Genomic DNA, 57,671 nt, shown 5'->3' with positions numbered 1-57,671 from the left:
CCCATGAAATGGAGAAAGGTCTGCTGTCTGCCTGAAAGCAATCGCTTCGGTCCTCTGGACTTAAATGGGGATGATCAGAATCAGGTGAAGATGACAGTTGACGAATATGAGACGATAAGGCTTATTGACCTGGAAGGGTTTACCCAGGAAGAGTGTGCTAAAAAAATGAATGTCGCCCGCACTACGGTCCAGGGGATCTATATCGAAGCGAGGAAGAAGCTGGCTGAATCTTTAGTGAATGGTAAAGTGCTGCAGATCGAAGGAGGAGAATACCGGCTTTGCGACGGCTTAGGAAATGGCTGCGGCCAGGGCTGCCAAAAGCGCAGACGAAGAATGGGTTGTGCCGGTCAAGAGGAATGAGGGGACTGAGTACGTGTGAAATTCTTGCAGTGAAAAAGAAGGGGGGATTTTTATGAAGTTGGCAATACCCGTAGATGAAAAAACCATGAAAACCAATGTCTGTGTATCTTTTGGACGGGCTCCTTATTTTCTTATTTATGATACGGAAAGCAAAGAAGGTACCTTTATCGACAACAGCGCAGCGTTAAGCACAGGAGGAGCAGGGGTTAAGGCTGCTCAAATCATCGTCGATCACAAGGTTGATGCCCTGCTTGTGCCCCGCTGCGGCGAAAATGCGGCCGAGATTTTTAAAGCGGCTGATATCAAATTGTTTAAAACCACAACCCTTTGGGCCCAGGAAAATATTGATGCCTGTACAGCCGGAAAGCTGCCGGTTCTGGATAAGGTTCATGCCGGATTGCACGGCCACGGAGGCCATTGAGATGAAGATAGCTGTCCTCAGCGGCAAGGGCGGCACCGGCAAAACACTGGTATCCGTGAACTTAGCTGCGGCAGCCCAGCGCTCCACCTATATAGACTGTGATGTTGAAGAGCCCAATGGGCATCTCTTCTTTAAACCTGAGGTTCTTCAGGAGGAAGAAATAACAGTCAAAATTCCCAGGGTTGAGGATAAGCTGTGCCAGGGGTGCCGGAAATGCGTCGATTTCTGCCAATTCAATGCCCTTGCCTATATCAAAGAAAAGCTGATCGTGTTTGAAGATGTTTGTCATTCCTGCGGGGGCTGTATCCTCCTTTGTCCAGAAAAGGCCCTGACAGAGAAAGATAAGGGTATCGGCAAAGTTCAAAAAGGGCTGTCTGATCAGGTAAGGGTCTATACTGGCATACTGGATATCGGTGAAGTTTCGGGTGTCCCGATCATAAAAAAGCTTCTGAGTGAGAACAAATCGTATGAGAGCCAATCAGATGAGAACCGATCAAATGAGAACGAACCGGAATCCGACCAACTCACCTTCATCGACTGTCCTCCGGGCAGTGCCTGTAGTGTTATGGAGAGCATCAAGGATGCGGATTACTGTCTGTTGGTCGCTGAGCCAACTTTGTTTGGCGTTCATAATCTCAATATGGTCCATGAACTGGTCAAGATCTTTAATAAGCCCTGCGGGGTCGTGCTGAACAAGAGCTTGGAAGGAGAAAATCCAGCGGAAACGTTTTGCTTGGAAAAAAATATTAGGATCTTAAGCCGCCTGCCTTTTGATCATGAGCTGGGAAGGTTGAACTCCAATGCCGAAATTGCTGTCAGGAAAAGTGAACACTACAAGGCTCTGTTTTCCGCTCTGCTTGAAACAGTGACCAAGGAGGTGCAGCATGAAACAGCTGCTTATTCTTAGCGGGAAAGGAGGGACTGGAAAAACCACCATCGCCAGTGCCTTGATCAAGCTTGCCGACGCCAGGGCTTATGGGGATTGTGATGTAGATGCTCCCAATCTGCACCTCATTGCAGGACAGAGCTCAGAACCGGCGAAGCTGGATTACTATGGGCTGCCCAAAGCCCGGATAGATCCCGAACTGTGCAGCCGATGCGATCTATGCAGGCAAAACTGCCGGTTTGATGCTGTTTCAGCAGGGAGTACCTATAGAGTAGATCCTTTTGCCTGTGAAGGCTGTGGAGTCTGTCAGGCTTTGTGTCAGGCCGGGGCCATAACCCTAAAGCCTGCCGCGGCCGGTGAATTGATGCTATATACCCATCAGGAAAAAGTGTTTTCAACAGCACAACTGAAGATGGGGAGCGGGACTTCCGGCAAGTTAGTCACTGAGGTCAAGAAACGGCTGAAAGCGGCAGGGGGTGCGGCCGAGCTGGCGATTATCGACGGCTCTCCCGGAATTGGCTGCCCTGTCATAGCCTCCCTCAGCGGCGTGGATATGGTTTTGATTGTGGCGGAACCTTCCTTATCAGGGATCAGTGATATGGAGCGCATCATCAATACAGCGGCCAAATTCGGTACGAAAGCGGCCATCTGCATCAATAAAGCGGATACCAACCCCGCCCATACAGAGAGGATCGAGGAGTATTGCCAAAGGCAGGAACTGCCCTTGGTGGGAAAAATTCCGTTCGATTTCGCTGCCGTTGAAGCCATCAATAAGGGGCTGACGATTGTGGATAGTGAGTGCGCATCGGGAACAGCAGCAAGAGAGGTCTATAACCAAGTGATGGAGCTTATGGCAAAGTAATGCTCTTATAGCAAAGTGATGGATCTATATTTAAAGAAATGGCGGGCCAGCATTATGATAATTAAAACTTTAGTGGAGAATACAGCCATCGCGGAGGATTTCGGCAGCGAGCATGGTCTTAGCTTGTATATAGAAACAAAAACTCATAAACTGCTCTTCGATGTCGGGGCAAGCGGACTCTTTTGGCAAAATGCCGCAAAACTCAATGTGGATATTGCTGAGGTGGATTTTCTGATCATCTCCCATGGCCATTATGATCATGGTGGAGGACTGAGAGAGTTTTTACGGGAAAACACCAAAGCAAAAGTGTTTTTACATCCTCTCGCTTTTGAAAAACACTATGCTTTATGCTCAGATAATGAATTGGCATGGATCGGCCTGGAGGATGACCTCAAGGAGAACGGGCAAATTGTCCTGACTTCCGATCAATTTCTGATCACTGAGGGCATTTGGGTCTTCTCGAATACCATTCGCTCAGAGCCCCTTCCCGTATTCAACAAAGGGTTGCTCAGGGAGGAAAATGGTCAGACCACGGAGGATACTTTTGCGCATGAACAAAACCTTGTCATTGAGGAAGAGAGCAAAACTCTTTTAGTAACAGGCTGTGCCCATAATGGGATTGCCAATATCCTTGAGCAGTTTCATAAATTAAAAGGTCATATGCCGGATTATGTGATCGGTGGATTTCATCTTTCCAGCCCCTCTTCAGATGACCATGAAAGCTTTGTGAGGCTCGACAAGTTAAGCCAATACTTGATGGATACTAAGGCAAGCTATTACACCTGTCATTGTACAGGCCGAAAGCCTTATGAACGGCTGAGAGCCAGGATGGGTGAGAGTATCAATTATTTGTCGGCAGGCAGTACGCTAACAATCTAATAATAAAGGAGACAAAACTATGAGCGAACAATGCAATGAAAGCTGCAGCAGTTGCGGGGAGGACTGCGCAGACCGCAAAGAAGGCACCCCCGATTTCTCGGCAAAGCTGCATGAGCAGAGCAGGGTTAAAAAGGTCATCGGCATCGTCAGCGGCAAAGGAGGGGTCGGCAAATCCCTGGTTACCTCCATGCTCGCCGTTACCATGAAGAAAAGGGGCTATCATACGGCGATTCTCGATGCGGATGTAACCGGACCTTCTATTCCCAAAGCTTTTGGTCTTAAGGAGAAGGCCAGGGGCGGTGAATCCGGACTGATTCCTGTTAAAAGTGAAGCCGGTATTGATATTATGTCGATTAATTTACTTTTGCCAAAGGATACCGATCCTGTGATTTGGCGAGGGCCGATTATCGCCGGGATCGTCAAGCAATTCTGGACAGATGCCATCTGGAGGGATGTGGATTTTATGTTCATCGACATGCCCCCCGGAACCGGTGATGTTCCCCTCACAGTATTTCAATCCCTGCCGGTGGATGGAATTATCGTTGTCACTTCCCCTCAGGAGCTGGTAGCCATGATTGTCACCAAGGCAGTCAATATGGCGAAGGTGATGAATATTCCCGTTCTGGGTTTGGTGGAGAATATGTCTTATTTTAAATGCCCTGACAACGGCAAGGAGTATCGGATTTTTGGCGAAAGTCATATAGAGGAGATCGCTGTTGAACATCATTTAAAGATTCTCGCTAAATTGCCGATTGAACCCCAAATAGCCGCGGCCTGCGATCAGGGAGCCATCGAACAGGTTGAGGAACATTGGTTTGATTTGGCAGCCGAACTATTGGAAAAAATGGAGGGAATAAAACATGCTTAAAATCGCGGTAGCAAGTGAAATGGAAAAAGTGGCGGAGCATTTTGGCCACTGCGTAAACTTCAACATCTTTGAAGCTGAAAAGAGCAGGATTGTTAAGAGCGGATGCATACCAAATCCTGGGCATAAGCCTGGTTTTCTGCCCAACTTCCTCAATGACATGGGCGTCAATGTGATCATCTCAGGTGGCATGGGGGCAGGTGCCATCGATATCTTTAATGAAAAAGGCATCGAAGTGATCACGGGAGCCGCCGGCAATACCCAGGATGTTGTGGAAGAATATCTTAAGGGTAATCTGAAATCCACCGGTTCTGTTTGTCATGAGCATCAACATCATGGTGAGTGCGGAGAGTGAATTCTGATTCCCTTTAAGCGCCGACATAAAGAACAGATAAAATGGTTGACTGTCTATGGAGGGCAGCAACCATTTTTTGTCATCTTAAGGGCCAGACAATGCCAACAATGCCATCCCCGCCATTGCGTCTCCCAGCTGATACCAATAGTCTCCTTATCAAAACAATAAATTAATTAAAACAAATGAATCTAAACGGATTGAGCTTGCACAATGATGACCGCATAGTGCATTATAATAAGTACAAGCAATATAAGGGAAAACTGTGAAGCCTAAGGAGTGGATGATCATGCCCGTCTTGATTAAAAACATAGTGTGCGTAGGCCGCAATTATGCACAACATGCTCAGGAGCTCAATAATGCGATTCCGCAAGCACCGCTGTTGTTTACTAAACCTACCCATTCTCTGGCTGAGGCCAATGGCGGCGAGATCCTTTTCCCGGGGGAGCGGGGCCAGATTCAATATGAAGCAGAACTGGTCTTTCATATCGGCAGACCCTATGAGCCTGGGATTAAAGCCGACGACCTTGTGGACCAAATGGCAATCGGTATCGACTTTACTTTACGGGATGTCCAGACAGAGTTGAAAGCAAAAGGCTATCCCTGGGTACTGGCCAAAGGGTTTATCAACTCGGCCGTCCTTACCCCTTGGCAGCCTTTCCCCGGACTTGGAGCCATGCTGGATGTTGAGTTTTCACTGGATAAGAATGGCTGCGAGGTTCAACGGGGCAAGATGAGGGAGATGATTTTTGACCTTCAAACAGTGATTGATTATACGGCCCTCCACCTTGGACTTGGCGAGGGGGATATTCTTTTTACCGGTACTCCCGCTGGAGTCGGGGCGGTTCTTGACAGAGACCGCTTTGTATGTAAATTGGCGGATCAAGAATTGGGAAGCTGCTTGATCAAGCTTTCAAAATAAACAGGTTGAGTATGACGTCAATTCCTTGGTTACCCTGATCATTTTCTAAATGCTATAGAGTACCAATTTTTAAATGTTATAAAGCAATAATTTCTTCATAAGTTATTCACGGCTCATTCACTAAGTAATCAAATTTGCTTGCTATAATGCCAATGTTATGGAAACAACCTTTTGGAAATAACTTATGGGGATTAAAGATGAAAAAAGTTGAGAAGCTGCTCATTATCGGCATCGTGCTCATAAGCAGTATTTTGCTGGGCACGATGACCCTGGCAAAACCCGCTCAGGCAAATGCCAGCATTGTTATTGTCATTGACAATGAAGTAAAGCAAAGAATCCCGCTTGTGGTTGAAGAGGAAATGCAAACCTATGAATTTAAGTTTGGAGAGCAAACCGGTTATCTTGAAGTGAAAAACGGTAAACTAAGAATGCTGGAGATGCCTAAAGAGATTTGCCCTGAGGGGATTTGCTCGGAAACCGGCTGGATTGCCAGGCCAAGCCAAGCCATCGTTTGCTTACCCAATAAAATTATTGTCACGATCCAGGGACTGGATGATAAAAGCGACGAAATACTCTAGAAGAATCCATAGATACTTTTAGTTCTTTAACCTCTTTCTTGGACATAAAAATACCTTAAAAGGTCAAGAAAGGGTGGTGAAGAATGGATTCCTTAGCTCACTCTTTGATGCTCGGTATGGAAAATGGCTCCTCGTGGTTAATGGTCTCCATGTTTATGGGAGGAATTGTTCTGTCCATTAATCCCTGCATGGGAGCCATGATCCCCTTAGTAATAGGTGGGGCACGTCAGGAAGGGTATAGCCGGGTTATTCAATTTATCTTAGGGTTTACCTTAACCCTGATGCTGATCGGCGCTCTGGCCGCCCAGGTGGGGATACTTTTCCGTTTACCTGCTATGTACTGGACTATCTTCTTAGGCGTTTTATACCTTGTTGCCGGAGCAATCCTGCTGGGTTTCCGGTTTCCCGTCAAGGTCTCGGGGTTTTATGTGACCCGGAAAAACGGTCCTCTCCGACATATTTACCAAAAAAGCCTGAGCCCCTGGGTTCTGGGAAGTTTTTTCGCATTGGCCCCCTCTCCTTGTACTACACCGGTTATTCTGATGATGAGCGGAACGGCGATGGCCAGTGGTCACATGATTTACTCTTCCTTAGCTTTAGGAGCTTTCGGGCTGGGCCATAGCCTCCTGCTGGCTATGGCCTTTGTCCCCGGGGTAAGAAGATTATTTAAGATGAACAGGTGGACCCAGCAGCTGCGTCCGGTGATAGGTATCTTATTGATTCTGCTGTCAGGCTATATCCTGGTGACACAACCTGGATTTGAACAGGCCATGTCAGGACATCAACATTAACAATTGAACAAATTAGCAAATGACTGCTGCCTCGGTTAGGCTGCAGTCATTTTTAAGGATCGGGAGGGTCAAGAGTATTGACCATGGTGTACATAAGGGGTTGAGGTGAAAAAGAAGGGGATTCAATGAAGAAAAAACTTATGGCCGGAGTGCAGAGGCTCTGGATAAGAGAATAGACAACTAAGGTGTAACTCCCACTTTTCATGAGAGTTACACCTTTTAGGTAGTAGATTGGGTTCAGATAGGATGATTACCAGGCGGAGTAGCCTCCATCCACCATAAGTTGGGTGCCAGTGATACCGCTGGCGGCATCGGAGGCGAGAAATAAAACGGCCTGGGCAATTTCAAGGGGTTCCAGCAGACGGTGCATCGGAATTTGCTCCAGCCAGAGGGGTAGATAGTTTTGCATTTTAGTTAAAGCTCCTGTTGCTGTATAGCCGGGAGCCACCGCATTGATCCTGATGTTGTATTCAGTCCATTCGCTGGCCAGAAGTTTGCAAAGGTGTGTTACGGCCGCTTTGGATACTCCATAACTGATGTTGGTTTCAGGACGCAGGGCTTTAAGTGCTGCGATGGATGAAATACAGATCATACTTCCTTTGCCTTTTTCGATCATATGGCGGGCAAATTCTCGGGCACAATAAAAGGTTCCATTAAGGTTGATGCTCAGAACTCTCTGCCAGGCTTCGTCAGGGTAATCCAGGGCAGGATGAACCGCTCCTACACCAGCTGCGGTCACAAGGATATCTGCCCCGCCATATTTTTCACGGATCGAGGCAGCACCGGCCCGAACTGATTCCGGGTCGGATACGTCCATAGGTTGATAAAAAAGCTCAAATCCTTTTGTTTGATAGAATTCAATGATTTCCGCTTCATCAGCTCGGATATCAGCAATAATGACACGGGCTCCCTTCTCGGCAAACAGGGTGCAGATTTTTTCACCGATTCCGCCTGAGCCGCCGGTAACAACAACATTTTTACCATCAAATCTCAAAAATTTCTCCATAAGTATCAACTCCTTAAATGGTGAGGACCCTTAGTCCAGTTCCTTGCCCGCTGTTTCCGGCAGCAGGAAAGAGAAGAAGAAAGAAAGGAGGAAGAAGATTCCCGTTGCCATCAAGACATTCCTTAATCCGAAGGTTTGGGCATAGAAGCCCACCACCGTCACGGCCAGGGCTCCCATGCCCCGGCCGATGCTATAGCAAAAGCCTACAGCAGTGCTCCTGAACCGGGTTGGAAAGAGTTCGGAGAGCAGGGGACCCAGACCGGAATAGGTCCCGACTTTGAAAAAACCTACGATCGGACCGATCAATAAGTATAAGAAGACGGAGATCTGGGCGGTATAGACCTGGAATGGGGAAAAGAAGGAGGCCAGAAGTAGAAACAAGGCGAAGGTTTTCTTGCGGCCAAATTTATCACTTAAAAAACCGAAGAATAAATAGCCAAAGAGCATTCCGAAATAGGTGGGGAAGATCATTAAGGTACTGTTGATGGCAGATACTCCGGCTCCACCTTTGGCTACCGGGGTGGCAAGATAGGCTGAGGACCAAGTGCCGTAAGGAACACTGGCGATCATGATCAGTCCGACAAACAGAGTGCCTAGCAAGACTTTCCTCAGCTGTTGGCCTTTAAAAATAGCAATCAGAGGGAAGTCTCTTTTTTCAGACTTGGAGGCCATTGCTCCTTTTTCTAGCCAGATTTGCGGTTCTTTAACATTTCGGCGAATGTAGAATACCAATAAGGCCGGTAATGCGCCGACGAAGTAAAGAACCCGCCAGCCGAAATAGGCGATGATCGCGCCCCCGATTAAAGAAGCGACCATGCCGCCCACAGCGTAGGCCGATTGCATGATGGCCAGGGCTTTGCCCCGATGCTCTTTGGGCCAGGTCTCCGAGATCATGGTTGCCCCGGCGGTCCATTCACCGCCCAAGCCCAAGCCTACGAACAAACGTAAAACTAGGAGCTGCCAGATATTTTGGCTAAAACCGCAAAGACCTGTGGCCAGTGCATAAAGCAGGATTGAATACGTCAAAGCCTTCATGCGGCCAATTTTATCGGCAATAATGCCGAAAATGATTCCACCCAGGGAAGAGGCCAATAGTGACAATGTTGCCACCAAACCCGTTGTTCCCGTGGACAGGTTCCAGGCATGCATAAAAGAAATGATGGTAAATGAGTATAATAACGTATCGAATGCGTCCAAAGCCCATCCCAGATATCCAGCGATCAACGCAGACCACTGCTCTTTATTAATTCCTTTATACCAGGGAAGAGGTGCATTAACATTGGCATTCATTCAATTCACCCTTTCTTTTTCCTTGCTGAACATAATAAGAAGTCGATCAACATAGCACAACAGCTCATCTATCGGAGCCGCCACTCGTTGAGATGAGCTATGTCGCATGTTTAAAGAAGGTTCTTCTGCATTGCCGCGCTTTTTATTATAGAGCTTTATAGGGGTGGGATCATTAGGAATTGCGTTGGAAAAGAAGCGGTTTTTTTATACAGATTGTCTATAACCCCTTTCAGGAAGAGTCTGTCCTGGAAAAACTCAGGACTGACCGGTTAAAATGCCGGAAAGATGCAATAACTCTTGCGATAAAGCAGTGATTTCCTGGATGCTGGCTGTAATTTCTTGGGAAGAGGCGGCCTGTTCTTCCGTGGACCGCAGGGAAATGTTGCTTTTATTAATGACTCCGTTGATATTGTCTTTGATCGTGTCGGTCAGTTTTTTTATTTTGGGTACGGTGCTCTTGGATTGCTCAGACAGGTAGCGGATTTCTTCCGCAACAACCCCGAATCCGTTTCCCGCTTCCCTGGCCCTGGCGGCTTCAATCGCTGCATTTAATCCGAGCATCTTGGTTTCATCGGCGATCTCTTTGATAAAATGGGATACTCCTTCTATTTCTTCTGAAAGAGAGATGACCTTTTTAATTTCCGTATTGAGTATTTGTTCATTCTCATAGATCTGAGAGGCTGTTGCCGTCAATTGTTCGATGGCGGAGGATATCTCACTGAGGCCTTTATTTAGATTTTCCGACATTCTCAGCAATTGATAGCCAACCTTTTTCGATGAAATTATCCCAAAGGTTGCAATCACTGAGCCGGCTTGATTATACAGCGGGTAATTAACCATGAGCAGGGGAGTTCCAAAGCGGCTTTCTTCAACCATGGTAAACGCCGGCCGCCTTGTCTGAATTGCTTTTAAAGCGTTATCTATGTTTGCTAATGGGGTTCCAGTTTGAATCAAGGGCAGCTCAAAATCGGGTGAAGTTTGTTTGTAGGTGATTTTCTCTAAATCAGTCAGGTATAGAATGAAACCCCTTGGGAGCATTTCTATTAACATAGGGGCCATTTGCAGAAAAGAGAAGGTAGTGGGATATATTGTTTGCTGGAAAACAGCCAAGCTGCCGGCAGTCTCTCCTGCATCGTCTACTAAGGGTATGGCGGTAATCGTGACCGCCGTTCCGTAGACTGAGGCCGGAAGTTCTCCTGTTACCTGCGTCTTTTGAAGAATCGCTTGATAAGCCGGACCTTCTTTGGCAAGTGTTGTTCCGACACTTAAAGAGGTGATATCAAATTCGGGGGAAGGCAATTTCCAGGTGATGGTTTCTCCTTGGGTAATGATAACTATTGGTTTGCTCATTGCGTTAATAGATGTGATCTGGACGAATTCTTTGACAGCATTTAAATCCCTGATAGAAATCATTCGGGCAACCTCTCTTCCGGTTTTTAAATAGTAACGGATAGGGCACAGTTTGTTAATGAATTTTCGGGTTATTAAATTTATTATAGATGGTGTTTCCCTGTGTTACATTATGGATACCGTTGGAAAAGACGCCGGTTCTTAATACAAATTGTCAAAAACATGAGGAAGGCTTCCAAGCTAACAAGCCACCCATCACGCTAAGGTGAGGGGTGGCTTGTTGGCCATACTGCACTTAAAGTATGAACGGGAACACAGATCAATAGATTACTCAGGATTCAAATGTGTTGCTGCATGTTTTCCCGGTCAATGACCAGAAGCATCTGGAAAGAGGAGTACAGGTAATTCCTTAAGCGGGCATTACTCAAATCCAGTTTGAATAGTTCCTGCAGCTTTTCGATCCTGTAAACGAGAGAAGCTCGGTGAATGGAGAGTTTGTTTGCCGTTAGGGTTTGGTTGCTGGCATTGATTAGATATTCGTAGAGGGTTTTAGTTAATTGGGTGGCATTTTTATCATCATAGGCCATCAGCTCCGGGAGAGCCGGGTGACAGTATTTTTTCAGATCAATATGTCCGGATAAAGTGCTCCACAGGTGAGGGATGATGTAATCATCGTAACGGAAAATTCTTTTTTGGTCATAGAGCAGACGGCCCAGATTGATAGCAGTCACTGCCTGGTCGAAGCACTCTCTGAGCCGGATTGCTGTATCGGCTTGACAGCTGATTCCAGCCCAGACTCGGTGTTTCAACAAAAAGTTATTGAGGCGCGTCGTCTCTTGGGTGGTTAAGGTGCTAAAATCCCTGCTGCTGATGATGACAATATAATTTTTGTAGATAGCTGATTTACCCCAAGGTATATCCTTAGTACTAGCGGAAAGCAGGGTGGAAATCTGGTTTTTATCAGCTTGGGCGATATCGATCGACATAACCCAATAGGCTTTGTCCACGTTTAGGTCGAGGGATCTGGATTGCCCTTCAGCCAAACCGGCATAGGCGTAGTCCCCGTCAAGGAGCATTTTAATAAAATTCTCCCGACGGATTTCCGGAGGATTGGTATATTCAATATTATTCCTCATATAGCCCGCTAGGATATCACATATGGCGGCAATCAGCTGTTTATCTTCTTCTTTCAGTTGCCTGGAAGTGTCCAGAACAGAAAAATAACCTAACAAGGCATTATCAGTGACCACTTTTCCGGTAATTGTGGTATAGTCGCTGGTCAGTTTGGGAAGCAGAACCGGCTCAGCTGCTTCATGCAAAATTTCCTGCATGATTTTGTAACGCTCAGAGTTCATTGTTTCTTCGCTGAATCGTCCGTACACCCCGTGCTCTTCCCAGAGAGTCCCCTTGCCATCCTGATAATGAGAACGGGCAATTAACTGGGTGTTCTTATCGGCGAAGACAACGGTATTGCCTAGGATTTCGGAGCAGATATTCACTAGTTTTTGCGGACTGCTTCGGTAAATAACTGCCTTAATCAGGCGCATAGAATTCAAGGTCAAACGGGTATGGCCCCCAAGGATCTCCTGGACCTGATTGAAAACAGCGATTTCATCATTGTTTTCCGGCAGGAGGATCAGATTAACCGGTAAGTCTTCCAGTTCTTCTGTTTGCCAACTCCTGTCGCAGATGCAGAGAAAAGTCGTGTCCTGGGGAATAACGGCCAGACCCAGCAATTGGGACAACCGGGTGATATAGAGTAGTTGTTCATCAAAAACAGACGGGGCAGAGTGCAGAAATTGAGTACCGATAATATTGCGGGGGGATTTTAATGAAAGAAACAGGATGGTGTTATTTCGCTTGAGCGCTTTTGCGATACTTTGGAGCTCCACTTGTTTCTCCCCTTTCCTGAAAAGTGCGAAAATATCAGTTTCATTATAGTCACATTAGGAAGGATTAACAACAAGAGCTGGACAGGCAATTACCAAGGAGGTGTTGAATAATCCCCTGATTATTCCTACAAAATTGCAGATGAGTTTAAAGAAAGTTTTCGCAATAATAAATCTGCACAGCAAATTTAAACGAAAGGGGATGAACAACATCGACAAAATTTATGCAAAACTGTCTGAGATGGAATGGACTGATGTGGCTGTTAACGGGAGACGGGTTGGAGTCAAGGTTAAAAACTTTGAAGCGGAAAAAGCTAACCTCCGGCTTCAGGAAATTGAATATACCGGAAAAGAGTCCAAGGCCCACCAGCACATTCACGAGCAGATTGTTGTAACGATCAGCGGTACGATGGAAATGACCATCGAAGACAGGATCTACTATTTGGAGTCCGGTGATATGATTGCCATTCCGCCAAATGCCATACATTTCACCAAAGTGACCGATCCCCAGGGTGTCAAAAATCTCTTGATTTTTGTTCCTAAACAAGAAGGAGTCTTCTAAGTGGAGTATTAACCATCTATCCCTCTTCTGCATTTGCTGCATACTGAATCAAGGGAGGTTTTTTTTATGGCAGGTGAACACCTCAATATTAATGAAATAGGCTGGACCCAAATCAAGCCTGGAGCAGACCGGATTACCATCCACGGGGAGAAATGCTCCGCTGTAATGAATAAAATCGCTTTCGGATTTCCTGAATTCTATCACCAGCATTCTAATGAGCAGATCAGCTATATTGTCAGAGGTCAATGTGATTTTACGGTAGGGGAAGAATTATATCATGCCAGTCAGGGAGACTTTATCCTGATTCCCTCCAACACTATCCATAATGCCACGGTGACTGGTGGAACAGAGTGCATCATGTTGGACATTTTCGCTCCGGTCAGGGCGGAATTTCCGCCCAGCAACAAAAAGGGTTATCCGGGGAGCGCTTCCCAATGAAGAATCAGCTGAAGCAAAAATTGGGGCGGGGAGAAAAGCTGATCGGGTGCTTTGTCAACTTTTTCTCTCCCCCGATGGCTGAGATACTGGGCGCTGTCGGCTTTGACTTTATGATTTTGGATAACGAACACGGCTGCTTCAGTCAAGGTGAAATTGAGCACATGATCCGGGCTGCCGACGTGGTAGGGCTGCCGGTGGTGGTTCGAACAGATTATGATCACTCCTCCATTCAAAAAGCTCTGGATATGGGTGCCGCCGGAATTCAGGTTCCTATGGTCAATACCCGGGAACAGGCCCTGGCAGTTGTGGCTAGGGCTAAATATCCGCCCTTGGGGCGCCGGGGAGTGGATTATTACGCCAGATCCGCCCGTTTGTCCGGTTCCCGGGGCGGAGATTACCTGGAGACACAGAACCGTGATGTTCTGATTGTGGTGCAAATCGAAACGCCGGAAGCCGCAGCAAACTTCGAGCAGATTGTGACGGTTCCCGGGGTTGATCTGGCGCTGCTGGGGGCTCTGGACTTGTCGGTGAGCATGGGCTTATCCCAGGGTCCCGCCCATCCCCAGGTTAAGACCTTGATGGAGGATCTGGCTGACCGGGCCAAGCGGCTCTCAGTCCCTTTAGGGATGGTGTTTCTTAATCCAACCATGCTGGAAGATGCTGAAAACAAAGGGGCTGTTTATTTGGCCACAACCCTCTCCGGGGTTTTAACAGCCGCTTTGCAGGATATCATCGGCTATGCCAAAGCAAAACCCCAGGATTGAATTATCGATAAAAGGAGTAAGTATATGATTGGCAGAGACATCTTAAAGGGAGTCGTGGATATGCACGTCCACTCCGGACCTTCGGTTGTGACAAGATCCCTGGACACCGGTGAGATGCTGGCTCAGGCGGAGGAAGCCGGCTATAAGGGCTTTGTTGTTAAAGACCACTACATCCCTACGGTCATGTCAGCCCTGATGGTGGAAAAATATCAAAGCCAAAAGGGGACCCGGGTCTTTGGCAGCATCGTTCTGAACAATTCCGTGGGGGTTTTTAATCTCACCATGCTGGATGCAGCCTGCAAAATGGGGGCTAAAGTGGTGTGGATGCCTACCATTGCCTCCCAACGCCATATTGAGTCCCATGCCGCCAAGGGGTTTGTAGGAGCTCAGAGTCTGGTAAGCGGGGAAAAACCCGTTTACTACTTAAACCAGGATGGGAAATTGATTGATGAGGTAATTCAGGTTTTGGATTATCTGGCTGACCATCCAGATCTGATTCTGGCCACCGGACACGGCAGTGTGGCGGAAATTGATCAGCTGATTCCGAAAGCGGTCAGCATGGGGGTTCAGAAAATTATGGTCACCCATCCCTTTTCCACAACCTTGGCCAGTGTGGAGGATGTCAAGCGCTGGGCTGCTCAAGGGGCTTATATCGATGTGTGCGGTGTGGAGTTTGAGCAGGTGCTGCCCACCCTGAGCAGAGTTCCTTTCTCGCTCCTGACGGAGTATCTGAAGGTGGTGCCTCATGATCAGTTGATCCTGAGTTCCGATGCCGGGGCAATGACCAGAAACGGTCCCGTATCGCCGGTGGATCTTTTCTATCGTTTCCTTTCCTTGCTGGTGGAAAACAAAGTTTTGACCGAAACCCAGGTGGACCTGATGGCTAAAAAAACGCCGGCCACGCTTCTGGGCATCTGATTTTGAAATTATGAAGAAAGGGTGGGAATAATGGCAGAAAGAAATAAGGAATTAGTGACTAAAGTTTCGATATTATCTGTTGCATTTCTTCTTTATACCACAAGTATTCTGCAGTCCACGCTTGGCGCTATCGCCAAAGCCTTTCCCGGTACCGACCCGGAAACAGTAAAGCTGCTGCAGTCCATAACCCCTTTGATGATGCTGATCTTTTCCACATTGTGCGGTCAATTGGAGCGCTTTATCAGCAAGAGGAAGATCCTGTTTGCTGCCATGTGCCTGATGGTTATTGGGGGGGTGACCCCAGCCTTCTTTGGCAACAGCTTTGAATTCCTGATCGTGATGAAAGGGGTTTTTGGTGCCGGTTACGGTTTGGCCTTCCCGCTTTCTGCATCCTTGATTGCCGATTTTTTTGACGGCCGCGAACGCTCGAAAATGATGGGCTTTAAAGGTGCGGTCGGCGCAGCTTCCGGTGTGGTTATGTCCATGCTGGGCGGGGTCTTGGCCAATATCCATTGGCGCTATGCTTATCTGGGCTATCTGTTGATTATACCGGTTGCCTTGTTTATTATGTTTACTTTGCCGGAACCTGATAAGTCGGTGAAAAAAGAAAAACCGGCGAAGGGAGAAGGCGCTTCCTGGGGCCGGCTGACTCCCCTGACCTTTATTATTTCTCTGCTCAATATTGGCTTTAACATCATGATGTATACCTTTTTTACCAGCGTGGCGATTGTTATTGTTCTGACCAATGTGGGAAATTCGGCCCAGGCCGGGATGGTGAACTCCATGTATACCGCTTGTGCCTTTGTAGCGGGGCTGCTCTTCGTCTTTGTAAAGCAAATTTTCAAACGGTATACTATCGTCCTTGCCGTTGCCCTGGTAGGAGCGTCCTTTCTGACCATGCTCAACGCCAATTCCTTTCCGCTCTTTATCTTAGGCGGCGTTTTGTTTGGTTTGGGCTTTGGCACCTACAACCCGGAGATGAATCTGCTGGTTATCGGCAGCGCTAAGGAAAAATCGGCGGCTACCCTTGCCATGTCGGTATATGTGGCCGGCCAGGCCATAGGCCAGTTCATATCCCCGATCATCTTAAAATATGCTACGGGGATGCTGGGCCTGGCAGGGCCCAAAGCCGGTTGGATGATCGCTGCCCCGGCACTTCTGGTTGCCAGTGTTGTTTTAATCCTGTTTATTGCTTTGGTTAAGCCTAAGAATAATAATACCCCCATCAATCAATAACAGGGCCTGAAAGGAAAAAATCCCGGTCTTGTCGACTGGGATTTTTTCTACTCTGTCAGACAGGTTGCTGAACTGGTGGTTGGGTGTTAAAATTTTATCGTATGCGCTATTCGGATCAGACGGGAGGAGATTTACAGATGAAGATGGATGTCTTTGCAAGCGCCCTGTCTGCATATGGTCCTCAATTAACCATAGGCTGCAGGGAAAGCGCTTCTTTTAAATCTGTGAAAATTTTTTCGGATCAAGATCGGTTTTTTAACCCGGAAATTTTGTATGCAGGACGAATTTCGGATTTAGGGCGACTGGATTTCCTGCCTCAGGGCATTAATTTTCTTTGTATAGAAGATGAGCCCAATCGAAGGGTGACCTTGGAAAATGCTCATTTGAATTTCATCACAGTTCCTCCTGTCCATGACCTCTGTATAATGGTTAATTTGGCCCAGGACGCTTTAAAAGATTCCCTGAGAGAAGCTTCATGCTGGGAGAAGCTGCTCAGTGCAGTCACTCATAGGGAAAGCGCTCAGAAAATGGTGGATATAGCTGCGGAGTTATTGGGTAATCCGGTTATTTTTTCAGACTCCAGTACCAAACTCATCGCCCGTTCCAACTTTGATCAGGGCGACAGCCTTCTCTGGAGTGAGCACAGCCAATACGGATACTTTAGTTATGAAACCATGCAGTCTGAAAAATATAAACGCATGCTGCAAAAAATGGATAACATCGTCAGACCGGTGTTGTTGGAAAAAGAAATGAGCGACTATGACAGCATTACGGGGAAAGTACTGGTGGATAATATTCTCATCGGGCGTATCTCTGTGCTAAATGCAATCCAGCCTTTTCGGAACGACGATATCGATATTGTCGACCGTCTGTGTCACATTCTTGCTTATCATTTGAGACAGGATAATTTTTATAAATTTGTCAAGGATGCTCGTCGGGAAAGCTTTCTGCGCGATCTGATCGACAACTGTTATTCCGACAAGGAAGAGATTGACCAAAGGAAAATGTCTGTTGGCTTAAAGCTGGATGGGCTTTATTGTGTTCTTGTTGTGGAGATGCGGGATTGGGATAATCCCAATACTCTTCAGAATATCCGTTTCGAAATCAAAGCTTTTCTGCCGCCAGGTAATTCTTTGATCTACAACAATAAAATTGTGTACCTGTTGAATAAGGAGCTTCTCTTCAGTCCTTATTATGATCAGGGACCCTTAATGAAGTATCTGACAGAAAATAAGCTTTCAATTGGGATTAGCAGGAACCTGAAGGATTTAAAAAACCTCCCTGAACTGTATAGGCAATCTGTTGACGCACTGAAAATAGGGGCCTATCTTAACAGTAACGAGCTGATCTATGACTATGATGAGTACGCCTTGTACCATCTTTTTCACTCACTTTCCACTAAAGTCAATATTGGCGGGTTTTGCCACCCTGCCCTTGTCAAATTGATGGAGTACGACCGGAGGAATAAGAGCAATTTTACGAAAACCTTGTATGCCTATCTTAAACAAAACGGCAACCAGTCGGCGACAGCTGCAGAGTTGTATATCCACCGAACTTCGTTGATCTACCGCATCAATAAAATTGAAGAGATCATGGATCTGCCGCTGGATGATGCGCTGATCAGAAGTCATTTATATACTTCTTTTCAAATTATTGAAATTTTAGAAAGAAAAGCATTTTAATAACATTTTTCTTTATATATTTACCAAAAAGGCCTGAGCCCCTAAGCCCCGGGAAGTTCCTCCACTTTTTCAGCAAACTTTCAGTAAGCCTTAAAGAGATACTCAGGTTGCTTTAAGCGTTTTCTCAGCAAAGCAGGGTATGCTGAGAGAGTAGTCTTGACCATGGCGTACATAAAGGGTTAAGACGAAAAAAAGGAGGGAATTCAATGAAGAAAAAACTTATGGCCGGGGTGCTGAGCGCGGTGCTCCTGGCAGCCGGGGCAACCACCGTGCTGGGAGCGGATGCGGTTGATTCCGCCAAGCTGGCAGAAATCAAAAGCCTGACTCAGCAGATGTTTGGAATTCAGCAGCAAATCGTGGACAAAGAAGTGGAAGCCGGTCTCCTGACTCAGGAACAGGCGGATAAACTGAAGGAATCCATCAGCCAGAGGAAGCAGCACAGTGAAGAAGCTCTGGATAAGGGCCAGGTACCGGGACTGGGGCTGGGTCTGGAGAAGCATCACGACACCATGATGTTCAAGGCCGGTGAGCCCCTGACCGAAGAACAGATCGCTGAATGGCTGGAAAAAGCCCAGGCCCGTTTGCAGGAGCAGGAAGAAGCCATGAAAAGTTCCGGAAAGATGACGGATGAGCAGATTGCCGAATGGCTGACCAAGGCTCAGGCCCGCCTGGATGAGCAAAAAGAGGCGATGAAGAACGGTACCTTTGCCCCCGGAGACAAGGGCTTTGGCAAAGGCATGCATGACAGAAAGAGTTTTGACTTACCAAGCAAGGACACTCAAAGCATAGACAGCTAAAATAGCCGGGAGATAAACAGCTAAAATAGCCAAGTCAGAGACAGCTAAGCGTGAATACCCGGGGCAAAACGGATCGATGATCATGTTTTGTCCCGGGTTTATTGCTTGCGGGAGGATATCCAAAAGGCATAAGCGAAAGTATATGTTTAAGTCGGCATAGTTGAGAACGTAGGTGGCACCATGAATTGCATTATCAAATACGGAAGAAATGTTGGGGCGATATCAGATCGGGTGGAAGCGGATTCCCATAAACATTGGCTGTTGCAGCTGTTTCTTTCCATTGAAGAGGAACTGGACATTAAAGTCAAGGGACAGCTTATTCCTTGCCATGCCCTGCTGGTCAACATGGATACGGAGCATGCCTTCAACACCGGAGGCAATATCCATTTTACAATGCTGATTGACCCGACTACAGAGCTAGGGCGCGCCATGAGGCAGCTGCTGATAGGACAGAGTTTTTATGTTTTGCCCCAGGCGGATATAGCTGTGCTGCAGCAGGCTTTTCGCAAAGCCCTTGCCCGGAGGGAGCATAGTACCCTTCTGTCCTTTGTGCAGAGTCTTGCCGCTTATTTTACTTCTAACGATAGGGTAGCTGATAGAGTGCTTGATAAAGGAGCTGATAGAAGGGCTTTCGATGAGCGGATCATCAGAGTTTTGGAGCTTCTGGCTTGCTGTGCGGATGATGATGAGAGCCATCAGCTTAAGTATTTTTCTCAGGAAACTTATCTTTCGGAAAGCCGTTTAGCCCATTTGTTCAAAGATGAAACAGGCATACCCTTGAAAAGCTATCTGGTTTTGCATAAATTGCAACGAGCTTATGAGTCCATCTTTGATGGGGAAACCATCACAACGGCAGCACTCAGAGCCGGATTTGACAGTCCGTCCCATCTGGCCTATACCAATAAAATGATGACGGGCATGTCGGCTACCAGCATCATCAAAGACAGCGCGTTTTTGAAAGTTTTCTGATCAGTATTCCGGTAATGTGTAATCAAACAGTCAAGGAGGATTGCACAATGAATCAATACTTGCAGGAAACCAACATGCTGAATTTCCGTCACAGCTCTATACAGAGCTTGATTGAAGAAAAACAATGGGCAAATGAAGAGTGTTTTCATAAGATCCGGAAAATCTACGATTTTGTCCGGGACGACATCGCCTTTGGCTATAATCGGGATGACACGATTCCGGCCTCCGAGGTGCTGAAGGATGGCTATGGTCAGTGCAATACCAAAGGAACCCTCTTGATGGCTCTCTTGAGAGGGGTAGGAGTGCCCTGCCGGATTCACGGCTTTACCATTGATAAGCAATTGCAGAAAGGGGCTATGACAGGACTGATTTACAGACTGGCTCCCCGGAACATTGTGCATAGCTGGGTTGAGATCCACTATGGGGGGCAGTGGTATAACTTAGAGGGATTCATTCTGGATAAGGATTATTTAAAAAAGCTCCAGAAGAAATTCTCTGCGAGTGAAGGGAGCTTTTGCGGGTATGGGGCCGCCACCGACAACTTGCAAAACCCCCAAATCGACTGGAATGTCAATGACACTTATATTCAAAAAGAAGGGATCAACCAGGATTTCGGGGTGTTTGACTCCCCGGATGAATTCCTGGCGATCCATCATCAGCAGTTATCCCTGCTGAGAAAGTGGGCCTATCAAAACATCGGGCGTAAATTGATGAATCGCAATGTGGAAAAAATCCGCTCCCATTCAGGTCAGGATAGGCCTGCCTAAGGCCGATGCCTGGCTGTACCAGCAGGGGGTCTTGTCGCTAAAGCCGTGGTATTCTTTAGCCGATGGGATGATCATTACCTTAACGTCTATACTGTTAGCCATGGTCAGTGCCTTTCTGCTGCTTGAAGAAAGGGATGAAGGAACCGGGGCTTATTATCAAATAACTCCTCTGGAGGGATATACTTATCTGGCGGCGAGGATAGGTTTACCGATGGTGTGGTCTTTTCTTTGCCTGCTCATGGTCACCATGCTTTGCGGCATAGCCCATCTCACCTTGGTACAGATCCTCGCCGCCGGGTTGCTCAGCACCTTAATGGGGGCTGCGCTGGCGATGATGGTGGTGTCCTTAGCCGGCAACCAGGTTGAGGGCCTGGCCATATCCAAACTGACCGGTCTTAACATGCTGGGATTATTGATGGTCTGGTTTGTCCCGAGGCCTTATCAATACCTGGGGGCCTTTCTGCCAGGTTATTGCTTGTCAGCCTGGCCGGGATAGGGCTGAAGGGTAATTGAGAATGAAGCTGGAATAAGCAGGAATATAAGGAAGGACTGGAGAATCATTGTAAAAATCAAGAAGATAGGTTGGGATGGGCAAAGCTGTAAAAAGCGGGGGAGGTACACATGAAACAACAAATCTCATTGGATGATTTGAACAGGGTAGAAGTGAACGATCAGCCTGGACGCACCGCCTTCATAAAAGAGTGGGGGGATTTCGGATTCGATTTCGGCCAAGAGGATACTTCTAAGTTCTACATTGTGTGTGCGGTCATCGTGGCCAACTCAGCTATCCCTCAGTTGGAAAAATCCCTGGAGAAGATCGGCTTCACTGAGGAAGAGCAACTGCGGGTCAAGGTTTTAAATGAGCTGATCTCCCTGGACTTTAATCTGATTTTTTTAATTGCCGATAAAGGCCGTTTCTTTCGGGATGTCCCCGTGACCAACTTTAAAGGGGCCTTTGTCAAGCATCTTTATGATCAGCTCTATAAAAATCTGTACCATGCTTATCCGAAACTGCAGATTGCGGAAGAGGAAACAGGACTTTCTGAATTTCAGGCCGGATTCAAGGACTATGTCAGAAGGGAGCGGCCGGTACAGAATCTGTTTGACCAATATGATTTTGATTTCGTGGCCGGCCGGCACGGCGGACCGGCGCAACTGGCAGAATGGCTCAGCGGAACGGTGGGCAAACAGTTCCATGGAGAAAATACTGGGGATTATCTGAATATCCTCTATTGGAAAATCCTCAACATTGAAAAGATTCCCGGTGACAATGCTGTGAACCTGAATCCCGCCGCCGACAACAGCCGCTTCAACCAAGAGATTGCCAACCTGGCTTTCCGCAAGGCCAGAGGGTATATCCGCGAACACGAGAGGGATGGGGAGCTGGAGAAACGCCTCCAGGTCAGCTTTCTCAAGTATTTGATCTTTGAGGCTCAGTACGGCAATCCCTATAAATTCATTACTTCGAAGCAGATCTTGTCCGTGCTTTCTAGATATGCAGATACCCGGCTCAGCAAGGATTTTTTGTATCGGAAAATCGTCGCCCCCTTAAGGGATGCCCGGGTCGTTCTGGCCAGCAGTCCTCAAGGTTATAAACTGCCCATCAGCGTTGAGGATATATCCGCCTACCTGCAGCAGACCAACTCCATCATCGCCCCCATGCTGCACCGCATGGGACTTTGCCGTGAAGTAATCCTGCAGCAGACCGGCGGCAAGCTGGATGTATTGGCGGAGGATGAGTTTTTGAAGTATCAGAAGTATTTTGATTGATGTCCACACGCTTCATTTGGGAAATGCTTAAGCCTTGTGTTATAATATTCCATAATTACAGCAGTCGGATTCAAGCGAAGCAATCTCAAAAAACGAAAAGACAGGGGGACTTCAAATGGATAATTATAAGGCCGTTTTGGACTTCTTCGCCAAGGCTGAGCAACCGGCCCGCACCGGAGATGTGGCAGAAGCCACAGGGATTGATAAAAAAGAGGTTGAAAAGGTTATGAATACCCTCAAGAAAGAGGAGAAAATCGTTTCACCAAAAAGATGCTTTTGGGAAATCAATAAAGCCTAGACAGATAAGCAATCACTCCCTCAGACTGAAGTTCTGAGGGAGTGTAATTTTTGTGGGGGGGAAGAGAGTTCAAATGTTGCACCGGTGCACCATTTGAATCTCCGGCAGTTTTATGTTAAAATCAATTCGTACATACGTCCGAATTAAATTTCCATAATACAAAAGCTGCGTAAAAAGAAAGGAAACCGGAGTTATGAATTACTTGGATATCTTTTTGCTCTTCGCTTGTTATTCCTGTTTAGGATGGATTATGGAAACGATCTATGCCAGTATTACGCACAAGAAATTTGTCAATCGGGGATTTTTAAATGGATTCTTTTGTCCCATCTATGGTTTGGGCGCCGTTTTAATTATAGTATCTTCAATCTGGGTGGGAACGGTTTTCTCCGGTGCCTTAGCAGCAGGTACCGTCAGCGTTGTTGTGGCGGTCATCCTTGTCACGGCTCTTGAATACATTACCGGGTTCATACTGGAAAAAGTATTTCATTGCAAATGGTGGGATTACAGTGAAGATTTTGCTAATCTCCACGGCTATATTTGCCTGAAGTACTCCCTTTTGTGGGGAGTGCTGGCCTTGGTTCTGCTGCAAGTCGTTCATCCCGGGATCGCCGGGCTGCTTCTCTTCATACCGTCTGAGATCAAAATAGCTCTCTCCGCGTTGCTCTTTGTCTATTTCCTCGTCGACACAATTAAATCCGTAGCCGATACTTTAGATTTACGCAATGCCATCTTAAACCACAGCAGCTTTCCACTGCTCAAATACTATGAGAAAATTCTTCGTTACAGGCGCATTTTTCAGGCTTTCCCACGCCTGCTCATTCTAAATGCCGACATCATCAATCGTGATGTAAGGAGCATCCTCAATGAAAAAGTGGATAAGATCAAGACTGAGCTCAAGAGCAAATTTCAATAGTTTGGCTGAATACAAAGAGTGCCTTCAGGATGTGTTGGATCATGAATCAGTCCTGATGATGGAAGACTTCATCCAGCATGGCCGGACCACCTGCCTGGAACACAGTTTGTTCGTATCCTACACTGGATACAAAATCTGCAGGCTGCTGGGACTTGATTGGCGTTCCGCCGCCAGAGGAGGAATGCTGCATGATTTCTTCCTGTATGACTGGCATACCACCAAACCGGACAATGGTTTGCACGGGTTTACCCATCCCCTGGCGGCTCTGGAAAATGCCTATGAGTTTTTTGAATTAAATGATCGGGAAAAGGACATTATCCTTAAGCACATGTGGCCTTTAACGGTGACGCCCCCCAAATATAAAGAAGCGCTCATCATAGCTCTGATCGATAAATACTGGGCGTTGTTGGAAACCCTCCGGCTGGGAAAAGAAATAAGAAGCGGCAGCCTGAAGAAGAAGTTATATAATCAATGGGAGGTTCCGGAAAAGCTGACTCATGTTAGGGAAGAATTGACGGAATAAGCAATGGGGATTTTTCTGCCATTGCTTGTTTTTTAGATCGGTGCTTTAAAATGTTTTATAGTTCAAGGCAGGGGATTTATTAAGTTTATTTTAATTGATCATAATTGATTATGGTTATTTTTGGTTGTATAATTATTAGTGATAAAGGATGAGGGAGGCGACTCTATGGGTAGCTTGCTGACGGCCCAGGAAGTGGCGGAAATGCTGAACTTGTCGGTGGATACAGTCTGGAGATATACCCGGCAAAAGAGGATACCTGTTATGGAGTTGGGCAAAAAACAATACCGCTATGAAAAAGAGGCTGTGCTGGCGGCTCTGACCACGGGCAAGATACCTGCAGAAGACCTGCTTGTTAAAGAAGAAACCCTTGGTTACGCTAAACAGGGCGAATATACATATGAAGATTATGTCAGGATTCCGGATGAACCAGGCTATCGGTTCGAAGTGCTGGAAGGGATGTTGATCAGGGAACCGTCACCGACCACCCATCATCAGAGGGTTGTGTTTGCTTTGTCCCGGCAGTTGGCTGATTTTTTTGAATGCTTTGATCCGGAGGGTGAACTGTTTATTGCGCCTCTGGATATTACCTTGACTTCCAGGAATGTAGTGCAGCCGGACATCCTTTTTATCTCCGGCAGCCGCAGGAGCATCATGCGTCCGGAGCGTATTGACGGACCCTGTGATCTGGTGGTGGAAGTCATGTCACCCTCCAATCGCCGGAAAGACCGTCTCCGCAAGTTGGAGATTTACCGTCGGGCAGGGATTCCTCATTACTGGCTCGTTGATCCTGAAGAGAATACCTTGGAAGCTTTTATGCTTAAAGATGAGCGTTATGTTCTGGCAGTTGCCGGTGGACCGGGGGATATGTTTGACCATCCTGATTTCCCTGGCTTGGACCTGGATTTGATAAAGGTATTTTACAAGCCAGCGTACGAATGAGGGCTCAGATCAAGGGTAAATATAATTGCGCAGGCAATTGACTCTCTGGCAGCTCCATGCTAAGCTTAATTCGTACGTACGTCCGAATTAAGTCTGTAGTGTTTAAAAACCATCCGGAGGAGCGGAAAATGATGGAGAAGAAAGAAATCGGTCAGTCCGAAAAAATCCTCAATGCAGCTGTTCTATGTATATCGACAAAGGGCTATGCCAGTGTATCCCTGCGGGATATAGCCGATGAGGCCGGGGTCGTCTTGAGTCAGGTCAATTATTACTATAAAAACAAAGAGGGACTATTCATTGAGGTCATCAGGGCTTTGGCTCAACGCTATTTGCAGGAATTAGAAGATAAATTAAGTCAAGGCAAATCAGAAGAAGAGAAAAGGGCCTGCCTGATCGAGTTTTTTCAGGACACGCTTCTCAAGAATCCGGGATTGTTCAAGCTGCTCTTTGATGTGACCAGCATGGCTCTTTGGTCCGATACCTTCAGGGAACCTCTTCGCCAGCTTTTCGACGACTCTACAGCATTAATTGAAAAATACATTATCAAGAATATTGCCCCAACACAAAATAGTAACGGCTATTCGCCGTCAGTATTATCCAGGATTACTCTGGGTGCTTTATTTGGTACTTCCATTCATATCATGCTGGCGGGGGAGCCAAAAGATGCTGTAGCATCATTGTCTGCTATAAAGGTTTTATTAAGCAATTAGGTGTTTATCAGCAATTAAAATGTTTTTTAGCAATGAACTATGAAAGGAAATTTAAAATGAATTACAAAAAATTTATAGGCAATTTTAAATTTATCTCATTCATGGTCAATCTCTTATTGAGCCTGGGTTTAGGGGTTATTCTTTGGCGAATTCTTGATATTTGGTACATTATCCCTTTGCTTTTGCTGATCGGCACCGTCGGTTACGGCATCATTGCTATTTTCTCAGGTTTTGCCAACAAAAAATTGTTAGCTAAATTTGAAAAGCAAATCCTTCAGTTCAGAGAAGGGGATTATTCCAGCCTGGCGGAATTTAAGGATCTTGGCTTTATCGGTAAAATCTCTTCATCCTTTAATGAGATTATTGAAGACATTCGGGGGTTAATTACGAGCTTTGTCAAGGTTTTTCATGCCATTATTCAAATTTCCAAGGAAACCAGAAGCAAAGCTGAAGAAGCCTTATGCTCAGTTGGACAGATTTCCGAATCCATTGAAGAAGTTGCCAAGGGCGCTTCCAGGCAGGCCGATGAGGTTCAGTACGGGGTAGAGAAAATGGAAAACCTCTCCCAGGAAATCGAATTATTGTCGGACCGTTTCGACGGAGTAAGCGACGATACAAAAGACATCAAACAATTGAACAGCGTCGGGCTTCAGTCGGTCAACCTTCTTCAGGAAAAATCCCTGGAAACCAATGCCGCCCTGGCACAGATTTATCAAACCATCGAGAGCCTGACCAACTCCACTAAGAATATTGAGCAGCTTCTGGAGTCTGTGGAAGGTATTGCTGAACAAACCAATTTGCTGGCCTTAAATGCGGCGATTGAAGCAGCCCGGGCCGGTGAATCCGGGCGGGGATTTGCCGTAGTGGCGGAGGAGATCAGGAAATTAGCCGAGCAAAGCCGGGTATCCACTGTGGAAATCGGCAGCTTGGTACACACTATCCAAAATCAGTCAACCCTGACTATCGCTTCCATGCAGCGGGTTCAGGCTGTCTCCCGGGAACAGAATGAGGCTGTCCTCCATACCAATGACGCTTTCCAAAATATCACCGCAGCCACCGAATCGATAAGTTCGAAAATCGCCATGATCCAGCAAGGGATGACCTCAATTCAGAATCATCGCCATGAGGTCTTAAAGGTTATTGAGAATATTTCCGCCGTTACGATAGAAGCTGCTGCTTCAAGTGAAGAAATCGCTGCCGCAGCCGGCAGTCAGGTATCCATATTGGAAGAGATGAATGAAGTTACCCGTAAATTAGATGAAATTACCCAAGAACTTGATGTGAAACTGAAAAAATATAAGCTGTAGTATACTGAAATGATCGGTATAATCATGCTGCTCATTTTTGAAACGCCTCGCAGGGGCGTTTTTTATTGTTTTTTTAACCTAAAAATTTACAGATCTTAACCCGTTGACAAAAGAAGATAAGGACATTAAACTTGACTATGTTAATTATTAAGTTAATTAACTTTTAACATACTTACCGAATAGCCCGTAAGTACTGCCAAGAAAACTCTGCGACATTATCAATGCTAATAATTGGACAAATTACCTGACCATGGGGTGGAGGAGGTTATATGGTTAACTTAGTTAAGTATTTAAGATCCTATTACGGGTTTATTCTTGGTGCCGTTGCCTTACTGTTTTTACAAGCCAACTGTGATTTGGCTTTACCGGATTATATGTCGGATATCGTCAATACCGGAGTTATGACAGGAAATACGAATTATATCTTGAAAACGGGGGCGATCATGCTCCTGATCACGCTTTTGGGAACGGCTGCTTCCGTGATGGTGGGCTATTTTGCTGCGCGTACGGCAGCAGGGGTCGCCCGGGATTTGCGTTCGGGCGTTTTTAAGAAAGTCGAGCAATTCACTCATGCTGAGTTCGATCATTTCTCCACGGCTTCCTTAATTACACGGACGACCAACGATATCACCCAATTGCAAACCGTGTTAGTCATGATGATCCGACTGGTGTTTTATGCTCCGATTCTGGGAGTGGGCGGGGTCATCAAAGCTATTTCCAGCAGTTCGTCCATGTCCTGGATTATCGGGATTGCCGTTCTCTGTCTCATCGGGGTCGTGGTCATCCTATTTATCGTGGTCATCCCCAAGTTTAAACTCATTCAATCCCTGATCGACCGCCTGAATTTGGTGGCTCGGGAAAACATCGAAGGCATGCTGGTGATCCGGGCCTTCAACACCCAAAAGTTCGAGGGCGCCCGCTTTGACAAAGCCAACCGGGATCTGCTGGAGACGAACCTTTTCGTCAACCGGGCTATGGCCCTGATGATGCCGGTCATGATGCTGATTATGAATCTGGTCACGGTGATTATCGTTTGGGTAGGGGCCAAACATGTCTCAGCCTTGCAAATGGGTATCGGGGACATGATGGCCTATATGCAATATGCCATGCAGATCATTATGGCCTTTTTAATGATGTCCATGATGTTTATTATGTTTCCCCGGGCAGCGGTGGCGGCGGATCGGATTGCAGAGGTTCTGGAGAAAGAGGAAAGCATTACCGACCCTGAGGAACCGGTCCCTTTCCGGGAAGATTTTCAGCCGACGATTGAATTCCGGAATGTGGGCTTTGCTTACCCCGGAGGGGAGGACGCTGTCCTGCATAACATTAATTTCGTTGCCCCAACAGGTCAGACCACAGCCATTATCGGCTCTACAGGCAGCGGTAAATCCACCCTGCTGAATCTGCTCATGCGTTTCTATGATGTAACTGCCGGTGAAATCCTGGTGGACGGCCAGGATATCCGCACCGTCACCCGGCGATCCCTGCGGGAAAAGATCGGTTATATTCCCCAAAAGAGCACTCTTTTCTCGGGTTCCATCCGCTCCAACCTATCCTATGGAGATAAAAAGGCCACCCAGGAGACCTTAGCCAAGGCAGCCGAGATTGCCCAGGCTACCGAATTTATCGCGGCCAAGGAAGAAGGCTATGACTCGGTCATCGCCCAGGGCGGCACCAATGTTTCCGGAGGCCAAAGGCAGCGTCTGTCCATCGCCAGAGCTTTGGTAAAAAATGCACCAATCTACCTTTTTGATGACAGCTTTTCCGCCCTTGATCTGAAGACCGATCAGAACTTGCGGGCGGCTTTGCAGCGGGAAACCGGGACCAGCACGATCCTTTTGGTAGCCCAGCGGGTCAGTACGATTATGAATGCCGAACAAATTATTGTCTTGGACAATGGCCGTATTGTAGGTAAAGGGACTCACAATGAACTCTTGCAAACATGCGAAGTCTATCAGGAAATCGCCTATTCGCAATTAAGTGAGGAGGAACTGGCGAGATGAGTGCTGCAGAAAAACAAACAGGCTCCGGGCCTGGTCGTCAGGGTCCGGGGGGAGGCAGAGGATTTTTTGGCGGTCCCCCCGGAGGGCCTGGCGGACCTGGCGGGGGCGAGAAAGCCAGGGATTTTAATAAAACACTCCGCACCTTGACGGGATATTTAACTCCCCATAAGACAACGATTTCCATCGTGGTTTTCTTTGCGCTCTTCTCCACTGTATTCACGATTGTCGGACCAAAATTATTGGGTAAAGTCACCACGAAACTGGCGGAGGGGTTATTCGCCTGGTATAACCAGACGGGACTTCTGACCGATTTCAATTATATCGGTAAAATTATTGGGGTCTTGGTGGTGCTTTATGTAATCTCCTCCATCTGCTCCTATGTTCAAGGGTACCTGATGTCCGGGGTGGCCATGGATGTCACTTACCGGTTGCGCAAAGAGATTTCGGAGAAAATGAGCCGAGTTCCTTTGAATTATTATGATACGAGAAACCATGGGGAGGTCCTGTCCAGGATCACCAATGATGTGGATCTGATTAACCAGACTCTCAATCAGAGTTTAAATCAAATCATCACTTCAGCGGCCAGCATTGTCGGTATTTTGATCATGATGCTGTCCATCAGCTGGATGATGACCGTGGCCGCATTGCTGGTTATCCCCTTATCCCTGGGGATTGTGGGTGTGGTGATTAAACGCTCTCAGCGCTTCTTCAGGGAACAGCAACACTCCCTGGGCGAGCTCAACGGCCATATTGAGGAAATGTACGGCGGCCACACTATTGTGCAGGCCTTTAATGGGGAAGCGGAGTCCGTGGCCCTTTTTGAACGGGTCAACGATCAACTCTATCATTCGGCCTGGAAATCCCAATTTGTCACCAGCATTATGATGCCGGTGATGAGTTTCGTAGGCAACCTGGGTTACGTGGTGGTCAGTATTCTCGGCGGCTACCTGGCTGTTAAACGGGTCGTGGACATCGGGGACATTCAAGCTTTCATTCAATATATGCGTTCCTTTACCCAGCCCATAGCCCAGCTCTCTTCCATCTCCAATACCCTGCAATCCACAGCGGCAGCGGCGGAACGGGTCTTTGAATTTTTGGCGGAAGGGGAAGAAACCCCGGAAACAGCTCATCCGGTCACCTTGGATCAGTTCAGCGGCCATGTCCGTTTTGAGCATGTGAGTTTTGGCTACAGCAAGGATAAACAAATTATTCATGACTTCTCCGCGGACATCAAAGCCGGTCAGAGAGTCGCCATTGTCGGCCCCACAGGGGCTGGCAAGACCACGATCATGAAACTTTTAATGCGCTTCTATGAAATCGACGGTGGCAGAATCCTGATCAGCGATCATGACATTTATGACTTCAGCCGCCATGACCTGCGTTCCTTGTTTGGTATGGTGCTCCAGGATACCTGGCTCTATAATGCTTCGATTAAGGAAAATATTCGCTACGGTACCTTTGCAGCAACGGATGAAGAAGTCATGGAAGCAGCTAAGGCGGCCCATTGCGATGAGTTTATCCGTGCTTTGCCGGGGGGCTATGATATGGTTCTCAATGAAGAATCCAGCAATATCTCTCAGGGACAGAAGCAGTTGTTCACCATTGCCCGGGCCATCCTGGCCGACCCGAAGATTTTGATCTTAGACGAGGCCACCAGCTCTGTGGACACCCGGACGGAAATATTGATTCAAAAAGCGATGGAAAATTTAATGCGCAACCGGACCAGTTTCGTGATTGCCCACAGGCTCTCCACGATCCGGGATGCGGACATGATTTTAGTATTAAAAGACGGCGATATCGTGGAACAAGGAAATCACGAGGAACTGTTAGCTCAGAATGGATTCTATGCCGATCTCTATCAGAGCCAGTTTGAAGAGGCCGAAGCAGTTTAAGATTCCCTGGGATTGAAAAAAGGAGGAGCGTATCATGGGAGTGCAATTAAAGAGCGAAGAGCAGCAACAGCTTAAAGAGCAAGTCAAGGGCAAAAAAAGCAAGAAAGGGATAGTTCTGGGGATCTTAACGGTCATCGTCCTGGTTGCCGGTTGTGCAGGGTTTTACTATTTTAATGAGAACAGCCGCTATTTCACTACAGATAATGCTAAAGTCACAGCGAAAATGTATACCATTACCCCCAACGCTTCAGGAGAATTGCTGGAGTGGAAGGTAAAAGAGGGTGATCAGGTAGAGAAGAATCAAGTGCTTGGACGCCAGGCAGTTTTGCCCTATATCACCTCACCGATTCAGGGTACGGTCATTAAAAATAACTCTATTCAAGGGCAAGCCGTGACCCCTGCCTCCCAATTGGCGGTCATTGCGGATACGGATCACCTTTACATCGGGGTTAATATCGAAGAAACAGATATTGCCAGGATTAAGGTGGGACAGCGGGTGGATGTAAAGCTGGATGCCTATCCCGGTGTAACCTTTCCGGGGAGGGTTCAGGAGATAGACCGGGCTACCCAAACTTATTTCTCCGGCGCCTCCAGCTTCAGTACCAGCGGCACCTATGCCAAGGTAACTCAGCTGATCCCTGTCAAAGTGGTGATTGACAACCAGGATAATCTGCCCTTGACCTTTGGGATGAATGCCACAGTGAAAATTCACATTAAGGAAGAACCTGTCAATACTCCGTCAGGTGCTCAAGGGGGCGAAAACACCGACTCCCTGCAGGCTGTTCATTACAGCAGTGTCATTGAAGCCGCCGATCAAATGGGGGTTATCCCCAATGTTACCGGTAAAGTCAGCAAGATCAATGTAAGCATCGGCCAGCGTGTGGAAAAGGGAGAGGTGTTATTCCAACTGGATAGCACGGATCTGGAGCTGCAGGTGAAGCAGGCCGCCGCTAATTATAATGCAGCCGTGGCTTCCTATAATCACAATAAAGCTTCCTATGACAGCCAAACCGCTGTTACCCCAGCCCAGATAGCCTATAATGAGGCGATGGATAACTATACCCGCATCAAGGCACTCTATGATGGCGGAGCGGTATCAGCAGTAGAACTGAACAATGCCCAGGACAAAGTGGAGATCACCCATGCCCAACTGCAAACGGCTCAGAATTCAGCTAAAGGAGCTGTCGATGCAGCCTCCGCTCAAATGGCCAGTGCTAAGGCCGGATTGGATATTGCCCAAAAGAAATTGGACGATTGTATCGTGAGAGCGCCTATGGCCGGAGAGGTAGCGTCCAAAACCATTGAAGTGGGTATGATGGCTTCGCCCCAAGCAGCCGCCATGACCTTGATCGATACCCAAGAGGTAAAAGTGTATATCAATGTGACCGAAACGAATATTTCTCAGATTAAAGTCGGCAGTACAGCTGAGGTTAAAGTGCAGGCCATTGATGCCGCTGCCCAGGGTAAAGTGGTCAATATCGCTCCCGCCTCAGATGCTAAGACCGGCATGTTCCAAATCGAAATTCTGCTTGAGAATCCGGATAGCCTGCTCAAAGCGGGAATGATCTGTGATGTAGAGCTAAGGTAGGGTTTTTTGTGGAGGGGTGAGCTCTTCCTAAGCAAAAGGACCGTTGCAGCGAATTGATGTTCGTTGGGCAGCGGTCCGGTTATCTATTCCGGGATAAAAAAGGGGAATTTAAATTAAATATAGAAATAGATAGAAAGAAAGCATAAGGAAAGGACGGGAAGCCTCATGCAGGAAAAGACGGTGAGATTGTTAGAGAGCATCAAAAAGTTCCGCCAGCTGAGCCTGAATTTCCGGGGTAACGGAGAAATTCCGCACCGGGAAATTATGATGCTGAAGCTGATTAAGCACCGCTCAGGCGAGGGAGGAATAAGCATTTCGACCCTGAGTGAGCATTTTGAGATCAGTAAGCCGGCGGTTTCACAAATGATTAACTCCCTGGAAGACAAGAACTATGTGGAGCGGATTACGCCTAAGAGTGACCGCCGCATGGTCTATGTCCGTTTGACTGAGCTTGGGGAAGAAGCCTTAGCCGTAGCCTTTCATGGGATGCAGAAAAAGTTGGAGATTTATTTGGAGAAGATGGGGGAAGAGGATATGGCGACCTTAATCGCCCTCTTGGATAAACTTCACCGGATCATGAAGGAAGACCTTCGTGAGGAAAAGGAACAGTGAACAATGATTCGGCTCAAAGCAGCTGAAGCATTTTAAATGATTTGGTATCTATATAATACTTCTATGAAATACTATAGAATCAGGAAAATACTATAGAATGAAGGGGAATACAGGATGAATGAAACCTTGAAAGTGATAGCGGAGCGGTATTCCTGCCGTGATTTCAAAGATGAAATGCTTCCGGATGAGCTGCTGAAGGCCATAGCCGAAGCCGCGATACAGGCTCCCAGCGGTATGAACCGTCAGGATTGGCGGGTCATCGTGGTCAAGAACAAAGAACTGATGCAGGAAATGGAAGCGGAAGGGCTGGCCTATCTTGCCGGCATGGAGGATCAATCCTCTTATAACAGAATTATGGAGCGGGGCGGCAGGCTGTTCTACGGAGCCCCCTGTATGATTGTGGTGCCGATTGATCCGACCCAATATGGCCCCGCCCTGGTGGACTGCGGTATCTTATGCCAAACCATTGCCTTGGCCGCCACATCCCTGGGGATAGCCAATATTATGTGCGGCTACACCGGCCTGGCCTTTGCCAGCGGCCTGAGGGCGGAAGAATTCAGCAAGCGGTTAGGGTTCCCGGAAGGCTATGCCTTTGGCTGTTCGGTGCTGTTAGGGTATGCCAACACGACAAAACCGCCTCATGTCCCGGATAAGGATAAAATCACCTACGTGGAATAGTGGCTGAGGAGGGAAAAGGGCTCATCGGCAGTGGAAAAGACTGCTCAAGTGGAAAAGGATGTTCCTGTCATCGGCAAACGTTGCTTCTCCTGTTGGGAAAGACCGTGTATGCCTCCGTCCCTCCGGATTAATCCTCTGATGCCTCCTTTAGGGAATTCTATATCGCCTGCGTACCTGGGAATCAGATGAATATGTAAATGGGAAACAGTTTGCCCCGCCGCTTGGCCGCAGTTCATGCCGATGTTGTAGCCGTTTGGTTCAAACTCAAGGTCAAGCAGGACTTTGCACATATCCAGCAGGGAAAAAATAGCCAGCCTTTCCTGGGGAGTCGCTTCAAAGATATTGCTGACATGTCTTTTGGTGATAATGAGAAGATGCCCTTGATTTAAAGGGTGACTATCGTAGAAAGTAGTGGCCAGCTCGTTCTCCGCGATTGAATTCTGGACATGGCAAAAAGGGCAATTCATAATTCACCAACTCCTAATATAGAATACGTGATAAAATAGTATGTGCTGTTTTCTTGGCCTATGTTTGGTAATAACTGTGCAGAGACAGCTTGGTGAGTCAGGGTGGTTTCTTATTTATGATGGTAGTATTGGTTTATTGAGGTTTATGTTCTGTTTATGTTTATGTTGTGTCTCGTGATTTGCGTGGTTTGTGTTGCGGCTATGATTATCTCCATCGCATTTTCCGAATACGACGTGGTGCAAACACGTCAGCCCTGCAGGCTGTCTAACCGGAAAACGGTTAGCCCAATTTGTTGGTTATATTAAGAAATAACCGCCGCTTTTGAGCTTGGGGCGGTTATTTCTTTTTGGTTATGACTAATACCATAAGCGTGGCAAATGCAATTGCCAAACTAAATAATAAAAAATGAAGCAGGTTGTTTAACTTGCTTCATTTTTTTAGACCTTTAATGATCTCATGAATATTTCTTATTTGTTTTTCATCCAAGGCGCTTAAATCTTTAATGACTTCTTGGATTAAAGCCGGGCAGCTTGTTCCTTCGTCAAAGAATTCTTTTGGGGAGATTTTGAAATAGTCACAGATATAGAGAAACTCGGTCATGGATGGCAGGGCCTTTCCAGAAACTATGCTGTGTATGTAGCTGGGGCTGTGTCCTAGGTCAATACTCATACTTCTTTCGGAAACATCTTTCTGAATCCGTAATTCACTGATTCTGTTGCGAATAAAATTATCGTCCATAAGATCACCTCTATCTAATTCTAATAGATAGTATTGGCAACAAAGGACGATTAAATTAGTCGAATATGCTGAAATGAATAATTAAATCGTCTATAATCTAATTAATATCTTATCAGATTAGTTGAATGAGGTGATTGATTATGAATATGAGAGAAATTTATCGGAAGGTAGCTAGAAAGCATGGGGTATCGGTGAAAGAAGTTAAAAGGGATATGCAGGCTGCTATTGAGTTTGCCTATAATAGGCCGGGCAGATCGGAAAGAGAGAAAATGGTTCAGGAAAGTGTTGAGCGTGCGAATGGAGTACCAACTGTGAAAGAATTGATTGCATTTGCTGTTGGGGAGTTAAGGGAGCAAGAAAAATAAGGTTAGTGAAAAGTGCTTTTGGGATATGGCAGCGGGTTCCGTTTCATGTCCCTTGCTAAATTTGGAAGGAAATAAGGGGAAAATGCTGAATTATACTATTGTAGGAAAGTTTGGAGGAGATGAAAAGATGAATCTGAGCAAAGGCTTTCAATTGGCCAACAAGTATTATCCCTTACTGTTGGTGCCAATAATTCTTGATCTTTTGCAGCTGGGAAATATCCTGAGGAATGCACAAGGGTTCACATTTAAACTGACGATTCCTTCGGCGCTGCCAAGCATAACTCAGGTGATGAATACTGCAAATCAGGGCACGGATACCTTTAACATCAATCTACCTTATGGCTATTCGGGCCATGGTTTTTTAGCTGTATTGATAGTTATACTTTATTTGTTGGCTGGTGCATTCTTCAAAGGAGGGTTCCTGGGGTGTATCCTGGCAGGAATTAATGAAGAGGAAGTCAGTGTGAGCACCTATATACAAGCAGGAAAACAATATTTTGGCCGTTTTTTGGCTCAGTCCTTGCTCATGGTCGCTCTACTACTGGCGGTCGCCCTGTTCTTGATTGCTATAGGGCCTCTTGCACTAATCCTCATGATAGGTTTTTTTATTTTAGCCTTTTACCTGACTTTTTGGGATTATGTGATCGTTGCTGAAAATGCGGGACTTATTGAGGCGGCCCAAATTTCTTTGGCCCGGGTTCAATCCGGTTTAGGCAAGGTGTTCTTATTCCTGATACCGATTGCCCTTATTACAGCTTTATTAGGCATCATCGCCAATGCCCTGATTGCTGCTTCGTCTATTTTGGCAGTGTTAGCGATTGCCTTGTATGCCTATTTTGGAACAGCTGTTGTTTTTGCTATCATGACATTTTACTTGGAGATCGAGGGAAGCGGGGCAGGAAGTGATTTTACGGCGTGATGTCCGGCTGACGGCAACCTATGAATGTCCCCGGATTATTCAGGCAACTTCTAAAGAATATCTGAATGTGAATCGGCTGTAAATTGAAAAGATAGTCCATAGAGACATTGTTTATAACGGTTTGATGAATTTGCCCATGAATTTATGGGCAAAGATTAGATTTACGACATAAAATGAAGTAAAATATAAGTAACAGTCAATAAATATTGGTAAGGAGGTTTAGACAAAAATGGCTGAAACGACCAACTTGAATATCAGGATTGATAAAGAGCTGAAAGAGCAGGCTGAAGTGTTTTTCAATGAGTTAGGCCTGAATATGACAACCGCGTTTAATATTTTTGTGCGGCAATCCCTTCGGCAAGGAGGAATACCTTTTGATATTACGTTGAATACGGATGGCTTTTATAATCCAGCGAATATGAAAATGCTACGACAATCCATTCAGGATGCCAACGAAGGTAAGCTGACCGCTCATGATTTACTTGGTGATTAAGTAATGAAAAAGTTATGGACTGACCAAGCCTGGGCAGACTACCTATACTGGCAAAGCCAAGATAAAAAAACGCTGAAAAGAGTAAACCAACTTTTACTGGATATTGAGCGCAATGGTTATGATGGAATTGGTAAGCCGGAACAGTTGCGTGGTGATTTAGGTGGGTGGTGGTCCCGCCGTATCGATAACACGAACCGGCTTGTATATCGTATGACTGACGGGATAATCGTTATAGCAAGCTGTCGTACGCATTACGGTGATAAATAAAATAATTTGGAGGAGCAAGGGGTGGTCAGAGGGCCGCCCCTTGTTTTAATAAAGATAATTACTCCTGGAATTTGTCTACCGGGTTTGTCACACTTAATATCTTGGCCACATAGACTATGAGTAAAGCGACCGAAAAGGACTGGTAACTATGATCATGAATTATGTTTTTCCGGCCACCATGGAGCGCAATGCCCTGTCGGGCCGATATATCGTCATTTTCCCGGATCTGCCGGGCCTGATCTGTCAGGGGGAAACTCAGGAAGATGCTTATCATGATGCGGAACTCTCTTTAGGGATTCATCTGTACCATATGGAAAAGGACAACAAACCCATCCCGAAAGCTTCTGATCCCGCCGACTGGCCGAAGCGGGAGGGTGCCGAGGTTATTGTGCTGGAGGCTGATACGCTGGAGGTCCGGCAGGCTATTGATAGGAAAAGGGTTCCTAAAAATATCATGATTCCTAAATGGTTAAAAGATCTGGGGGAAGAAAATAAGGTAAATTTTGCCAAAATCCTTAAAGAAGGAGTAATGGCTGAGTTGGGAATTCCCGATTAGATCCCCGCAGCCGAGTTACCAAATTGGCAACGCTTGCCAATTTGAGCGGCGAAGGGAACAACCTGGCAAAGTCAATAAAAAAATAGAACAGCATGAAAATCCCTTGGTTCGAATGGTATAATATTCGAATAAAGGGGTTTTTTTCTTATTTTAGGGAGAACGCTTTTGAGTTTTCTGACAATGATCTGAGGCAACTCGATTGGGGAGGAAAAAACATGTCCAACTATGATTTTCATGCTTTGCTGGAACCACTGGAATTTCAAGATCTGGTTTGCGATATCGTTCAGCTCCGGGATAACATCTTTCTGGAAACCTATAAAGAAGGGCAGGATTCCGGGATTGATGGTTCATATACGGATAACACGCAAAAGATCATTGTTCAGGCCAAACGCTGCCAACAGGATTTTAATAAGCTGTATCGCGGTCTGCAGCATAAGGAATTGCCCAAAGTAAAAAAGTTGAATCCTGACCGTTATATCCTGGGTGTCTCAATGGACTTTAACCCTGAACAGAAGACAAAGATTGTGGAACTGTTTGCAGGGTATATCACCAACACCAGGGATATTTTAAGCCGAAAGGATATCAACCGCCTGCTTAGAGATCCCTTCTATGAGCACATCCAGTATGCCTATCCGAAGCTCTGGTCACCTAACCTTGCTGTTCTGGAAAAGGTGTTAAAAGAATCTGTGCACCGGGCTGCCTACAAAGAGTCGTCAGAAGATCTGAAGGATGCTATTAAAGCGTCAAAAGTTTTTGCCCCCACCAGGATTTACCGCCAGGCATTGCGGGAGTGGTCTCAGAACCAGGTCATTGTGATCTCGGGGGAGCCCGGCGTAGGCAAAACGACCATGGCTTACCTATTGGCTCTGGCTTACCTGCAGCCGGACAATCTGGCCGGATTCATCTGGGCCAATTCCATTCATGATGTCTACGCGATGATGGATGATCAGCAAAAGCAAGTCATCATCCTGGACGACTTTTGGGGCAGCATCTTTCATGATGACTATACACGAAGAAACGATGAAAATCGCCTGGACAAGCTGATCAGGCGTATTATTGAGTCCAAGGGCCAGAAGCGTCTGATTCTTACCACAAGAGAATATATTCTCCAACAAGGCTTGCAAAAACACCCTGCCCTCAGAGAAACTCTGGCTCAATACGCATTAATCTGCACCATGGAAGAGTACGGCGAGGATGAAAAGGCCAGCATCCTGTTTCGCCATCTTTATGCCTCGCATCTTGATTATCACTATGTGGATTATTTGTTCGCCAAGTCCAGTGAGATTGTAAGTCACCGGAATTATAATCCACGTGTGCTGGCGTTATTTCTGGCCTGGGAACCTGACAGAGGGTGTTCTTCTCAAGACTATTATGAGGAGTTATGTGACTACTTTGACAACCCCAGCGCCTTCTGGAAATCGATCTTTGTGGATCTCTCTCCGGAAGCTCAAATGGTGGCCATGCTTTTGCTGATTTCTTCGACCCCCATGCTTTTAACGGATATGGCTCGTTGCTACCAAAAATATATTCATGATTGCACCAAGCAAACCACGGTAAAGAATTTGAGCGAGACCATAGCGGAGCTGGAGAAGACGATGCTTAAATCGTTTTACGATGAGGAAGAAGAAGCCGTCATGTTAAGGTTCAGTATGCCGGCCGTACAGGATTTTCTGTATCAGCACCTTGAAGAAAACGGTGAGCACTATATTCCGCTCCTTTTACAATGCTGCACGTTCTACAACCAGGTGCAATTTCTCCTGGAACATCTATCCATGAAGTGCAGCAGGAGAGTTGCTGATCTTATTGTCGAGGAATGTATCTTACATTACCAGGACTATGGTGACAGCTATAGGGACTATGACGGCAGTTGGAATTGGGATGTGGACACCTTCCCCTATGAATACGAACACCTGCATAGGTTTTTTCATCTGCTGCGCTGTTATAACCCGGAAAGACATCCTGCTCTTGGGCGGTTTTTAGAAAGGGAGATAAAGAATTATTGCTTAACTATGGGCAGCAGTGATCCGGAAGCTCAATACACAGACCTACATAATCTGCCGGATATTATTGGCCGCTGTAGCCAAAAAGGGATGGTTTTCAGCGGCAAGGCCGTGATTGATAAATACTATGAGGAAGCCTCCAGCATCTATCATTATCGGGCTATGGAAAAATTCCGGGACGTGTTTCCGGAAGAGTACGGTGTATTTTATGAGACTTATTTTCCACGCATAAAAAGGAATTTGAAGGATAGGATCCTTTCTGAATTGGAGTTTCTCGAAGAATTCGCAATGGATATGCAGCTGGATAGGTTGATCGATGATATCCCGGACTTGCTTAAGGAATTCGGCCTGCGCTATACCAAAGAATTCGGACGGCAGGTACTCGACTTATGCGGCAGAGAACCGGTGCCTTTAGAAAGAAGAAAAGCCGCCTTTGCAAAGCCGCCACATGGGGGTATGGATCAAGAAGAGCGGGTCCTCGAAGCCGTTAAGGAAGATGCTGAAACCTGGCTTTTGGGCCCAGGCGAAACCGACCTGGAAGATGAACAGATTGTGGAGATGATTGCTGAGAGCGGCCTCAATCCGGAGCTGAAAGAAGAGCTGAAAAAGACCCTTAATACGGGGACGCCCTATTATATCTATAACTTTCTGCAGACCAAAGAATCTGTGGAACTGCTTCTGGCTACTTTGGAAACATCGGGAGATGAGCTTCCTGAACGGGAAAGCAGTCTTTATATGATGCTCTTGTCCTATATTGGCCGGGAAGATCTGGAATTAATAAAAAAGCTCATAAACTTTTGCACGGAAAGCTTTATTATCTTTATGTATCGGGATGAGCCTGTGCTGCGGGTCAATCAATTCTTGGCGGAGGATGTTTATCTATCCTATCTGAAGCATGACCCTGAATTTTATGACCTTGTTTTTGAGAATCTGCTGATCAGAGATGAGCAATGGGTGCGTTTTCTCCATATCCCACTCTTTATCTTCTGTCATGCTTCTATTATGGTTATGGGATGCAATGAGAAAGAATTGGCAGAATACTATCAGGATGTATGGGGAGATAATTCTAGCAAAATTAAGTATGTCACAAAATATGATTGGGGAAGCCAGGCAAGCATCGGCTATGTGGATATGGGAACGTATCATTTCCGACGATATGATTGGGAAGGATGCATGTACCGGCTGTTTGAGGAGCTGAATCCCTTTCACTTCAATCAAACCTATGTGGAACCTGCCCTAAAACGTTATTTGGATGAGCTGGGTGATGGAGGTGACGATAGTAAGGTCTTAAAGCATCTGGCCCTTTGCAGGATGCAGGCTGAATACACGGAAAAGGGCGTTTTCCGCTCTCTGGGCTGCCTGATTAGTGACGAGCTGGTGATGATCGAACACTTGTCAATCGCTGAGTTTTGGACTGAATTGCCGAGTCAAATAAGAAGGATAAGACTGAAAGAACTGCAAAAAAGGGAGAAGATATGTAAAAAAGACAGCGACAGATGGAGGATATTACTCTATGAGATAAAGGATGTTTTTTTGTTAAAAGAGCTGGGCGTTTATGATGACACTTTGAGGTTTATCAACGAAGTGGAGGGTACCTACTTAAGGTTTCTGGACGGGAATTATGAGCCAATCAAGAGTTGAATCTTTTAGTGGATATTGTAGTAAACCGCGCCATTTTGGCGCGGTTAGATTATAGATAAATGTAATCAGTAAATAAGGTCTTGACAAAACAGTGAAAAATAGTGAAAATTACTTCAAGCACAAGGAGAAGAGACCGGCAAACGAAAAGATCATAGGCAAAGGAGCGGTAAGGGATGAAAGAAGTAACGAAGCAGCGACGAATCAGGGTAACTGTCAATGGACGACAGATGGAAGTCTATGGTGATCTGACGATTCTTCAGGCTTTGCTTCAGGAGGATATCCATATCCCCCATTTATGTTACGATATCCGGCTGGAGCGTTCTAACGGCAACTGCGGGCTATGTGTGGTGGAGTTGGGAGAAGGCAGCGAGCAACAGGATGTGAAAGCCTGCCATACTCCGATTCAGGAAGGTATGCTCATTCATACCAACAGTCCGAGGCTGGAGCATTACCGCAAAATTCGTCTGGAACAGATTCTGGCGGATCATAATGCCGACTGTGTGGCGCCCTGTGTCATGACCTGCCCGGCCAATATCGATATCCAATCTTACCTGAGTCATGCGGGCAACGGCAATTTTGAGACGGCGATTAAGATGATTAAAGAGCGCAACCCTTTTCCCATCGTTTGCGGAAGAGTCTGTCCCCATCCCTGTGAGGCCCAATGCCGCCGGAATTTAATCGATGAGCCGGTGGCCATCAATCATGTCAAACGATTTATTGCCGACTGGGATATTGCCCATGAACAACCTTGGGCACCTCGTAAAAAAGCATCTACCGGCAAAAAAATTGCCGTGGTAGGCGCCGGTCCCTCAGGGCTGAGTGCTGCTTATTACAGCGCCATTCAGGGACATGATATCACCGTATTTGAGCGCCACCCCCGGGCCGGGGGCATGATGCGCTACGGAATTCCGGAATACCGCCTCCCCAAGGAGATCCTGGATCGGGAGATCGGACTGATTGCGGAGCTGGGCGTTAAGATCATGACCAACAAAGCCCTGGGCACCCATATCCGGTTGGAGGATCTGCATCAGGACTTTGATGCCGTCTATCTGGCTATTGGCTCCTGGCGGGCAACGCCCCTGCAGATCGAAGGGGACAATCTGGAAGGAGTCTGGCTGGGTATAAACTTCCTGGAGCAGGTGACGAAGGGAGCAGACCTTAAGCTGGGAAAAAACGTGGTTGTCATCGGCGGGGGCAATACGGCCATCGACTGCGCCCGAACCGCGCTGCGTAAAGGGGCGGGCTCCGTCAAGCTGGTCTATCGCCGGACCCGGGAAGAAATGCCTGCGGAATCCTATGAAGTGGAAGAAGCGATTCATGAGGGGGTTGAAATGTACTTTTTAACCGCCCCCCATAAGATCGTCAGCGAAGGTGGGCGCAAGCTGCTCCATTGTATCAAGATGACCCTTGGGGAGCCGGACCGTTCCGGCCGGCGCCGGCCAATTCCCATTGAAGGCAGTGAAACGGCCTTGGAAGCGGATACGATTATCGGGGCCATCGGTCAAAGTACCAATACCCAGTTCTTATATCATGACCTTCCTGTCAAGCTGAATAAGTGGGGAGATATCGAAATCAACGGCAAGACCATGCAGACTTCCGAGATGAAGATCTTTGCCGGCGGCGACTGTGTCACAGGTCCGGCTACAGTCATTCAGGCCGTGGCGGCCGGACGTCATGCGGCGGAGGCCATGGACAGCTTTTTGATGAAAGGCTATGTCAAGGAGCAGCCTGTGGATTACAGCTGCAGCCGCGGGTCCCTGGAAGATCTGCCCCAATGGGAATTCGAGAAGACTCCGCGGCTGAAACGGGCTCCTATGCCGGCACTGCCACCGGCGGAACGGCGGGATAATTTCCGGGAAGTGGAGACTGGGCTCAGTGAAGAGACCGCAAGAGCGGAAGCCCGACGCTGCTTAAAGTGCGGCTGCTATGAGCGTTATGACTGTGATTTGCGCCAGGAAGCCAGTCTGCACCATATTGAGTTTAAAAAACCGGTCCATGAACGCCCTTATATCCCCATCGTCGAGGATCACTCCATCATCATCCGCGACCACAACAAATGCATCTCCTGCGGCCGTTGTATCGCCGCCTGCGCAGAAGTGGAAGGCCCCGATATTCTGAGCTTCTATATGAAGCATGGCCGTCAGCTGGTGGGGACGAAGAGCGGACTGCCTCTGGATCAGACCGACTGCGTCAGCTGCGGCCAGTGTGTGAATGCCTGTCCTTGCGGCGCTTTGGATTACCGCAGTGAAATCGGCAGGGTATTCAGAGCCATCAATGATCCGGGCAAAACGACCGTAGCTTTTGTGGCTCCGGCAGTACGCAGTGTGGTATCTTCCCAGTATGGGATTTCCTATCAGGAGGCCTCCCAATTCATTGCCGGACTTCTGAAAAAGATGGGCTTTGATAAAGTCTTTGATTTTACCTTTGCCGCGGATTTGACCATTGTGGAAGAAACTACGGAATTTTTAACCCGTCTGCAAAGCCAGGAGCGGATCCCCCAGTTTACCTCCTGTTGTCCGGGCTGGGTCAATTTCGTGGAACGCCGCTATCCGGAAATCATTCCTTATCTCTCCAGCTGCAAATCCCCCCAGATGATGATGGGAGCTACGGTGAAAAATCACTTTACAGAACTGTCGGAAATCGATCCCAAGGATCTTTATGTGGTCTCTATTGTTCCTTGCATTGCCAAGAAGTATGAGGCGGCCCGTCCGGAGTTTGCAACGGATGGAATCCGGGATGTGGATGCTGTGCTAACCTCCACCGAAATGCTGGAAATGGCGGATATTAAGTTGATCGAGCCCGCAGATGTGGAGCCTCAGGATTTCTGTGAACCCTATAAACGGGTATCCGGGGCGGGGATTCTCTTTGGGGCCTCAGGGGGCGTGGCGGAAGCGGCCCTGCGGATGGCTGTGGAGAAACTGACCGGGGAGGCGATTACCGACCGGCTGGATTATCAGGAAGTGCGCGGACTCCAGGGGATCAAAGAGGCTGCCGTGGAAGCCAAAGGCAAGAAGGTCAATGTAGCGGTGATCAGCGGGCTGCACAATGTTGAGCCGATTCTGGAGAAGATCATTGAGGGGGCGGAAGTAGGCTATGATCTGATCGAAGTAATGGCCTGCCCGGGGGGCTGTATCTGCGGAGCGGGACATCCGGTGCCGGAGAAGATCGATACTCTGGAGAAGCGGCAGCAGGTTCTCGTCAATATCGATCAAACCTCCCGGTATCGCAAATCTCAGGAAAACCCCGATATCCTGCGCCTTTATGATGAGTATTACGGAGAAGCCAATTCACCCCTGGCCCACAAATTGCTGCATACCCATTATGAAGCTGTGAAAAGGGAACCTGTTGCCAAACATGACCGTAGAATGGCGGATTCTGCTTTTGTAACCCATGAGCTTACTCTGTGTACCTGTGACAAATGTACAGATCAAGGATCGAAAGAGTTGTTCGCAGCCATTTCCGGTAAGATCCGAAAGCTGAAAATGGACTCCTTTGTAACGGCCAGAACCATCCGCTTAAAGGAAAATCACCCCGGCCAAGGAGTGTATGCCGCCATTGACGGTGAGCGCATAGACACACCGTCCGAGCAGCTTGAGCAGCGGATCTTTCAGCAACTGATCCGATGAAAGGGTGCATCTTAAGCACTTTAAGAAATCAGAAAAAGAGGGTGGAATAAGTAGAGACCATCGGTAAATCCTGATAGGGCAGAATATACTTTTAAAGATAAGTGGCCCTATGGGGGCTTTACATGCAAAAAAAGTCAGCTCCTGGGATTGCTTTGTAGCAAGACAATCCCAGGAGCTTTTCTATTATGGGGGTATGTGTCACAGATTCCATCAGATGGGAGGTCTAGCTCTAATGGCTTGAGAGGGATTCGAAGGCTTGACAAATCTCTTAGGTTTCAAAGGTCTTGCCGATGCTCAGGCTGTTACGGATATCCTGATTATGTTTATTTACATTGGAGTTTGGATGGTGATTTTCAAGGGATTCAAGAAGAGCGGTTCCGAAGCGGAGAAGTTATACACCGTTTGAGTATCTGCATCTGAAGGGCAGTAGGGAAGGCCGGCTACCCGGATAGTGGTCAGATTACGGTGTGTGCTGTGTATGGTGATGAAAACTGGCCCGCCTGCGGCGGTTGTTGTTCATTTGTTCACTAAATTATATTCTCTCAATTTACGGTAGAATTTTGACCGCGAAAGCCCCATAAGATGAGCTGCTTTTACTTTATTGCCATTGCATTTGGCAAGTGAATCTTTTATTTGATTCATCTCTGCGATCTTTTTTTTGTATTCCTGAAAGACGGTGTTATTGCTATGAGTGATACTTAGGTTTTCCCTATGGAAAGTATACTCTGCAACTTCAGTGGGAAGGTCTTCAACAGTAATATAATCGGAGAAACACAGATTAATTCCTCTCTCAACTATATTGCGAAGTTCCCGCACATTGCCGGGCCAGTTGTATTCTTTCAGCATAGCCAGAGCATCCGGTGTAAACCCGGAAATATTCGTCTGAAATTGTTCATTATAAAGATTTACATAGTATTCAATCAAAAGGGGGATATCTTCGCTGCGCTCACGCAGGGGGATTAGTTCGAGAGGAATAACATTTAACCGATAATATAAATCCAAGCGAAACGTTTTATTGGCGATAGCTTCACTTAGATTTTTATTTGTAGCACTTATAATCCGTACGTCAAGGTCAATAAGTTTATCATCACCGAGCCGCATAATTTGTCTTTCTTCCAATACCCGTAATAGAGCAGATTGCATATCGATGGGCATCTCGGCGATTTCATCCAGAAAAAGAGTTCCGCCTTGCGCCAACTCGAATTTTCCCGGTGCGCCTCCTTTGCGGGCACCAGTAAAAGCACCTTCTGCATAACCAAATAATTCGCTGGCAATAAGCTCCTTTGGTAAAACAGCACAGTTTATGGAGATAAAAGGACCATGTTTTCGTTCACTGCTATTATGGATGGCTTGGGCAAATAATTCCTTGCCTGTCCCGCTCTCTCCATAGATAAGGACATTGCTGGAATTTAAAGAAGCACGTTCCGCCATTTTTTTAATACGCATAAATCGGGGGCTCATTCCGATTAAATCACTGAAATGATAAGTGCTGCGTGCTTTTTGGTTAAGAGGCTCCTTGGATTCCAGAGTAATGACCATTCCATAGATATTGCTTTCATTATTTCTAACCGACTGGCAGTAGACATGCATGGGAACATTTCGCACTATTAAGTCCAAATGATGAATGTCATTAGAGCTTAAGAAACGCAAGGCAGGCTCCAAATCAGGAATGAGTGTTTTTAGATACTTATTTTTAAAGCTATTGGGAGGAAGATTGAAAAAGCGAATCCCTCTTTTGCTGACATCGATGATTTTGCCAATTTCATTGATCAGGATTTTAGCTTTGGGGTTTAGCTTATCTTCGGTATATAGAGGTGATATGGCGAGAGCCAGCTTATTTTCTTCCGCTTGATTTCTATAACTGATATAGCTTGTGTACAGCTCGATATACTTGCTTAAAAAAGGAGAAAACTTGGAATGATTGGCGATGATAACCCAATACGAAGAATTAAACTGGCAGGATGCCGTGACATAAGGGTGCAATATTTTGCAGTAATGTTCTGCACCGACAACGACCTCTAACTTTTTTGTCTGAAAGGATAAAGCAGCTGCATTGGTCCCAATATTTTCTTCAGATAAGTTGGTTCCGATATCCCAATTTAGTTTGGCTAATCGTTTAAGTAAATCAGAATCCCCATAACTTCTTATAATATTCAAGTTTAAGTCAGTATAATAAATGGCAGCGTGAATCGATATTAAAAAATCATAGAATTCCAAGGCTAATTTATTATTGACCACAAATCGGTCATAATCCCATTCTCGCTTGGTAAAAGAATCAAGATCAGCAAATTCCGCCGGAAACGAAAATTTGGATTTAAAAGGATCAATAGGCGCTGCATTGCAGCGTTTCCAGGAATGGATAATATCCTTTCTTAAATAAGCTAATTCAACATTGGCATGATTGTTAATAAAGTCATAATAAATCGTTTTGGTTTTTTCATGATTATATTTAGCAAACACTCAATGTCGCCTCCTTACGGATACCATTAAGTTGCTGATGCTTACATTGATAATTATAGCACAAGCTTGGACTGCCCTGCTGAATTTAATTTCGACAGTAATTCAAAAAATCCCTGGGATTTGGGATGGGTATGACCGATATTTGAGACAAGTTGCCCCGGTGTCTTGAATTTCGGTCATTTTTCTTTGGGCGTGCCAAGGCCTCACCCTGAAAAATAAGGGACTCAAGGATTTGTGAAACCTGGCACGTTAATTGCATTGCATTGTACTGCGACTAGTCAAAAAAGATGAAAAGGGGTAATGGAAAAATGGATTTCAGACTGACGGAAGAGCAGGAATTGCTGCTTGAAGGGCTGCGCGAGGTGCTCAAAGAGGTGGCCACCAATGAATATCTGAAAGAGTGTGACGACAACCATGCATTCCCTCAAAAAATTGCGGAGGCCTTTGTTGAACACGGCTTTGCCCTTTTGGGTATTCCGGAGGAATACGGCGGCACCCCCTGCGACATTACGACCCAGATGCTTGTCACCGAAGAAATGTCAAAATTCGGCGTACCCTTTCCTTGCTTTTCCAACTCCTTGTTAATCGATGATATTCTGCACTTTGGCAATGAGCAACAAAAAGCGATAACCATGGAGTATGCCAAGAAAGGGTTATGCGCATTCAGCCTTGGTATCACTGAGCCGGGGGCGGGGTCCGATGACAGTGCCATGATGGCTACGGCAACACGCAGGAACGGTAAGATCTATATCAATGCTCATAAAACCTTTATCACTGAGGCGAAACAAAGACCCTATATGCTCTGCCTTACCCGGGATCTTAATGCGTCGAATCCCCATAAAGCGATCTCCATGTGGTGGGTTGATATGAGCAAGCCCGGGGTTAAGGTGATGCCCTGGGAAAAGATTGGCGGCAATACAGCCCCCACCTATGAAGTCTATTTGGAAGATGTTGAACTTGAGGAAGAAGATCTGGTCGGTGTCGAAGGGGAAGGCTTCATGAATTTGATGGGGAATTTCGAAGTGGAACGCATTCAGATTGCTGCCGGTGTTTTGGGGTGGGCTGAAGCTGCTTTTGAGGATGCCGCTGTCTATGCCAATCAACGGGTGCAATTCGGCAAGCCCATTGGCAGCTTCCAGCTGATCCAGGAAAAAATCGTGGAAATGGCCATCAAAATTGAGAACATGCGCAACCTGGTTTATAAGGCCTGCTGGGAGAGAGAGAATGGAATGCCGTTGCAGATTTCCTCAGCAACGACAAAATATTATTGCGTACGGGCAGCAAACCAAGTCATCGATGACGCTATGCAGATTATGGGGGGCATCGGCTACACCAAGGACCACAGAATATCCCGTTTGTGGAGGGATGTCCGCAACACCCGTTTCGGCGGAGGTACGGATGAAATCATGATTCACATTGCCGGCAGAGCTATCCTGAAAAAATATCGCAATAAATAATGAGGTGTTGGAAATGGCCATGCTGCTCCAGGGTATACGGGTTTTAGATTTATCACGGTTGCTGCCGGGGCCTTTTTGCACCATGACCCTGGCGGACATGGGTGCCGAAGTCCTGAAAATTGAAGATACCCAAGGCGGCGACTATATGAGGACCATGGGTAAACCGGTCGTGAAAGAAACCATGGAATTCCTGATGCATAACCGCAACAAGAAGAGTATGAGACTTAATTTAAAGACCAATGAGGGAAGAGCTATCTTCCTGCAATTGGTGAAGGATTATGATGTCATACTGGAATCTTTCCGGCCTGGGGTGGTGGATCAACTGGGTGTGGGTTACCAGGATGTCAGGGAAGTCAACCCCAATATAATCTACTGCTCCTTGAGCGGCTACGGGCAAAACGGACCTTACCGCACCATGGCGGGACATGATACGAACTACCTGAGCATCGCGGGAGTCCTGGACTCGATCGGTGTCCGGAACGGGCCGCCTGTTATGCCGGGAATTACGATTGCCGATATCGCCGGCGGATCCATGTGGGCCATCATCGGTATTCTGGCTGCCCTCATCGGCCGCAAGACGATTGGCCGGGGCGAGTATATCGATGTGGCGATGATGGATGGAGTTATGCCCTTCTTGGGATTGTACGCCGGTGATTACTTCACGGACGGGGAGGTTCCCAAGCGCGGCGAAACAGTTACGACGGGTGTCGATGCCTGCTGCCATATCTACGCAACCAAGGATGGACGTTATGTCTCACTGGCAGCTGCCGAGCCGAAGTTCTGGAAAGGCTTCTGCCAGGGCATCGGCCGTCCGGAACTGGCTCCCCTGCAATATTCCCCGGACCCGAAACGGGCGGAGATCATCGAAGAGGTCAGTGCCATCATGAAAACCAAGACCCAGGCAGAATGGACGGAATTGCTGATGCCGTTGGATATCTGCTTTACACCGGTTAAAAATCTTCAAGAGGCCTTGGCGGATCCACAAGTCCAAGCCAGAAACCTGACCCTCGATGTGGAACACCCCGTGGAAGGGACGATACGCACCTTTGCCTTTCCGGTAAAATTCACTGAAAACCCGGCTCAGCTCTATAGCCCGCCACCCCTTTACGGAGAGCATACAATGAAAGTTCTGAAAGGTATCGGCTACAGCGAAGAGCAGATCAAGGAGCTGGAAAAGCAAAAAGTCATTTAGTAAATACCTGAAAAACGGAGGACCGAACCATGGATTTTAGACTCACAGAAGAACAGGAGCTGTTGATCGAAAGCTTGCGGCAGGTCCTGGCCAATGAAATAACGGAGAGCTATCTTGCTGAATGCGATGAAAACCATATGTTTCCGGATAAATTGGCTGATGCCCTGATGAATAACGGGTTTGGACTTCTTGGAGTGCCGGAAGAGTACGGAGGCACACCCTGCGATGTTCTGACCCAGATCATGGTCATTGAGGAATTAGCCCGGGCAGGCGGGCCTGCTTATATGTTTACCAATGCGATGCTGATCGACGACATGCTGACCTTTGGCAATGAGGAACAGAAACGCATCACCATGGAATACGCCGGCCGGGGCAGAATGGCTTTCAGCCTGGGCATATCGGAACCTCAAGCCGGATCGGACGACAGTGCCATCGCCTCCACTGCTGCCCGCAGAAACGGAAAAGTTTACCTGAACGGCCATAAGACCTGGATCAGCAATGCCGGTGAATACCCTTATTGCCTGTTTTTAACCCGGGATCCTCAAGCACCTAACCCCCATAAAGCCATCTCCATGTGGTGGGTGGATATGACCAAACCAGGCATTAAGCTGCAGGCTGTCGGTAAAGTTGGTTTCAGGATGAGCAAATTCTATGAACTTTATTTTGAAGATGTGGAAGTGGAAGAAAAAGACCTCGTGGGAGTCGAGGGTGAAGGTTTCCTCCAACTGATGAAAAACTTTGAAATTGAGAGACTGGCCGGAGTTGCCGCATCCTTGGGGTGGGCTCAGGGAGCCTTTGACGATGCGGTCCGCTACGCAAACCAACGGGTGCAGTTTGGGAAACCGATCGGGAACTTTCAACTGATTCAGAAGAAAATCACCGAAATGCAGATCAAGCTGGAGACAATGCGCAGCATGCTTTACAAAGCTTGCTGGGAGAAAGAAAACGGCATGTCTGTTCAGATTTCTTCGGCCTTATGCAAGTACTATGTTGCCCGTGCTGCTCAAGAGGTTATTGATGATGCGATGCAGATCTTTGGCGGTATCGGCTATACCACAGAGACCAGGATTCAAAGATTCTGGAGGGATTGCCGTGCCAACCGGATCGGCGGCGGCACTGATGAAATCATGGTCCATATCGCCGGACAGGCTATTTTGAAGAAATACAAAAAGTAAAAATAAAAAACAAAGGGAGTGACTTTAATGAAACGTACAGAGATTCCACAATTCGGTCCTTTGCAAGGGGTCAGAGTAATTTGTGCAGGGCTTGCTACTGCAGGCCCCTATGCGGCCACGATGATGTCCGATTTCGGAGCCGAAGTCATCAACATCGAAAGCTCCGTTGTGCCTGATCAAAGCCGTGCCGCCGGTGGTTCGGCATTTAAGCAGGATCATCGCAACCAAAGAGCTTTGGCCTTGAATATTCCTTCTCCTCACGGCCGGGAAGTTTTCTACAAGTTGATTAAGGATGCCGATATTTTTATTGAAAACTCAAAAGGAGGCCAATGGAAACGCTGGGGAATAACCGATGAAACCATGTGGGAAGTCAACCCGAAGCTGGTTATCGTTCACGTAACCGGCTACGGCCTAAGCGGAGACCCGAACTATGTGGAAAGGCCTTCCTGGGATGCCATCGGCCAGGCCTTTGGCACCCTCGTTTCCGTGAATGGAACAGAAGACGTTCCCATGGCTACAAACCCTTACATGTGTGACGCAACCACCGCCCTATATGCTTCCTGGGCAGCTTTAGCGGCCTATATCCGGGTCCAGAAAACAGGAATCGGCGACAGCATCGATTGCACCCAGTTCGAGTCGGTTCTGCGCGGGCAATCAGGATGGCCTCTTAAGTATTTTACCGAAGGGTTCCAACCCGCGAGAACGGGCGGCGAAAATGCTGTAGGTGCGGCGTTTAAGGCCTTTAAATGCCAGGATGGGTTCGTCTTCATTTGTTTCGGCGGGCCGGGCATTATGAAAGTAGGGCTGCCTTTCTTTGGCTTTGAGTGGGGATCGGAGCTTTTCCCCAAAGCTGTCCCCTGGGTATTGCAAGGAACCGAAGGCGCCAGGGTTCTGGAGGCAAAAATCAATGAATGGTGTGCTGCCAAAACGGTTGAAGAAGCTGAAAAAGAATTGAATGAGGCAGGTATACCGGTCAGTCCGGTTATGACCTACGCTATGGCAGAAAAACATCCTCACTATATCGCCCGGGAAACCTTTACGGAATGGGAAACCGTCGACGGCGAAAAAATTAAGGGTGTCAATGTCGTGCCCAAACTGGCCAAGGAGCCCGGCAAGGTATGGAGGGGCGCTCCGAAGTATGGAATGGACAATGAGGACATTTTGGCTGAGTTGGGTTATTCCTCTGAAGAAATTCTTGCACTTTACAACGATAAAGTTCTGGCGAAAGAGTAGGTTCACTATCAAGGAAGCTTGTGTGCTAAGTGACAAGGCTGTCTGCTTGAAACACATGGGGTGCTGTCCATAGCACATATGGTGCTGTCTTTAGCCCATGCGGTGCTGTCCTTAGCACACAGGTTGCCTGGATTAATTATCGGCCTCAGAATGACTATGAAGGGCGGTAGATGTCATGAATAAAAAAGCTCATCACGCTTGGTGGATCATGATTAGTTGCGGGACCATATCCTTTTGTGTACTTGGCGTAGTCATGGCTTGTTCCGGGATTTTCTTTAAACCGGTGTGTGATTATTTAGGGGTTTCGAGAGGTGCTTTTTCCCTGTACATGACGATTATATATCTGGCCATGTTTATTGTTTTGCCGATAGCCGGCAAGAAAATGCCTACGGCTAACTTCAAAAAATTTCTGATTGCGGCAATGGCTGTGTTTACTTTAACTTTTGCCGCAATGTCACAATTTACTTCCTTATATCACTGGTATGCTGCCGGTGTGTTAATGGGTATTTCCGGCGCTTTTGTGATGTTCCTTCCTATCCCTATTCTGATCAACAATTGGTTTAAACAAAAAGTTGGCTTCGCTCTGGGTTTAGCCTTAGCGATGTCAGGGGTCGGAGGAACCTTGTTTAACCCTGTTGGCGCTTATATCATTCAAAACTATGGTTGGAGAACGGGCTATCTTGTCCTTGGTCTTATTGCTTTTGCGATTACCATGCCCTTTATGATCTTTGTGGTTCGTTTTAAACCGGCCGAAATGGGACTTGAGCCATATGGAGCGGCGGAAACTGCAGCAACTGCAGCAACTGCCCAAGTGCAGCCCCAGGCAGGTGCGAAGCCTGCCGAGCTGCCCGGAGTTACTGCCGGCCAGGCTTTAAAATCCTCTGCTTTTTATACTGCCTTGATTTTTGCCGGTATGATGACCATGAGCGGTACTGTGCAAACTCATATCCCCGGATATGTAACCTCGATCGGCCTTTCCGCCATCGTTGGCGGTTTTGCCATCTCCATGACATCCTTTGGCATCATCTTCGGCAAATTAGTCATGGGTTACCTGAACGACAAAATCGGTTTAAGCAAAGCCATTACCACAGGAACAATACTCTCAGCAGCAGGACTTATCACCATTTTAGCAGCGGGAAGCAATACAACATTATTATACGTCGGTGCTTTTATCTTTGGATTCGGTGGTATCTCCATGGGTACGGTTATGCCCCCTATGGTCGTCAGGCAGTTCTTTGGTCAAAAGGATTTCAGTTCAATTTTTTCCAATATCCAATCGATTACGACCTTGCTGATGGCGTTTGCGATGACACTGTATGGGTTCATATTTGACCTGAGTAAAAGCTATGCCAATTCTTTGCTGGCCTCTCTTTTGTTTTTATTAGTTGCTTACGGAGGTTATCTGCTGACTACGGTGACGGCTAAAAAGCTTCCTAAATAATGGCCGTAAAGCAGCTTGTTTTGCTCAAATACAAACCAATTTAGCTCAAATACAAACCAATTTAAATGAAGTGGAAAAACAGGTCAGCTGTTTTTCCACTTCACAATAACCAATGAATAGAGCAGATCAATCCCTTTGGTTTTTCTTAAATTTATTTAGGGCTTGGAAGCATCTTGCTAAGGTAAAGTGAGGGATGGAAATGAACAATCAAGAAACATTTCAGGGCATCCTGGATTATTGGGGAGAGATAGCGCCGGACCGGGAGGCGATCTTTGATGGGCAGCAGAGACGGACTTTTCGGGAGCTGGAAGAAGAGGTTCAGTGCCTTGCTTTTGCACTTTCTCAGCTGGAGATTAGAAAAGGGGATAAGGTGTTGACCATCATCCCCAATTGGTATGAATTCATCGTGATTTTCTTTGCCCTTGCCAAATTGGGAGCTATTCTTATTCCCTGCAACGAAATCTTTGCGAAGAATGAAATTTGTGATCGTCTGCAGCAGGTGGAACCCAAAGCAGTTTTTATCGCCCATAAGAGCCATTCTTGCCTATTGCAAGAACAAAAACTAGCTTGCGAAATCATTACGGTACGTTTTGAGGAAGAGGGCTTGTTGTCTTTTCCAAAACTTTTGGAAAAAGGAAGAAATGGCGCCGTAAAGCCGGTGGAAGTGGATAGTTACAGTGATGTTTTTACAATTATGCTTACTTCGGGTTCAACAGGGCGCCCTAAGGGAGTAGAGCTGACTTATGAGAATTTATTTCAGGGGGCTAAAAGCATTGGCGGGCGCCTGGAATGTACACACCAAGATGTTTTCCTGGTTCCTGTACCCTGCAGTCATCTCTATGGTCTGGTCACCGGAATAGTGTTGCCGTTTTATTTCGGCGGCAAGATCGTATTAATGGAGAACTACAGCCCCTGGGAAGCATTATCCTTGATAGAACAGGAAAAAGTGACCGTGCATTATGGTGTGCCCACTATGTTCATACGAGAAATTAATGAACACCTCCAGCACAAAAAAGATGTAAGTTCACTGCGGACAGGTATGATTGGCGGCACCATGGTCGATGAGCATTTGGTCCGGAAAATACGCTCCGAACTGAATTGCAATATTATGGTTGCCTATGGTTCTACAGAGGCGGTTACCGTCTCCATGACAACCTTGCAGGATGATATTGAGCTGCGGACACAAACGGCGGGGAGGCCCTATGAGGGTGTGGAGGTCAAGGTGATCGATGGGGATGGCAAAGCATTGGGGCCGGGAGAAGTTGGAGAATTGATGTGTAAAGGTTTCAATGTTATGAAAGGTTATCATCTTGCGCCGGAGGAAACGGCAAAGATCATTGATGACAATGGCTGGCTGCACACAGGTGATTTAGGAACGATTGATCACTCAGGATATATCAGGATTGTCGGCAGAAAGAAAGATACAATCATTCGCGGAGGCTATAATATCTATCCTGCGGAGGTGGAAAAGGTTTATTATACTCACCCCGAGGTTCTGGAAGTCTGTGTAATGGGTGTCATACAGGAAGAACTGGGAGAGCAGATTTATGCTTTTATCCAATTGAAAAAAGATAGTAAAGAAACGGAAACAACCTTAAGGGAGTATGCCAAAGGAAAAATTGCTAAATTTAAAATCCCTGATCATGTGATCTTAATAAAGGAAATGCTCAGGTTGGCCAATGGTAAAATCGATAAAAAAGCACTGGCAAAAGGGAGGCAGGTTATTAGGAAATATGCGGAATAAAGCCTTAACCAATAATAGGGTCATTGCCGAAAATTTACGTTTGCTGGGGTGTAAATATATCAGGACTATAGACGGCAGAAAAGGGACGAAAAATGAGAGAGAGGAGAGGGGATAAACATGGCTGAGGATCAATTTGATGCTGTAATCGTCGGCGGGGGGAGCGCGGGAACAGTCGCCGGGTATTTATTGGCCAAAGAAGGGCTGCAGGTAGTCGTCGTAGAGCGGGGAAACTATGCGGGCAGCAAAAATGTAACCGGCGGGCGCATCTATAGCCATAGCCTGGAGAAAATTATGCCTGATTTCGCGCGGGAGGCTCCGGTTGAGCGGAAGATTACCCGTGAAAAGATCAGTCTGATGACTGAGGAAAGCAATGTTACCCTGGATTACTATTCTGATATGCTGGGAATCCAGGGCAGCGACTCGTACTCCGTTTTGCGGGGAGTATTTGATAAGTGGCTGCAGGAAAAGGCGGAAGAAGCAGGGGCGATGTTTATTACCGGGATTCGCATCGATGATTTGATTTTCAGAGAGGGTAAAGTCTGCGGCGTTATGGCCGGAGAAGACGAACTGGAAGCCCATGTTACGATTTTAGCTGATGGCGTCAATTCACTCCTGGCACAGAAATTAGGATTCCGGAGCGAATTACGGCCGGAGCATGTGGCGGTTGGGGCCAAGGAAGTTATTGAATTACCGGTGCCGGTGATCGAAGACCGCTTTAGCTGCCGGGATAATGAAGGAACCTCATGGCTGTTTGCAGGGACCCCCTCAGCAGGGCGTGTGGGCGGCGGATTCCTATATACCAATAAGGAGAGCATTTCCATAGGCGTGGTCAGTACCCTTAGTGAACTGGTTAAAGGCCATAAATCAGTGCCCCAAATGCTGGAAGATTTTAAACGGCATCCTGTGATTGAACCCTTGCTTAAAGGCGGGAAATTGATCGAGTATTCCGGTCACCTTGTTCCCGAAGGGGGCTTAAAGATGATGCCTAAAATGATCGGCAATGGGGTCTTGGTTGTCGGCGACGCCGCCGGATTCTGCATCAACTTAGGCTATGCCGTGCGGGGGATGGATCTTGCCGTTGCTTCAGCCGAATGTGCAGCAAAAGCAGTTTTAGCGGCCAAAGAAGCCGAAAATTATTCGGAAAGCTTTCTGCAATGCTATCAGACTTTTTTGAGCAGTAGTTTTGTCATGAAGGATATGATCCATTACCAGAAGTTCCCGCACTTCCTGGAAGAAACACCGCGGATCTTTGATGCGTATCCCCGAATGGCGGCAGATATGCTGGCAGAATTGTTCATGATGAACGGTCAACCGGCCCAACCCCTTATGAAGAACATGATGAGACATGTAAAGAAGGTCGGGTTGACGACTATTGCCAAAGATGCGTGGAAAGGAGTGCGAGCCCTATGAACACAGCCAACACGGTAAATGTGGATGCAAAGCTGGGATTGGATAAGTTTTATGTGGATGAGGAAAATGCTCATATTGTCCTGAAAAAAGATATCGACAGCAAAGAATATCATAAACTCATGCTCGCTTGTCCGGCAGGTCTTTATAAACAAGACGATAAAGGCGGGATTCATTTTGATTATGCAGGTTGCCTCGAATGTGGAACCTGCCGGGTGCTGTGTGGCACCACCCTATTGGAAAAGTGGGAATTCCCCGTAGGAACCTTAGGAATCGAGTTCAGATGGGGCTGAAAAAATAAGCAAGAGGAAAGGTGATTGAGTTGAAAGTTGCAGCATGTTACAAAGTTGTACCGGAAGAACAGGATATTACCGTTAAGGCGGATAAGACATTGAACGTTGACAAAGCGGAGTGGAAGATTGGCCAATATGACTTGAATGCTATCGAAGCAGGCGTTCAGTTAGCTGAGGTTACTGGCGGTGAACTGGTCGCACTTAGTGCAGGCGGCCAGGTTGTTGACAATTCCAAAATAAAAAAGGCCGCCTTATCCCGGGGGCTGCAAAGCTTATGTCTTGTCGCTGATGAGGCTCTGGAGACTGCTGATTGTTATACGACAGCTGCCGCTCTGGCTGCAGCAATCGGAAAAATTGGCGGTGTAGACTTGGTGCTCTG

General features: G+C 46.9%; 56 protein-coding genes (2 of these 56 only partly in view). 49 read left to right on the top strand and 7 right to left on the bottom strand.

Annotation, left to right across the window (positions count from 1 at the left end; genetic code table 11):
* From BUA14_RS04005 to BUA14_RS03960, 10 genes are all read left to right on the top strand, one after another.
* Positions 1-360, top strand: partial view of a DUF134 domain-containing protein gene (locus BUA14_RS04005; RefSeq protein WP_072771393.1) — the 3' portion only. 9 nt of this gene lie to the left of the window's left edge; 360 of the gene's 369 nt are visible here — the last part of the coding sequence; its start codon lies off the left edge, out of view; it ends in the stop codon at positions 358-360.
* A gap of 52 nt (positions 361-412) precedes the next feature.
* Entirely contained in the window at positions 413-781 is a 369-nt protein-coding gene (locus tag BUA14_RS04000; RefSeq protein WP_072771392.1) for a NifB/NifX family molybdenum-iron cluster-binding protein, read from the top strand.
* Position 782: 1 nt separating this feature from the next.
* Positions 783-1,688 (top strand): nucleotide-binding protein, encoded by a 906-nt coding sequence (locus tag BUA14_RS03995; RefSeq protein ID WP_072771391.1) that lies wholly within the window; start codon positions 783-785, stop codon positions 1,686-1,688.
* Positions 1,666-2,529: an ATP-binding protein gene (locus tag BUA14_RS03990; RefSeq protein ID WP_072771390.1), complete on the top strand. Its 864-nt coding sequence runs from the start codon at positions 1,666-1,668 to the stop codon at positions 2,527-2,529. The genes BUA14_RS03995 and BUA14_RS03990 overlap by 23 nt, the downstream gene beginning before the upstream one ends.
* A gap of 54 nt (positions 2,530-2,583) precedes the next feature.
* A complete protein-coding gene (locus tag BUA14_RS03985; protein ID WP_072771721.1) occupies positions 2,584-3,408 on the top strand; it encodes an MBL fold metallo-hydrolase in 825 nt (274 codons plus the stop codon).
* Positions 3,409-3,427: 19 nt separating this feature from the next.
* Complete coding sequence (locus BUA14_RS03980) at positions 3,428-4,276, top strand: Mrp/NBP35 family ATP-binding protein (RefSeq protein ID WP_072771389.1); 849 nt, start codon at positions 3,428-3,430, stop codon at positions 4,274-4,276.
* Positions 4,269-4,628, top strand: a complete 360-nt coding sequence (locus tag BUA14_RS03975) for a NifB/NifX family molybdenum-iron cluster-binding protein (RefSeq protein WP_072771388.1) — start codon at positions 4,269-4,271, stop codon at positions 4,626-4,628. Before BUA14_RS03980 ends, BUA14_RS03975 begins: the two co-directional genes overlap by 8 nt.
* Before the next feature lie 286 nt (positions 4,629-4,914).
* On the top strand, positions 4,915-5,547 hold the full coding sequence (locus tag BUA14_RS03970) for a fumarylacetoacetate hydrolase family protein (protein ID WP_072771387.1): 633 nt from the start codon (positions 4,915-4,917) through the stop codon (positions 5,545-5,547).
* Positions 5,548-5,744: 197 nt separating this feature from the next.
* The gene (locus BUA14_RS03965; protein WP_072771386.1) at positions 5,745-6,125 is read left to right on the top strand and encodes a NusG domain II-containing protein; all 381 of its coding nucleotides are present in this window, start codon (positions 5,745-5,747) and stop codon (positions 6,123-6,125) included.
* A gap of 83 nt (positions 6,126-6,208) precedes the next feature.
* The gene (locus BUA14_RS03960) at positions 6,209-6,916 is read left to right on the top strand and encodes a cytochrome c biogenesis CcdA family protein (RefSeq protein WP_072771385.1); all 708 of its coding nucleotides are present in this window, start codon (positions 6,209-6,211) and stop codon (positions 6,914-6,916) included.
* A gap of 250 nt (positions 6,917-7,166) precedes the next feature.
* On the opposite strand, the gene BUA14_RS03955 is transcribed toward BUA14_RS03960, so the two are convergent.
* From BUA14_RS03955 to BUA14_RS03940, 4 genes are all read right to left on the bottom strand, one after another.
* Entirely contained in the window at positions 7,167-7,922 is a 756-nt protein-coding gene (locus tag BUA14_RS03955; protein ID WP_072771384.1) for an SDR family NAD(P)-dependent oxidoreductase, read from the bottom strand.
* 30 nt (positions 7,923-7,952) lie between these two features.
* Entirely contained in the window at positions 7,953-9,212 is a 1,260-nt protein-coding gene (locus tag BUA14_RS03950; protein ID WP_072771383.1) for an MFS transporter, read from the bottom strand.
* A 255-nt stretch (positions 9,213-9,467) separates the two neighbouring features.
* Positions 9,468-10,625 carry a methyl-accepting chemotaxis protein gene (locus tag BUA14_RS03945; protein ID WP_072771382.1) on the bottom strand — a complete coding sequence of 386 codons (1,158 nt, stop codon included), beginning with the start codon at positions 10,623-10,625 and terminating at the stop codon, positions 9,468-9,470.
* Between the two features lie 275 nt (positions 10,626-10,900).
* Positions 10,901-12,454, bottom strand: a complete 1,554-nt coding sequence (locus BUA14_RS03940; protein WP_072771381.1) for a PucR family transcriptional regulator — start codon at positions 12,452-12,454, stop codon at positions 10,901-10,903.
* Between the two features lie 199 nt (positions 12,455-12,653).
* Here BUA14_RS03940 and BUA14_RS03935 point away from each other — a divergent pair, with 199 nt between their 5' ends.
* The 22 genes from BUA14_RS03935 (at position 12,654) to BUA14_RS03830 (ending at position 33,817) form a co-directional block, all read left to right on the top strand.
* Positions 12,654-13,013 (top strand): cupin domain-containing protein, encoded by a 360-nt coding sequence (locus BUA14_RS03935; protein ID WP_178371618.1) that lies wholly within the window; start codon positions 12,654-12,656, stop codon positions 13,011-13,013.
* A gap of 66 nt (positions 13,014-13,079) precedes the next feature.
* Positions 13,080-13,451 (top strand): cupin domain-containing protein, encoded by a 372-nt coding sequence (locus BUA14_RS03930; protein ID WP_072771379.1) that lies wholly within the window; start codon positions 13,080-13,082, stop codon positions 13,449-13,451.
* Positions 13,448-14,215 carry an HpcH/HpaI aldolase family protein gene (locus tag BUA14_RS03925; protein ID WP_072771378.1) on the top strand — a complete coding sequence of 256 codons (768 nt, stop codon included), beginning with the start codon at positions 13,448-13,450 and terminating at the stop codon, positions 14,213-14,215. Before BUA14_RS03930 ends, BUA14_RS03925 begins: the two co-directional genes overlap by 4 nt.
* Before the next feature lie 24 nt (positions 14,216-14,239).
* A complete protein-coding gene (locus BUA14_RS03920) occupies positions 14,240-15,133 on the top strand; it encodes a DUF6282 family protein (RefSeq protein ID WP_072771377.1) in 894 nt (297 codons plus the stop codon).
* A 30-nt stretch (positions 15,134-15,163) separates the two neighbouring features.
* A complete protein-coding gene (locus BUA14_RS03915; protein WP_072771376.1) occupies positions 15,164-16,369 on the top strand; it encodes an MFS transporter in 1,206 nt (401 codons plus the stop codon).
* A 137-nt stretch (positions 16,370-16,506) separates the two neighbouring features.
* The gene (locus tag BUA14_RS03910) at positions 16,507-18,051 is read left to right on the top strand and encodes a PucR family transcriptional regulator (RefSeq protein ID WP_072771375.1); all 1,545 of its coding nucleotides are present in this window, start codon (positions 16,507-16,509) and stop codon (positions 18,049-18,051) included.
* A gap of 206 nt (positions 18,052-18,257) precedes the next feature.
* A complete protein-coding gene (locus BUA14_RS03905; protein WP_072771374.1) occupies positions 18,258-18,848 on the top strand; it encodes a DUF2680 domain-containing protein in 591 nt (196 codons plus the stop codon).
* Positions 18,849-19,028: 180 nt separating this feature from the next.
* Positions 19,029-19,817, top strand: a complete 789-nt coding sequence (locus BUA14_RS03900; protein WP_072771373.1) for a helix-turn-helix domain-containing protein — start codon at positions 19,029-19,031, stop codon at positions 19,815-19,817.
* A gap of 47 nt (positions 19,818-19,864) precedes the next feature.
* Positions 19,865-20,584, top strand: coding sequence for a transglutaminase-like domain-containing protein (locus BUA14_RS03895; protein ID WP_072771372.1), 720 nt, complete (start codon positions 19,865-19,867; stop codon positions 20,582-20,584).
* On the top strand, positions 20,538-21,080 hold the full coding sequence (locus BUA14_RS03890; protein ID WP_242954539.1) for an ABC transporter permease: 543 nt from the start codon (positions 20,538-20,540) through the stop codon (positions 21,078-21,080). The genes BUA14_RS03895 and BUA14_RS03890 overlap by 47 nt, the downstream gene beginning before the upstream one ends.
* A 125-nt stretch (positions 21,081-21,205) precedes the next feature.
* Positions 21,206-22,354 carry a hypothetical protein gene (locus BUA14_RS03885; protein ID WP_072771371.1) on the top strand — a complete coding sequence of 383 codons (1,149 nt, stop codon included), beginning with the start codon at positions 21,206-21,208 and terminating at the stop codon, positions 22,352-22,354.
* Positions 22,355-22,469: 115 nt separating this feature from the next.
* A complete protein-coding gene (locus BUA14_RS03880) occupies positions 22,470-22,652 on the top strand; it encodes a FaeA/PapI family transcriptional regulator (protein WP_005813931.1) in 183 nt (60 codons plus the stop codon).
* 193 nt (positions 22,653-22,845) lie between these two features.
* Positions 22,846-23,565 carry a putative ABC transporter permease gene (locus BUA14_RS03875; protein WP_072771370.1) on the top strand — a complete coding sequence of 240 codons (720 nt, stop codon included), beginning with the start codon at positions 22,846-22,848 and terminating at the stop codon, positions 23,563-23,565.
* Complete coding sequence (locus BUA14_RS03870) at positions 23,516-24,088, top strand: HD domain-containing protein (RefSeq protein WP_084078399.1); 573 nt, start codon at positions 23,516-23,518, stop codon at positions 24,086-24,088. The genes BUA14_RS03875 and BUA14_RS03870 overlap by 50 nt, the downstream gene beginning before the upstream one ends.
* Before the next feature lie 165 nt (positions 24,089-24,253).
* Positions 24,254-25,027 carry a Uma2 family endonuclease gene (locus BUA14_RS03865; RefSeq protein ID WP_072771369.1) on the top strand — a complete coding sequence of 258 codons (774 nt, stop codon included), beginning with the start codon at positions 24,254-24,256 and terminating at the stop codon, positions 25,025-25,027.
* 128 nt (positions 25,028-25,155) lie between these two features.
* Positions 25,156-25,737 (top strand): TetR/AcrR family transcriptional regulator, encoded by a 582-nt coding sequence (locus BUA14_RS03860; protein ID WP_072771368.1) that lies wholly within the window; start codon positions 25,156-25,158, stop codon positions 25,735-25,737.
* A gap of 56 nt (positions 25,738-25,793) precedes the next feature.
* On the top strand, positions 25,794-27,044 hold the full coding sequence (locus BUA14_RS03855) for a methyl-accepting chemotaxis protein (RefSeq protein WP_072771367.1): 1,251 nt from the start codon (positions 25,794-25,796) through the stop codon (positions 27,042-27,044).
* A gap of 269 nt (positions 27,045-27,313) precedes the next feature.
* On the top strand, positions 27,314-29,047 hold the full coding sequence (locus BUA14_RS03850) for an ABC transporter ATP-binding protein (protein ID WP_072771366.1): 1,734 nt from the start codon (positions 27,314-27,316) through the stop codon (positions 29,045-29,047).
* Positions 29,044-30,939, top strand: a complete 1,896-nt coding sequence (locus BUA14_RS03845) for an ABC transporter ATP-binding protein (RefSeq protein ID WP_072771365.1) — start codon at positions 29,044-29,046, stop codon at positions 30,937-30,939. Before BUA14_RS03850 ends, BUA14_RS03845 begins: the two co-directional genes overlap by 4 nt.
* Before the next feature lie 34 nt (positions 30,940-30,973).
* The gene (locus BUA14_RS03840) at positions 30,974-32,527 is read left to right on the top strand and encodes an efflux RND transporter periplasmic adaptor subunit (protein ID WP_072771364.1); all 1,554 of its coding nucleotides are present in this window, start codon (positions 30,974-30,976) and stop codon (positions 32,525-32,527) included.
* Between the two features lie 165 nt (positions 32,528-32,692).
* Positions 32,693-33,139 (top strand): MarR family winged helix-turn-helix transcriptional regulator, encoded by a 447-nt coding sequence (locus BUA14_RS03835; RefSeq protein WP_072771363.1) that lies wholly within the window; start codon positions 32,693-32,695, stop codon positions 33,137-33,139.
* Positions 33,140-33,253: 114 nt separating this feature from the next.
* Positions 33,254-33,817 carry a nitroreductase gene (locus tag BUA14_RS03830; protein ID WP_072771362.1) on the top strand — a complete coding sequence of 188 codons (564 nt, stop codon included), beginning with the start codon at positions 33,254-33,256 and terminating at the stop codon, positions 33,815-33,817.
* Positions 33,818-33,861: 44 nt separating this feature from the next.
* Here BUA14_RS03830 and BUA14_RS03825 read toward each other — a convergent pair whose 3' ends face one another.
* Both BUA14_RS03825 and BUA14_RS03820 read right to left on the bottom strand, forming a co-directional pair.
* A complete protein-coding gene (locus tag BUA14_RS03825) occupies positions 33,862-34,284 on the bottom strand; it encodes an HIT family protein (RefSeq protein WP_072771361.1) in 423 nt (140 codons plus the stop codon).
* Between the two features lie 430 nt (positions 34,285-34,714).
* Positions 34,715-35,023 (bottom strand): helix-turn-helix transcriptional regulator, encoded by a 309-nt coding sequence (locus tag BUA14_RS03820; protein ID WP_072771360.1) that lies wholly within the window; start codon positions 35,021-35,023, stop codon positions 34,715-34,717.
* A 140-nt stretch (positions 35,024-35,163) separates the two neighbouring features.
* Here BUA14_RS03820 and BUA14_RS03815 point away from each other — a divergent pair, with 140 nt between their 5' ends.
* The 8 genes from BUA14_RS03815 to BUA14_RS27795 all read left to right on the top strand — a co-directional run bounded on the left by BUA14_RS03815 (position 35,164) and on the right by BUA14_RS27795 (position 45,296).
* On the top strand, positions 35,164-35,388 hold the full coding sequence (locus BUA14_RS03815; protein WP_072771359.1) for a sporulation initiation factor Spo0A C-terminal domain-containing protein: 225 nt from the start codon (positions 35,164-35,166) through the stop codon (positions 35,386-35,388).
* Positions 35,389-35,515: 127 nt separating this feature from the next.
* Positions 35,516-36,307, top strand: coding sequence for a hypothetical protein (locus tag BUA14_RS03810; RefSeq protein ID WP_242954538.1), 792 nt, complete (start codon positions 35,516-35,518; stop codon positions 36,305-36,307).
* A 229-nt stretch (positions 36,308-36,536) separates the two neighbouring features.
* Positions 36,537-36,800 carry a type II toxin-antitoxin system RelB/DinJ family antitoxin gene (locus BUA14_RS03805; protein WP_015943792.1) on the top strand — a complete coding sequence of 88 codons (264 nt, stop codon included), beginning with the start codon at positions 36,537-36,539 and terminating at the stop codon, positions 36,798-36,800.
* A 3-nt stretch (positions 36,801-36,803) separates the two neighbouring features.
* Positions 36,804-37,067 carry a Txe/YoeB family addiction module toxin gene (locus BUA14_RS03800; RefSeq protein WP_015943793.1) on the top strand — a complete coding sequence of 88 codons (264 nt, stop codon included), beginning with the start codon at positions 36,804-36,806 and terminating at the stop codon, positions 37,065-37,067.
* A 148-nt stretch (positions 37,068-37,215) separates the two neighbouring features.
* Entirely contained in the window at positions 37,216-37,623 is a 408-nt protein-coding gene (locus BUA14_RS03795) for a type II toxin-antitoxin system HicB family antitoxin (RefSeq protein ID WP_072771358.1), read from the top strand.
* 215 nt (positions 37,624-37,838) lie between these two features.
* Positions 37,839-41,264 carry an nSTAND3 domain-containing NTPase gene (locus tag BUA14_RS03790; protein ID WP_072771357.1) on the top strand — a complete coding sequence of 1,142 codons (3,426 nt, stop codon included), beginning with the start codon at positions 37,839-37,841 and terminating at the stop codon, positions 41,262-41,264.
* 173 nt (positions 41,265-41,437) lie between these two features.
* Positions 41,438-44,890 carry an NAD(P)-binding protein gene (locus BUA14_RS03785; protein WP_072771356.1) on the top strand — a complete coding sequence of 1,151 codons (3,453 nt, stop codon included), beginning with the start codon at positions 41,438-41,440 and terminating at the stop codon, positions 44,888-44,890.
* Positions 44,891-45,146: 256 nt separating this feature from the next.
* Complete coding sequence (locus tag BUA14_RS27795) at positions 45,147-45,296, top strand: hypothetical protein (RefSeq protein ID WP_178371617.1); 150 nt, start codon at positions 45,147-45,149, stop codon at positions 45,294-45,296.
* A gap of 110 nt (positions 45,297-45,406) precedes the next feature.
* Here BUA14_RS27795 and BUA14_RS03780 read toward each other — a convergent pair whose 3' ends face one another.
* Complete coding sequence (locus tag BUA14_RS03780) at positions 45,407-47,350, bottom strand: sigma-54 interaction domain-containing protein (protein ID WP_072771355.1); 1,944 nt, start codon at positions 47,348-47,350, stop codon at positions 45,407-45,409.
* A gap of 308 nt (positions 47,351-47,658) precedes the next feature.
* Between BUA14_RS03780 and BUA14_RS03775 the strand changes: the two genes are divergently transcribed.
* The 9 genes from BUA14_RS03775 to BUA14_RS03735 form a co-directional block, all read left to right on the top strand.
* Complete coding sequence (locus BUA14_RS03775) at positions 47,659-48,807, top strand: acyl-CoA dehydrogenase (RefSeq protein ID WP_072771354.1); 1,149 nt, start codon at positions 47,659-47,661, stop codon at positions 48,805-48,807.
* 13 nt (positions 48,808-48,820) lie between these two features.
* Complete coding sequence (locus BUA14_RS03770; protein ID WP_072771353.1) at positions 48,821-49,999, top strand: CaiB/BaiF CoA transferase family protein; 1,179 nt, start codon at positions 48,821-48,823, stop codon at positions 49,997-49,999.
* A 29-nt stretch (positions 50,000-50,028) separates the two neighbouring features.
* Positions 50,029-51,174 (top strand): acyl-CoA dehydrogenase, encoded by a 1,146-nt coding sequence (locus BUA14_RS03765; protein ID WP_072771352.1) that lies wholly within the window; start codon positions 50,029-50,031, stop codon positions 51,172-51,174.
* A gap of 27 nt (positions 51,175-51,201) precedes the next feature.
* The gene (locus BUA14_RS03760) at positions 51,202-52,407 is read left to right on the top strand and encodes a CoA transferase (RefSeq protein WP_072771351.1); all 1,206 of its coding nucleotides are present in this window, start codon (positions 51,202-51,204) and stop codon (positions 52,405-52,407) included.
* 175 nt (positions 52,408-52,582) lie between these two features.
* Positions 52,583-53,848, top strand: coding sequence for an MFS transporter (locus BUA14_RS03755; protein WP_072771350.1), 1,266 nt, complete (start codon positions 52,583-52,585; stop codon positions 53,846-53,848).
* A gap of 199 nt (positions 53,849-54,047) precedes the next feature.
* Positions 54,048-55,592: a class I adenylate-forming enzyme family protein gene (locus tag BUA14_RS03750; RefSeq protein ID WP_072771349.1), complete on the top strand. Its 1,545-nt coding sequence runs from the start codon at positions 54,048-54,050 to the stop codon at positions 55,590-55,592.
* 117 nt (positions 55,593-55,709) lie between these two features.
* Positions 55,710-57,002 (top strand): FAD-dependent oxidoreductase, encoded by a 1,293-nt coding sequence (locus BUA14_RS03745; protein WP_072771348.1) that lies wholly within the window; start codon positions 55,710-55,712, stop codon positions 57,000-57,002.
* Positions 56,999-57,292 (top strand): ferredoxin family protein, encoded by a 294-nt coding sequence (locus BUA14_RS03740; protein WP_072771347.1) that lies wholly within the window; start codon positions 56,999-57,001, stop codon positions 57,290-57,292. The genes BUA14_RS03745 and BUA14_RS03740 overlap by 4 nt, the downstream gene beginning before the upstream one ends.
* 29 nt (positions 57,293-57,321) lie before the next feature.
* A protein-coding gene (locus BUA14_RS03735; RefSeq protein WP_072771718.1) for an electron transfer flavoprotein crosses the window boundary here: on the top strand, positions 57,322-57,671 show its beginning. Its footprint extends 415 nt past the window's final position; the window shows 350 of its 765 coding nt (coding positions 1-350); its start codon is at positions 57,322-57,324; its stop codon lies off the right edge, out of view.

It is taken from the genome of Desulfitobacterium chlororespirans DSM 11544, from assembly GCF_900143285.1.
Lineage (GTDB): Bacteria > Bacillota > Desulfitobacteriia > Desulfitobacteriales > Desulfitobacteriaceae > Desulfitobacterium > Desulfitobacterium chlororespirans.
The sequence above is the reverse complement of the archived record's forward strand: the minus strand, read 5'-3'. Positions and strand labels throughout refer to the sequence as shown.

What these genes read in the sequence shown, in the direction of transcription:
- BUA14_RS04000 (WP_072771392.1), top strand. Translation starts at nt 413, where the DNA reads ATGAAGTTGGCAATACCCGTAGATGAAAAAACCATGAAAACCAATGTC.
- BUA14_RS03995 (WP_072771391.1), top strand. Translation starts at nt 783, where the DNA reads ATGAAGATAGCTGTCCTCAGCGGCAAGGGCGGCACCGGCAAAACACTG.
- BUA14_RS03990 (WP_072771390.1), top strand. Translation starts at nt 1,666, where the DNA reads ATGAAACAGCTGCTTATTCTTAGCGGGAAAGGAGGGACTGGAAAAACC.
- BUA14_RS03985 (WP_072771721.1), top strand. Translation starts at nt 2,584, where the DNA reads ATGATAATTAAAACTTTAGTGGAGAATACAGCCATCGCGGAGGATTTC.
- BUA14_RS03980 (WP_072771389.1), top strand. Translation starts at nt 3,428, where the DNA reads ATGAGCGAACAATGCAATGAAAGCTGCAGCAGTTGCGGGGAGGACTGC.
- BUA14_RS03975 (WP_072771388.1), top strand. Translation starts at nt 4,269, where the DNA reads ATGCTTAAAATCGCGGTAGCAAGTGAAATGGAAAAAGTGGCGGAGCAT.
- BUA14_RS03970 (WP_072771387.1), top strand. Translation starts at nt 4,915, where the DNA reads ATGCCCGTCTTGATTAAAAACATAGTGTGCGTAGGCCGCAATTATGCA.
- BUA14_RS03965 (WP_072771386.1), top strand. Translation starts at nt 5,745, where the DNA reads ATGAAAAAAGTTGAGAAGCTGCTCATTATCGGCATCGTGCTCATAAGC.
- BUA14_RS03960 (WP_072771385.1), top strand. Translation starts at nt 6,209, where the DNA reads ATGGATTCCTTAGCTCACTCTTTGATGCTCGGTATGGAAAATGGCTCC.
- BUA14_RS03955 (WP_072771384.1), bottom strand. Translation starts at nt 7,922, where the DNA reads ATGGAGAAATTTTTGAGATTTGATGGTAAAAATGTTGTTGTTACCGGC.
- BUA14_RS03950 (WP_072771383.1), bottom strand. Translation starts at nt 9,212, where the DNA reads ATGAATGCCAATGTTAATGCACCTCTTCCCTGGTATAAAGGAATTAAT.
- BUA14_RS03945 (WP_072771382.1), bottom strand. Translation starts at nt 10,625, where the DNA reads ATGATTTCTATCAGGGATTTAAATGCTGTCAAAGAATTCGTCCAGATC.
- BUA14_RS03935 (WP_178371618.1), top strand. Translation starts at nt 12,654, where the DNA reads ATGAACAACATCGACAAAATTTATGCAAAACTGTCTGAGATGGAATGG.
- BUA14_RS03930 (WP_072771379.1), top strand. Translation starts at nt 13,080, where the DNA reads ATGGCAGGTGAACACCTCAATATTAATGAAATAGGCTGGACCCAAATC.
- BUA14_RS03925 (WP_072771378.1), top strand. Translation starts at nt 13,448, where the DNA reads ATGAAGAATCAGCTGAAGCAAAAATTGGGGCGGGGAGAAAAGCTGATC.
- BUA14_RS03920 (WP_072771377.1), top strand. Translation starts at nt 14,240, where the DNA reads ATGATTGGCAGAGACATCTTAAAGGGAGTCGTGGATATGCACGTCCAC.
- BUA14_RS03915 (WP_072771376.1), top strand. Translation starts at nt 15,164, where the DNA reads ATGGCAGAAAGAAATAAGGAATTAGTGACTAAAGTTTCGATATTATCT.
- BUA14_RS03910 (WP_072771375.1), top strand. Translation starts at nt 16,507, where the DNA reads ATGAAGATGGATGTCTTTGCAAGCGCCCTGTCTGCATATGGTCCTCAA.
- BUA14_RS03905 (WP_072771374.1), top strand. Translation starts at nt 18,258, where the DNA reads ATGAAGAAAAAACTTATGGCCGGGGTGCTGAGCGCGGTGCTCCTGGCA.
- BUA14_RS03900 (WP_072771373.1), top strand. Translation starts at nt 19,029, where the DNA reads ATGAATTGCATTATCAAATACGGAAGAAATGTTGGGGCGATATCAGAT.
- BUA14_RS03895 (WP_072771372.1), top strand. Translation starts at nt 19,865, where the DNA reads ATGAATCAATACTTGCAGGAAACCAACATGCTGAATTTCCGTCACAGC.
- BUA14_RS03890 (WP_242954539.1), top strand. Translation starts at nt 20,538, where the DNA reads ATGTGGAAAAAATCCGCTCCCATTCAGGTCAGGATAGGCCTGCCTAAG.
- BUA14_RS03885 (WP_072771371.1), top strand. Translation starts at nt 21,206, where the DNA reads ATGAAACAACAAATCTCATTGGATGATTTGAACAGGGTAGAAGTGAAC.
- BUA14_RS03880 (WP_005813931.1), top strand. Translation starts at nt 22,470, where the DNA reads ATGGATAATTATAAGGCCGTTTTGGACTTCTTCGCCAAGGCTGAGCAA.
- BUA14_RS03875 (WP_072771370.1), top strand. Translation starts at nt 22,846, where the DNA reads ATGAATTACTTGGATATCTTTTTGCTCTTCGCTTGTTATTCCTGTTTA.
- BUA14_RS03870 (WP_084078399.1), top strand. Translation starts at nt 23,516, where the DNA reads ATGAAAAAGTGGATAAGATCAAGACTGAGCTCAAGAGCAAATTTCAAT.
- BUA14_RS03865 (WP_072771369.1), top strand. Translation starts at nt 24,254, where the DNA reads ATGGGTAGCTTGCTGACGGCCCAGGAAGTGGCGGAAATGCTGAACTTG.
- BUA14_RS03860 (WP_072771368.1), top strand. Translation starts at nt 25,156, where the DNA reads ATGATGGAGAAGAAAGAAATCGGTCAGTCCGAAAAAATCCTCAATGCA.
- BUA14_RS03855 (WP_072771367.1), top strand. Translation starts at nt 25,794, where the DNA reads ATGAATTACAAAAAATTTATAGGCAATTTTAAATTTATCTCATTCATG.
- BUA14_RS03850 (WP_072771366.1), top strand. Translation starts at nt 27,314, where the DNA reads ATGGTTAACTTAGTTAAGTATTTAAGATCCTATTACGGGTTTATTCTT.
- BUA14_RS03845 (WP_072771365.1), top strand. Translation starts at nt 29,044, where the DNA reads ATGAGTGCTGCAGAAAAACAAACAGGCTCCGGGCCTGGTCGTCAGGGT.
- BUA14_RS03840 (WP_072771364.1), top strand. Translation starts at nt 30,974, where the DNA reads ATGGGAGTGCAATTAAAGAGCGAAGAGCAGCAACAGCTTAAAGAGCAA.
- BUA14_RS03835 (WP_072771363.1), top strand. Translation starts at nt 32,693, where the DNA reads ATGCAGGAAAAGACGGTGAGATTGTTAGAGAGCATCAAAAAGTTCCGC.
- BUA14_RS03830 (WP_072771362.1), top strand. Translation starts at nt 33,254, where the DNA reads ATGAATGAAACCTTGAAAGTGATAGCGGAGCGGTATTCCTGCCGTGAT.
- BUA14_RS03825 (WP_072771361.1), bottom strand. Translation starts at nt 34,284, where the DNA reads ATGAATTGCCCTTTTTGCCATGTCCAGAATTCAATCGCGGAGAACGAG.
- BUA14_RS03820 (WP_072771360.1), bottom strand. Translation starts at nt 35,023, where the DNA reads ATGGACGATAATTTTATTCGCAACAGAATCAGTGAATTACGGATTCAG.
- BUA14_RS03815 (WP_072771359.1), top strand. Translation starts at nt 35,164, where the DNA reads ATGAATATGAGAGAAATTTATCGGAAGGTAGCTAGAAAGCATGGGGTA.
- BUA14_RS03810 (WP_242954538.1), top strand. Translation starts at nt 35,516, where the DNA reads ATGAATCTGAGCAAAGGCTTTCAATTGGCCAACAAGTATTATCCCTTA.
- BUA14_RS03805 (WP_015943792.1), top strand. Translation starts at nt 36,537, where the DNA reads ATGGCTGAAACGACCAACTTGAATATCAGGATTGATAAAGAGCTGAAA.
- BUA14_RS03800 (WP_015943793.1), top strand. Translation starts at nt 36,804, where the DNA reads ATGAAAAAGTTATGGACTGACCAAGCCTGGGCAGACTACCTATACTGG.
- BUA14_RS03795 (WP_072771358.1), top strand. Translation starts at nt 37,216, where the DNA reads ATGATCATGAATTATGTTTTTCCGGCCACCATGGAGCGCAATGCCCTG.
- BUA14_RS03790 (WP_072771357.1), top strand. Translation starts at nt 37,839, where the DNA reads ATGTCCAACTATGATTTTCATGCTTTGCTGGAACCACTGGAATTTCAA.
- BUA14_RS03785 (WP_072771356.1), top strand. Translation starts at nt 41,438, where the DNA reads ATGAAAGAAGTAACGAAGCAGCGACGAATCAGGGTAACTGTCAATGGA.
- BUA14_RS03775 (WP_072771354.1), top strand. Translation starts at nt 47,659, where the DNA reads ATGGATTTCAGACTGACGGAAGAGCAGGAATTGCTGCTTGAAGGGCTG.
- BUA14_RS03770 (WP_072771353.1), top strand. Translation starts at nt 48,821, where the DNA reads ATGGCCATGCTGCTCCAGGGTATACGGGTTTTAGATTTATCACGGTTG.
- BUA14_RS03765 (WP_072771352.1), top strand. Translation starts at nt 50,029, where the DNA reads ATGGATTTTAGACTCACAGAAGAACAGGAGCTGTTGATCGAAAGCTTG.
- BUA14_RS03760 (WP_072771351.1), top strand. Translation starts at nt 51,202, where the DNA reads ATGAAACGTACAGAGATTCCACAATTCGGTCCTTTGCAAGGGGTCAGA.
- BUA14_RS03755 (WP_072771350.1), top strand. Translation starts at nt 52,583, where the DNA reads ATGAATAAAAAAGCTCATCACGCTTGGTGGATCATGATTAGTTGCGGG.
- BUA14_RS03750 (WP_072771349.1), top strand. Translation starts at nt 54,048, where the DNA reads ATGAACAATCAAGAAACATTTCAGGGCATCCTGGATTATTGGGGAGAG.
- BUA14_RS03745 (WP_072771348.1), top strand. Translation starts at nt 55,710, where the DNA reads ATGGCTGAGGATCAATTTGATGCTGTAATCGTCGGCGGGGGGAGCGCG.
- BUA14_RS03740 (WP_072771347.1), top strand. Translation starts at nt 56,999, where the DNA reads ATGAACACAGCCAACACGGTAAATGTGGATGCAAAGCTGGGATTGGAT.